Source organism: Bradyrhizobium sp. 190 (assembly GCF_023073415.1).
GTDB lineage: Bacteria > Pseudomonadota > Alphaproteobacteria > Rhizobiales > Xanthobacteraceae > Bradyrhizobium.
The window spans coordinates 54,081-109,139 of record NZ_JADPJL010000082.1 but is presented as its reverse complement, the minus strand read 5'-3'; the positions used below and the strand labels follow the sequence as shown (position 1 = coordinate 109,139).

Sequence of the window (55,059 nt, the reverse complement as noted above, 5' to 3'; positions counted from 1 at the left end):
GCAATCACACCACGGAACCGCTTTCTCGAAGCAGTGCAAAGCGAGTTGGCCGCATTCGAGCGACGTGAACGGGAGTTCCGCGAAAAGGACCGACAAGAGCGAGCTAAGGAATTGCAGATTCCTGCCGATCAGCTTCTGAACAAGCGAACCTCACCCATTGCTCAGCGCTTCTGACAGCATCCAAAAGCAATTCTTGCCCCTTGGCTGCGCCTGCTCCATCATCGATCGCTTGTCTTGCTTTCTGGATGGTAAGAAAAGTGGACTGCCGCACGTCGTCACCAGCTACCAACTTGTTGTCGATCACAATGGATGCAAGCTCGGCAGCTCTTTCCAAATTGCTATCGCCCGCATGCGGATGCGCTGTATTGAGCAGCGCGTGAACCTCGTGTGCTGTAGCACAGTTGTCTCATGTGAAATCCTCCCGGCCAGCAACGCTGTCTTCCTGTTCAAAATGAGTTTTGATGAAGGTCGAACTGTTCAGTCAGCCAATGCGGCCCTCTATTCCACTAGGCGAAGGGTGCGGCGCCTTTTCATTCGAACGAGAGCGTTGACGACCTCATCTCTATCGAGGACCGCGATGAGGCTGTGCACCGTCTGGCTAGCGTCGATACCGGGCCACACGTATTCCCCAAGGATGCGCCTGGCATCTTCCAGAGCCCGCAATACAATTTCCTGATCCGTGTTGTTCATGGTACGCGCCTAACGCTGCGCGGATTCAATTCGATTGGCCCAACGATCGTTCCTACGGCGGGCTCACCCAGGCGGGGTTGCCTGGTAAGGCCACCCGCGAAACGTCGCTCGCCCGGCCGTCTAGAACGTATCCATCATCGTATATGAACAAAACTGTGACCTGAACGTCTTCCTTTGATGGAGATGGTCTATGGATCAGCTTGAAGATCCCCGGGAACTAGAGCGCAAGATCGACCAAGCGACCCGGATTGCTTCGCGCATCACTGACCAGACGACCGTGGAGCGGCTGAGGGCTTGGATTGAGGATCTCAGGCAGAGGCTGCGGCAGCGTCTGGAGGCGAGACGCACAAAGCAGGCGATCAGTGCACGCGCCAGGGAAATTTGGGAACAGAACGGATGCCCTGCAGACCGCGACTTGGACTTTTGGCTTCAAGCTGAATCTGAGATCAGCGAGCGCCAGCGGCAGTAATCGACTGCCTCAGGACTGGCCGCTCGGACGTGTGCCTGAAGGTCTCGATGTGAACCAGTTGCCATAGCTCCACGTCGTGGCCGTCAACGAGCTGCCTGGCGAGCCCAATAGCCTCGCTCTCATCGTTGCACCGCAGATCAACGCGATTCTGGACATGGCCGTCTGGCCCCATGATGAACGCGCGGTACTCTTGCATCTGCCGGCTCCCAACAGAGACTGAGAGACCCATAAATGCTTTGCGCGTATGTCCAGTTCCAGATCCGCAGCTCTTACCAGACCTGCACAGGGACGTCAGGTATCCGGCGGAAAGTAGTATCGCAGCGTCAGGCGAGTTTTCATTTTGTGTGCGCGCGAGAACAAATACCGAAGCCGCCGTGCCGCTTCCGTGCGGCTCGGAACAATTAGCAGCCAGTTGTAACAGCTTGATTTTTCTTGCGCCGGTTCGCCTCGGTGCTCTGGAAGCCGCCTGGAGCAAGCAGATTTTGTAGCCGCCAGACTTGGCGTAGACAAGTAGCCTATGCATCGCAGTTCTTGGATAGGGACGATCGTGCTTGGCACGGGAAAAATAAAATCAAGACCCGTCTAATTGCCAATCTCGATCCGGCCGACTGGGATCTTCCGCCGAAGCCCAAATGGATGCGCTGGTCAACGTACCGCAATTATGAAGCGCGTTTTGATCAGTTCGAGGCAATTCTAGATTTCGGTTGCTCAGAGCTACTACAAAATTGATCGGAAAAAATATCAAATGAAATCAAAGGCTGATTGCGAGTTGGCCAACAGATTCCCGTGGCCCCGACTGAGACGAACGAGGCGAAGCAACAGCCGCCGGAGATGGGGGCATGAAAGAACAGCCTTGGCATCGACGCCACGCAATCCAGCTTGCCGCGCAGCTACCCGAGAGCAGAGAGGACGCGCTTTTGATCCTCGACGCGGCAAGGCGGCTGCGTCATGACGGCGAAAAAATTCAAGATTGGGCCTTCTTCGCCTTCAGCCCCAACTCTACAACCCGGCGGATGGCTTCAGAGCTATTGGAGCGTCCAAACGTAGATGCCGCAGCACAAAGCTATCAAGAGGAAGATTGCCCATTTCCAGGGTGGCGATGAATGCATCTTGTCTCCTAAGCGATTGCGGATTTGGTGCATTCGGAAAAGGAGACCAAGTTGCAGCCTCTTTCGTTGCCGCCGCTGAGGACACCCGTCAGGCTACGTTCCGAAAGCCGGGCAAAGCCCGGCTTTTGGCCGGGCGATTTGCAAGTAAGAATAAGTGAATGACCGTATGGAAGTGAATGGCACAATGTTAGGGCAGCCAAACTCGGACTGTCTGTGAACTGTTCACATTTACGGCGATTGTTTTCGCAGCCGGCGGCTTCTGATAAGGCAACGGCCCCAGCTACTGGAAAGAAAGCTGGGCCCGCCTTCTCCCGGTTTGGGGCTTTGGGGGCTGAAAACCGGAAGCCCGTTCCGACTCTCTCAGCCCACAGAAGTTCCAATCATCCCTGTTTATTCCAACCTCCCAACGGTCTGGGCTTGTCTGAGCAAGCTGGTTACGCGAATTAGCGGAGCCCGCCGTTCACGCTGGCGGGCCCCTTCTTTGGGCGCTATCCAGTATGTGTGACTACAATGGAACCGACGGCCGGTCATCTGCATATTAGGATCGGAACTTGCAAACCCTACGGTCAGGACCCGTAAGCAAGAGGTTGTGTCATGCAGCGTCGCCGATCCGCCCCCCACACCTTTGAAGAGAACATTGCTGTCGAGAAGACCAAGCTGGAAGCTCAACTCGCCACGCTCAAACCTGGTCCTGAGTTCGACGCCATACGCAAGAAGATCAGGCAACTTGATACTGCGTCCCATATGGCCGGGTGGCTTTCGCCGCCGGGACTTCAGCCGCCAAAGGCATTTTGAAACCTCGAGCACTACCGGCTGTTATCCCGCATCACCGATCGGAATTGGCAATTGTCGGTGACTGAGAGTGCCCAATGCTCCCGCCTGATCCAAGCGGTGAGCCCATGTGCGACCAATGCGCTAAAATCGATGAGAGCATCGCCCGCTACAAGCGGCTCAGAGATCAGATCAACGACAAACAGACGCAAGAAGCAGCCGACCGCTGGCCGAACTTGAGGCAAAGAAAGCCGCCCTGCATCCCGAATAAGGCCGCCTCAGTTGGCGGGCCATGTTCGGGTGAACCTTTGGCGCCGAAGGGCGACCAACATTTATTCGGGACTTTGTTCACCCTCCCGGGGCAGAGATTCAGCGCCGCCAGCGACCGTTTCAACGCTAGGCGGCGTTGCGTTGTCCGAGTGTCCTAGCCTCTGTTGAATTGACTTCCGTTGTTCCAGGGTTGAAACTTGGGAAACAAAATCGGGACATCGAACGTGCAGGACTATCTGGCGCAGATCGAAAAGCTCCGAAAAGACGCAGCCGAATGCGCTCTGATCCGGGATCTCGCCGCGGACCAAGCCAAGCGCGAGTTGTTTGACCGGCTCCACAGTCATCTCACGGTCCTCGCGGACCAAGTTGAACAGGCGCTGCTACAACGAAGGACGGGGACGTAAGGCCGCGGCGGCCTCTATCTTTTCAAGCACGTCGTACTCAAAGGCTACGCCTTCGGGATCGTTTTCCCCGAACCAGGTTTCCGCGGCGTCCGTGGTGGCGAAGACCTTGAGGTGATCGCGGTCGCCAACCTGCTTGCTGGTGTCGACAAAAACAGTCATTGGTCCCTCTTGAGCTTCGGCTTCCCCCAATGTGTCTCTTTGCGATCGGGATTGAACACCCGCTCGACACCACGGTTCAACGCCTTCATTCCCCCAATCCTGGCCATCATCGTCGGGCCACCGCGGCTGCATAACAGCAAGACCTCGATCGCCGTTTGCCATTCCGGCAAGTCGGATTCCTTCTTCGGCAGCTTCGTAATGTAGTCGGCCGCGTCCTTCAGCGTGAGCAGCTTCCGGCCGTCGGGCAAGACGATGGGATCCTCGAACGGGGCGGACCAGGGCAATAATATTACTCAGGCAAATGATCTTGGATGTTCCGTCCCAGCACAGCCTATTCCTAGCGGCTTGTCATCTTGTTCACGTTTTTTACTATCGTGAAATGAAGACCAATCGGGAAATGGAAATCCTGTTCAGGCGGCTTCGCCTTTACGACCGGCTAGAGCGCAGGGCGGAAGGGCTCGTCCGCACAATCCAGAGGGCAATGGAGGAGCACTATGGATCTAGATCACGTCCGGACCGAAATCGAGCACATGCGCGTCCGAGACGGAAGACAGCGTGATGCGCGAACAACTGAAATGGTATGACGACAAGGCTGATAACTCGCCCTGGATCGACGCGCTTACCGAGGTGCGGCAGCGGGCCACGCGAGAGGGTTACTGCTATCAACACGTCCAGGCGATCACCGTTGCAATCGATCAGTACGCAGAGAAGGCGCTGGGTAACCGCGACTACTTTCTCAACAAGCCTACGGCGTTGGCTAGCGGCGCTGTCGGTCTTTGCGATTATGCCCCGCCGGTTCGCGCTGGCGGGCCGTTGTGTTGCGACATGGTAGCCGGCCGCAATGGTGCGCCGCAGATCAGAATGCGTAAGTCGTGATCATCGGCCGCTTACCCGGCTGTGCCGTTCTCTTCGCGCGATCAAGAATGTCAATTCGACTTTGATGGTCGTATTGCGCCAAAAGGTCCCCGCTGAGCACGGTGCCGGATACATCACTGAGAGGCGTTCACAGTTACGACCACATCCGGAATGCCGCAGTCACAGGTTCTCGCGGATATTCTGCTGCATCTATTCAATCATCAGGCGCATCATCGCGGCCAAGCCCATGCCTGTCTCTCTATTCTTACTGGTGGTGAGCCGCCGTCGTTGGACTTATTGGACTTTCAAAGAGGCGGCTCAGCGCCAAACCTCGAAAAGTTCATTGCCAGCAAACCAGCGGATTGCAAGAAAGACAAGGAGCGCGACGACCGCCGTGGTCCGTAGTCGCGCTCGCAACGGTTGCCTTGAGCGAATTGCGGGGTGGATTAACGAGCCACGCAAGATCAGCATCGACACCCGATGTTACGGTAGTTCGATTGCTGGGAGTGCAGGACGAAAACTCTTTGCTGGGCCGGTCAGCTTGACTACACCGCCTGGCTAGCCGTCGAAACGGTAGTGCGCTGGGCGGCGATAGATTCGGACGCGCTTCCCGGCATCCAGCGGGAACGAGCTGAATTAGTTGACGCGCTTGCTGTCCAGATAAATATGCTCCATCAATGGGTACGCTGTAGACAGAGCGGCCTTTGCTTCCTGGCTACCGACCGCGAATGATGAACCTTGGTCCGCCGTAGCCGCGATTGTAGTAGCCGGGGCCAGCGTAGTAGTTGTAGCCCCGGCCGGGGAAATAGCTGGGGTCATAGTAATAGCGCAGGACATAGCGCGGTCCTCGGGTCCGCCAGCAGCGTCCATAATACTCGTTGCAGACCAGACCGACCTGATCGACGTTGGAGACTTCGGCGGAGCCGATCGTCGTCGCGTTGAGGGGCGCGGCGGAAGTGGCGGATGCGAGCAGCGCAGCACCGAATGCGCCCAGTGCGATGGCCTTCATGGAGTTCTCCCGTCGGTTGGGCGAGATAATCGATCTCTGACGAGGCGTATCGGGACTCAACCGTGGCCTCGAGGATCGAACTGTTCCCCGGATTCCCCGAATGCCGGCCGTGCGGCAGGTCGAGATCGGTCCACAATAAACCAATTCGGTAGCCGGGACCGAGTCGTTCGAAGCTGATATCAGTGCTCCGAAACACTCTCAGTTTGATATCCAGGCGATGAGATCGATGTGCTCGCACGCAAGCCCGCTAGACGCGACCAGCCGCGTTGCTACTAACGCGGCTTGCTCGTCCCCGGGGGATATTCTCAATCGCTTCCAGGGTTTCGGCACGCACGTCCTTATAGTGCTGGGCGAAGACGGCTCAGAAATTAAGCTGGATCAATCCGAACCAGCCATGCGCGACTTTGCCCGTCCCGCCGACGCTCACCGGGTAGTCCCAGTTGGCTGAATATTCCACGGCCACCTTCAGCCCATCCATCACCCACTCGCCTCCGGTAAGGAAAAGCCGGTGTTGCGGCACGAATCCGATCCGGGTCGGTATGCCGTTTTGCAGGATCGACACACCCGCCATGTCTTGGCTGCCGGAATATCCCACCGAGATGAAATTGCCCTGCGCGCCGATCTCAGTTATCCATGGGTTCCAGTCAAACTGGTAGGCAATCGAGGCCTGCCACGTCATCGGCATCATGTTCCGCGCAATGCCGAGCCCATCGATAAACCTGGCGTCCTGAATTGCGGCATTTACCTCGCCGACGACCGCGAACGGACCGAAACTGGCTTTGACGCTCGCGGCCACTCCAGGAATCCGGCCGATCTGATTCAGGAATGGCAGGTAGGACGAATGCAGAAACCTGCTTTCGAAAACCGAGGTGTCATAGTCGACGTGGAAGTCAAAGGTCCACGGACAAATCAGCGAGTTCGTCAACTGGTCATAGGGCACGCCGCAATGGCCCCTCGTCCGGAAACCGAGACTGGCATTGTAATCGTCGATTTTCGTCCGGCCGGGGATGATGCTGTCGCTGCCTCTGTAGGTCATGACTGAGCCGTAGAAAGGTGGCGGGTCGAAGGGGAATGTGACTGGGGTAGGCCGGAACGGACGCTCAGGAAGCGGGGTGTAGCCGAGCCAACGCGCGAGTTGGCTCACCGCCGGTGCGATAACCAACGGACTAACTCGCGGAACAACGACAGGCGCCGGCGGCGGCTGCCGCGGTGGGGTTGGCCACGCGAATTCCAGGCCTCCAGCAGTCTGACGGTTTTCAAACACCTCGGTCGTCAGCGGAGTGCCGATCGATAGCGTATCCAGGCGTGCCACGCCCGTGGACGTACCGAAATGCAAAACCTCCACGCCGAAGCGGGCCGCGATCGGGAATTGCATCAGATCGCCTACCAAAACGTGAGTCCGATCAAGCGTGAAGCGATCCACGCCTATGCCAGCGATGTTGGTCGGCACCACCGGTTGATTCCCGGTCGGGAATATTGCACCGGTGCCTTTGTCGAAGTGCAGAACCAGAGCACCGGTCAACCAGTCGCTCATCTTGATATCGAAATCGAGTTCCGCTGTGCCGAGCGACAGGTTTTCATGGGCAGGGCCGGTGAATGAGTCGGTCCGCGAGGCCAGGCCTTCAATCACGCCGCTCAGCGAGAGGAAGCTATTAATTTTCGGTCCGGTCTTCGAGAGCGAGTCCCCGATGATCTGTCGCGTCGCGTTTTCTTGCGCCGCCCAGCCGATCTCCAGCTCCCTTATACGCGCGTTAAGCGGCCTCTTCGCTGCGGCTTCGGACAAATCCGGCTCGGGCAGAACGGGCGGAGCGACGGGCGGCGCCACAATAACCGTGGGGGCGGCAACCGTGGGGGCGGCTGCCGCCGCTGTCGCGGCAGATGCCGGACGTTGGCGCGCCGGAGCGGGCTTGACACGCCGCGTCGCCGACGCGCCTTCCAGGGCACTGAGACGTCCGGAAAGTTTGCGGTTCTCCGCCTTGAGCTCCCCAAGCATGCGTCGGAGAGCTGCCACATCCTCGCTCTCCGCGGCGGCGGCATAAGAAGGGACAAGCAGGACGAGGCTGAACAATGCCGGCACAACGCGAAAGATGAATGGGTACTCACCGTAGACGCGATGCCAACCGCGCACCGCTGACTCCACCATCTCAGTTTCTGCTGATTGCCGACGTCGCCTGGATCCAGTAACGAACCGATCCCGTTTACCCGAGATCATGCGCGACCTCATTACGACTGTAGTTCGACGTCATTCAATTAGCCGAACTAACTCGCCCACAATTCGCTCGCGCCAGATTCTCTCCGCTAGCATTTCATTCGTGATGTCGACTGCAGAATAGAGTCCCAGTCATCAAGACGAATCAAACAATTGCCGGACGCCCCTCAACAACGTTAGGACCACAATGACACTGATGGCGAATTACTCAATCGCCACGAAGTGATGTATCTGAAGTGATGTATCCGGATTGAGGGTGTGGCCGCGAACTACCATCGATCTGTTCGGCAACTTCAAGTGGCGGCAGATGCTTGTGTATTTGCGCGCAGTCCAATTTGGGTAAACCAACGTGACCCAATCCGGGTAGCACCCAAATGGGTAGATTGTGCTAACAGAAACATCAACTTAAAATGCAACGTCGCCTTAATCTTGTTAGAAAGGCGACAATGTGGAATTTCGATTGCGGCGAAGCCTCACGATCGTGTAAGCGCGAGCAAATTTAAGCCGGCGCAAAATCAATAGAAAATTCGAACTCGTGCTGCGTTGCTCTGCGAGCGACACAGCGGTCAGAAAATCCCGCATTCAACGGGCCCTCTCAAATGGAGTTCGATTTCAACTAGAGGTCAAATACAACTAGAGGCCAAACGGAGGGGAGCTCGAAATGTTGGCGTGGCTCATTTCCTCTAGCGTGCGTTTACGCACCCTCGTTGTGGTTGTCGCTGGCGGCCTTCTGATCCTTGGCGCCGTCGACGTCAGAAACAAGCCGCTCGACGTCATCCCCGAACTTGCGCTGCCCTCGCTCACCGTGAAGACGGAATCGCTTGGCCTCTCCAGTGCCGAGGTCGAATCGTTGATTACCGTGCCGCTGGAGGCGGACCTGCTCAATGGTGTGCCGTGGCTCCAGGTCATCCAGTCGGAATCGATGGCGGGACTTTCGACGATCGAAATGATCTTCGCGCCCGGCACCGATCTGATGAAAGCGCGCCAGATGGTGCAGGAGCGGCTGACGCAGGCGCACGCGCTGCCGAACGTCTCCAGCCCGCCGGTTATGCTTCAGCCGGTTTCCTCGGCCAGCCGAGTGATGAACATCGGCCTGAGTTCGAAATCCGTCTCACTGATCGACATGTCCGTTCAGGCGCGCTGGAATATCGCGCCGCGTCTCGCCGGAGTTCCGGGTGTGGCGAATGTCTCGATATGGGGTCAGCGCGAGCGGCAGGTGCAGGTGCTTGTCGATGCCCGGAACCTGAACAAGAAGGGCGTCAAGCTCGATCAGGTGATCAAGACGACCGGTGAGGCGGTGTGGTCCTCGCCGCTCACCTACCTGAACTCATCCACGCCCGGCACCGGCGGCTTCATCGAAACGCCGAACCAGCGGCTCAGCATCCGTCACCAGCTGCCGATCTCCACCGTGCGTACCTTCGCCAAGGTGCCGCTCAGCGGCACGACCACGAGCGTCGGCGACGTCGCCTATCTCGTGGAGGGGCATCAGGCGCTGATCGGAGACGCCATCGTCGGCGAAAACCCCGGCCTGATGGTGGCGATCGAGAAATTCCCCGGCTTCAACACATTGGACGTGACGCGCGGCGTTGAGCGGGCGCTCAACGAACTGAAACCTGGGCTGCCCGGTATCGAGATCAATCCGACCATCTACCATCCTGCCAGCTTCATCGAACGCGCGACCAGCAATCTGGGCAAGGCCATGCTCATTTCGATCATCCTGGTCGCCATCGTGCTTGGCCTTCTGATGGACAGCTGGAGGACCGCGGTTATCGCTTTGGTTGCGATCTCATTGTCATTCGTTTGCGCTGAACTGCTGTTAAAGGCCGCCGGAATCCCGCTTAGCATGGTGGTGGTCGGCGGCCTGCTGATGGCGTCCGGCGTGATCGTGCATGACGGCATAATCGACGTCGAAAATGTGCTGCGCCGCTTGCGTGCGCCGCAACGCGACGGTCAATCCGGCTTCATGGTCGTCGTCCGTGCGATGCTGGAAACGCGTCGGCCGATGCTGTACGCATCGCTGATCGTCTTGCTCGCGGTGCTGCCAGTTCTGTTCATGCAGAGTCGGTCCGCCGCGTTCTTCGCGCCGATGGCCTGGGCCTATATTGCCGCCGTGTCCATCTCGATCCTGGTGGCGTTGATCGTAACCCCCGCGCTGGCCGCGGTGCTGCTCGCCAATGCGCCACTGACCCCGACGGGCAGTTGGGTGATCAATAGGTTGGCCAGGCCTTTCGATCGGATCATCGGCCGCGTCATCCGCGCGCCGCTCACCTGCATCGGTGCCTGCGTCGTGGCGGCGATCGCGTGCTTCGCGCTCTGGAGCCCGCTCGAACGCGATATAGTACCCAGCCTCAGAGAGACGGATCTGGTGATCGAATGGCAGGGGCCGCCCGGTATGTCGCTGCAGGCAATGACCCGATCGACCGAGAACTTGATCCGAGACCTGCGGGAGATTCCCGGAGTGCAGAACGCCTTCGCCGATCTCGGACGGGCGTTGCTTTGTAACTGCGAACGCGCAACGGACGTGAACGCCGGGCACGTGTGGGTCAACATCGATCCGAAGGCCGATCGCGAAACAACCGTGGATGCCGTCGAAGCTGTCATCACCGCCTATCCCGGGATGCGGGGCAAGCTTGGGACATACCTGTCCACGAAGCTGCGCGAGGCGCTCACCGGTGACCCGGATAGCCTCACCGTCCGTGTCTATGGCAACAGCCTTGAGATCCTTCGTGCCAAGGCGGAGGAGATCCGCGCAGCGATGGCGAAGATCCCCGGCATTGAAAACCCCCGGGTCGAATTACAGGTCGAAGAACCCTCGATCGAAGTCAAGGTGGATGTCGATCGCGCGGCTGGCTACGGCCTGAAGCCGGGCGATGTCCGCAGGGCGACCTCCGCGATGGTCGGCGGCATCACCGTCGGTGCGCTTTTCGAGGACCAGAAGGTTTTCGATGTGGTTGTCTGGGGGCGTCCGGAGTTGCGCGACAACATCGATGACGTGCGGAATCTGATGATCAATAGCGAGAGCGGGTCCCAGGTTCGCCTGGCCGAGGTTGCGGACGTCCGCATCGCGCCGGCCACCAGCATCATCCAGCGACAGGGGTCCTCGCGTCGTATCGATGTTTCCGCGAAAGTGGATGAGCGGGCGCTTGGTGATGTGGCGGATGATGTCGCCAGGAATGTCAAACAGATCGCATTCCCGTTCGAGCACCGTGCCGAGGTGCTCGGCGAATACAAGGAACAGCGAGCCGCCCTGCGATCGATATACAGCTACATGGCGGCGGCGTCGGTGTTGATGTTTCTGCTGACGCAGGCGGTGCTCCGCAGCTGGGCACTCAGCGCCCTGTCGCTGCTCGGTGTACCCGTCGCTGCACTCGGCGGCCTGGCGGCGGCCGCGATCAATGACGGTCACTTCTCGCTTGGTTCTCTGCTGGGTCTGGCAGCGGTGCTCGCACTGATGGTGCGGCAGGGTATAGGTCTGGTTGCCCATTTCCAGCATCTGCAATTGAACGAGGGTGAGCCGTTCGGCGAACAGCCGGTGCGTCGCGGCATGCAGGAACAGTTCCCGAGCATCATCGCGTCATCGATGACGACGCTCGCGCTGGTGCTTCCGTTCGCGATCATGGGCGATGTCGCCGGACTCGAAATCGCGCACCCGCTCGCGCTCTCGGTCTTGGGCGGCGTATTTACCATGACGCTGGGAACATTGTTCGTGCTGCCGGCGCTTTACCTGCGGTTCGGCGCCGGCTGGACCGCCGATCGGCTCGATCTTGAAATGGAGACCGCGTCATGACCGCCGCGCGCTTCACTTCGAACGTTGTGAAAGGGAGAAACGTCTCATGGCGCGCTTCAGCGTATTGATGGTCGCCGCGTCCACCGCCTGCCTCGCCGCGTCGTGTGTCTCAGCCCCGGCCGCGGAGTCGGACGTCAAAAAGAGCGCGCCCGCGCGGGTCGAGGCCACGAATGACGCAAAGATCAAGAAGATCACGCTCACGCCAAAAGCGGCGGAACGGCTCGGTATCCTCATTGACGAGGTGCGCGCCGATCCGTCGGGCCGCCGGATCGTGCCATACGCATCTGTTCTCTACGATCTGACCGGAAAGACGTGGGTCTATATCAGCGCCGATCCGTTGACCTTCGTTCGCGGCGCGGTGGTGATCGATACCATCAAGGGCGACAACGTGTACCTGACTGACGGGCCACCCACCGGCACGAAGGTGCTTGCGGCGGGAGTGCCGGAGGTCTTCGGAACAGAGGTGAAGGTAGGTCACTAGCTGCGCGTAAATTGTTTTTCCACAGCGGCTTCGGCCCGAGTGGGGGGATGTTTTTCCGATGATGAGGCTGATTATTGGCTCTAGTCTGCGCTTTCGTTATCTCGTCCTCGCCCTTGGCGTGGTGCTGATCTGGTTTGGCCTGGCGCGCCTGCGCGACGTGCCAGTGGATGTATTCCCGGAATTCGCGCCGCCGCGGGTCGAGATCCAGACCATCTGTCTTGGGCTTTCATCCGCCGAAGTTGAGCAACTTGTCTCGGTGCCGCTGGAAAACGCGCTCAACGGCGTCCCTGGCGTCGACGTGATGCGGTCGAAGTCGGTGCCGCAACTGTCGTCGATCCTGCTGATCTTCAAGCCGGGGGCCGACGAAATCCGCGCGCGGCAACTGGTCAGCGAGCGCATGGCGCTCGCGAGCAAGACCCTGCCGACATGGGCCTCGCCGCCCTTCATGATGCCGCCATTGTCCTCGACCAGCCGGATCATGAAGGTCGGCATTACCTCAAAGGACAAGTCCGTGATGGACTTGTCGATGCTCGCCTATTGGACCATCCGGCAGCGGTTGCTCGGCGTTCCCGGCGTTGCGAACGTCGCGATCTGGGGAGAGCAGCTCAAGATGCTTCAGGTCATGGTTGATCCGAAGCGCTTGGCCGAGGTGGACGTTACGCTCGACCAAGTGCAGGAGGCGGTTTCCGATGCCCTCGACGTTGGCCTGCTGCGCTATGCCCGCGGCGCGCATATCGGCACCGGCGGCTTCGTCGAAACACCCAATCAGCGCTTTCAACTCAGCTTCGTTGGCGTCGGCGTTACGCCGGAGACGCTGGCCAAGGTGCCGGTGACCAAACCGGCCGGGAAGCCGCCGCTATTGCTGAGCGACGTGGCCAATCTTGTCTACGCACCGCAGGGCATGATTGGCGATGCCGTAATCAACGACGGCCCGGGCCTCATGCTCATCGTCGAAAAATTCCCCTGGGGCAACACGCTCGCCGTCACCCGCGGGGTGGAGGAGGCGCTGGAGAGGATGAAGCCCGGCCTTCCAGGGGTCGAGATCGATACGACAATTTTCCGGCCAGCGACTTTCGTCGAGGACTCGATCGCCAATCTGTCGTGGGCGTTATTGCTGGGCTGCGTGCTGGTCGTGGGAATCATATTCATCTTCCTTTACGAATTGCGCACCGCGATCGTCTGCATCGTCGCAATTCCGCTGTCGCTGCTCGCGGCGGGCCTCGTCCTGTTCCAGGCCGGCGCCACCGTCAACACGATGATGCTGGCGGGCTTCGTGATCGCGTTGGGGATCGTCGTCGACGACGCGATCATCGACGTCGAGAACATCATGCGGCGCCTGCGTCTCGCGCGGCGGGCGGGAGATGCGCGGAGCACCGCGCGCATCGTTCTGGACGCTTCGCTCGAGGTGCGGGCGCCGATCGTCTACGCTACGCTCATCGTGGTCGTCGCGGTCGTGCCCGTGCTGTTCATGGAGGGCCTGACTGGATCCTTCTTCAAGCCGCTGATTACGGCCTATGTGCTCGCAATTGCAGCCTCCCTCGTCGTGGCGATGACGGTGACGCCGGCGCTCTGTCTCCTCCTGCTGCGTAACGCGCGGCTCGAAGGGCGCGAATCGCCGGTAATCGTCTGGCTGCAGCGCCGCTACGCGCCCTTGCTGGAACGGGCCACTCGAACGCCGCGCGCAGCCTATGTCGCCGTCGGTGTCGTGACGCTCGTGGGGATCTGCGTTTGGCCACTGCTCGGGCACTCGCTGCTGCCTTCGTTCAAGGAGCGCGACTTCCTGATGCACTGGGTCACCACCCCCGACACGTCGCTTCCGGAGATGCTACGCATCACGACCCGCGCGAGCAGGGAACTGCGCGCCATTCCGGGTGTACGCAATTTCGGCGCCCATATTGGCCAGGCCTTCGCCGCCGATGAGGTCTACGGCGTCCATTTCGGGGAGAACTGGATCAGCATCAGCAAAGACGCCGACTACGACAAGACCTATGCCAAGGTCGAGGAAATGGTGGACGGCTATCCCGGCCTCTACCGCGATGTGCAGACCTATCTGAAGGAACGCATTCGCGAGGTCCTGACCGGGGCTGGCGAGGCGATCGTCGTCCGCATCTTCGGCCCGGATCTGGAGGTACTGAGGGACAAGGCGGAGGAGGTTCGCGCTGCACTCGCGGACTCTCCGGGCCTCGTCAACCTGCACAAGGAGTTGATGGTCGAAGTGCCGCACATTCAGGTGACGGTGAAGCTGGACGAGGCACAACGCCACGGTCTGAAGCCGGGTGATGTCCGGCGTGCCTCCGCGTCACTGATGGCCGGAACCGAGGTCGGCGATGTTTTCATCGAGGGACGCACCTACGACGTGCAGGTGTGGACCGCGCCGGAAGCCCGCCACAGCATGGAATCGGTCCGCGACATGTTGATTGACACGCCGACCGGGCAGCGCGTCCGGCTGTCCGAGGTGGCCGATGTCAGCATTCAGCCGACACCAAATGCCATCAAGCGCGAGGCAAGCTCCCGTCGGATCGACGTGCAGGCCAATGTCCGGGGCCACGATCTCGCCGCCGTCGCTGTGGAGGTGCAGTCGCGCCTGCAGAAGATGGCGTTTCCACTTGGCTATTACGCGGTGCTGCAAGGCGAGTATGCGGAACTGCGCGCCACCCGCGAGCGGCTGCAACTGTTCGCCCTGTTGGCGCTCGCCGGCATATTCATACTTCTGCGACAGTCTTTCGACAGCTGGCGTCTGGCCGCGCTCAGTTTCCTCACCCTTCCTTCGGCACTGGTGGGCGGCGTCCTCGCGGCGTGGCTCGCGGGCGGCGTAATTTCTCTTGGCTCGTTGATCGGTTTCCTGACCGTGCTTGGCATCGCCGCCCGCAACGGGATAATCATGATCAACCACTTCCAGTATCTGGAACGCCATGAGGGAGAGGCGTTCGGCATGAACCTCGTGCTTCGCGGCGCGAGCGAGCGGTTGCGGCCGATCCTGATGACGACCGGTGCCGCCGGGCTGGCGATTCTGCCGCTGGTGATTTTCGGCGACCTGCCGGGGCACGAGATCGAATATCCGATGGCGGTCGTCATCCTGGGCGGCCTCGTAACATCGACGCTCCTAAACCTGTTTATCTTGCCAGCATTTTATCTTCGTTTCGGTCGCGGTACCGGCGCGCTGATGGAGAGTCTGACTGTTCCGGGGGCGGTACGAGTCTCTGGGAATGTCTGAAATGAACTTGAGTTTGGAGGAGCCTACGATGGCAAAGGCAGCGATCAGATATTGTCAGGAAACGATGGCCTTGGTTGGGCTTGTGACTTTCATTTATCTCGGACTGTCCAGCGGCGGCGCTATGGCGCAGAAGAGCAAAGCTCCTGAGGACGCGCTGGAAGCGTTCGATCGCAACAATTTCGATAACTCCGCCAACGTCGACAACAAATGGTTCCCGCTGCAGCCAGGGACTCAGGTGGTCTACAAGGGGTTCACCGAGGAGGACGGGAAGCGCGTTCCCGCTCGCGTGGTGCAGACCGTGACGGACCTCACCAAGGTAATCAACGGCGTGCGAACCGTCGTCGTCTGGGATGTGGACTACAAGGAGGGCAAGGTGAAGGAATCGGAGATCATTTTCTTCGCGCAGGACAAGGACGGCACTGTCTGGCTGCTGGGTGAGCTGCGTGAAGTATACGACGAGGCGGAGTTCGTGGGCAACAGGGCCTGGCTCGCTGGCCTGGATGGCTCGCATGCAGGAATCATGATGAAGGCAGACCCGCGTCCGGGGACACCAAGCTACTCTCAGGGCTACGCGCCGCCCCCGTTCAACTGGGCGGACCGCGGAGCCGTAGAAAAAGTCGGTCAGAAGGCCTGTGTTCCGGCCGGCTGCTACAAGGACGTTCTGGTGATCGCGGAGGGCAGCAAGCACGAAGGGCCGGACGCTCAGCAGCTCAAGTACTACGCAGCCGGCGTGGGCTATATCAAAGTCGGTTGGAGGGGAAAGGGCGAAAAGCTGCGTGAGACCCTGGAGCTGGTCGAGGTCGTGAAGCTTACCCCTGATGCGTTGGCGAAGGCCCGCGCCGAGGCCCTGGAGATAGAGAAGCGCGCCTACCTCTATGGTCGCACGCCGCCCGCCGAACTGATGAAGGGTGCGACAAATGCAAGAAGCCGGTGAGTATTTCGCCGGCCCTGTAGAGGGTGCCGGCGAAGCGTCCGACTGGTCCAGAATCGGTAGGAGGACCTGTGGGAGGTTGATGTGAACACGATGCATCGCCACAACAGCTGGATTGCCGCCATCGGCGCTTTGTTCGCCATGGCCTATCAGCTGGCGGGAGCAGCGGCCGAGGATGGTCGCTTCGAAGAGCTCTCCGTCTATCTCGAGCGTAACGTGCAAGACCGCGATGCCGAGATCCGGTTCGATGTGACCGGCGCCACGGATGGGCTCGCGGCGCTGAAAGTATTGGCGCCCGGCGAGCGCACGGTGATCGACCTCAGAACGCCGGACTCGAAGTTGGGAGTTCGCAGTCTTACGCTCGAATCGCCCGAACCCGATGACGACAAGATCGTCCGCGCCGATTTCCCGGCGGGCGCCTATCGCTTTGAGGGAACGACGACCAAGGGGGTGAACCTGCGCGGCGAGGCGCAGTTGAGCCACGTATTCCCCGAACCGGCCGCATTCGAATATCCGCGGCCGGACCAGAAGGACGTACCCGTCACCGCTCTCACCCTGAGATGGTCCGTGCCGAAGGGGATCGAGGCCTGCGCCATCGTGGTCGAGCAAACCGGTTCGGCCTACGAAATCCGGGCACTGCTGCCGGGTTCGGCAAGATCCTTCACTGTACCTGATGGGTTCTTGCGCGCCGGCAAAGCCTACAAATTCGCGATCGGGACCGTCGCGAAGGACGGCAACCGGTCCTTCATCGAAGCTGGCTTCACCACTGCGAGGACTCGATGAACCAGGCCCGCCCGAGCCCGTCAGACTGGCCCGAGACGAACAGGCGATGCCCTGCCTTCTGTCCGGGAACGGCAATGCACCCGCGCATGCTCTCGCTCATCGGCCAAAATGAGGACGAAACAATTGCAACCTTGGGCGACGTTTGTCCGGACCGCCGGCCCGTAACTGGAGGGCATTGAGATGTTCGACAGTCAGAGTTTGGATCGACAGATGAAGCCGGCGAGCGGTCAACCTGGTCGGCCGACCAGTTGGCGAGCCACCCTATTGGCGGTCACCGTTCTGACAGCGGCCGCGTTCGCGCTCGCCGGCGGCGCTGCCGCCGGCGAGATCAAGGATCCGCCACGCTGGAAGAGCGGCAACGATTTCTCGTCACTGAAGGAGTGGAATCTGCAGGGCGAGAATATCGTCCCGCGCGGCGTCAATCCGCTCTATTACCCGATCATGCCGGGCCACAAGCACGCGCTTGAACGGCCCGATCACCCAGACGGCAAGTATCGCAAAGAGACCGTGGTGCTGGATACCACCGAGGATTTCGATATTCCCGGGCTTGGCAAATTCAAGACTGCGGTTGTGCAGGAAGAAGAACGTGTCGACGGCGTGCTGACGCAACGCGCTATCAACTGGCTGGCCCTCGATAAGACCACCAACAGCGTCTACTCATTCGGCGGGGTAAGTTGGGAAATCAAGGAAGGCAAGCCGATTTTCGCTGGCACGTGGCGGGCGGGCGATCCTGACGGCGACGGCGTCACCGAGCCCGGCATGTTGATGCCCGGCGCTTTCACGATCGGTGATCGCTATATCGCCGCAGGAAGCAAGAGCTTGGCCTTTGGTGGCTCCGAGAACATGGAAACCGGCATCGAAATAAAGGTTCCGGCCGGGACCTTCAAAGGCTGCGCCCGGATCCGCGAGCAGGATCTGATCAAGCTGAACGAAATCACCGACAAGGTCTGGTGTCCAGATGTGGGGGTCGTGAGCGACAGCTCCGACGGCAAGCTCGTCATTTCAAACGCGCTCCCGGCCAGCAATCCGGCCTCCAACGTCTCAACCGTCGGAAAGGCAAGCGACAAGCCTTTGAAGCAAAAGTCTCCGGTGGCGAAGATTTCGGCTGCCGAGGCCACCAAGATCGCGCTTGAGCGAATGCCCGGAAAGGCCACTGACGTGAAGATTGAAAAGAAGCTCGGCAAGAGTGTCTACGTGGTCGAGATTCAGACGTCGCGCGGCGAGAAAGACGTTTTCGTCGACATCGAGTCCGGAAAGATCCTCGGTACGGAATGACATGGATCGGCCGCCTCGGCGTGATTCCGGCGCGCCGAGGCCAATCGATCGAAGGAAGACGGCAATAAAAGGTGCCGCTTCGGAAATGTTGACAGGAGAAACTGAACACGAACTTTGTGTGGTTCTTTGCCGGAAGGGATAGCGTCATGAAGAAGACGATCTGCGCGGGTCTGTTCGCCGTCCTGCTCGCGCCAGCGACAGCGGCGGCGCAGGCACAGGCACCGAAGGGCCTCGGCACCGAGGAATTCGGCATGTCGCCACGCGAACTGGTTCAGGCGATCGAGAAGACCGAGGAACTGATCGCGCGCTGCATGCGCGAACAAGGCTTCCAGTACATCGCGGCTGACCACAACACCGTGCGGGCGGGCATGACGGCGGACAAACAACTTCCGGGCCTCAGTGAGGAGGAGTTCGTCAATCGGTATGGCTTTGGCGTATCTACCTTCTACACGGGTTTGCCGCCTCAGCTGTCCACCGGCTACAACCCCGCCCGCGTCGGTCTGGGCGAACGCAATGTGCAGATTTTCCGCAAGCTTTCCCCCGCGGATCAGGTCGCCTACAATCGCGCATTGCTCGGCGATGACGTGTTCAGCACCCTCGCGGTCGCTCTGGAGACCGAGGATTTGTCGCGTACCGGCGGTTGCACACGCAAGGCGCTCACTGAAACGTTCAAGCCCGATCAGTTGAAGGCCAGCCACTACAATCCCCAGGATGCGCTGATCAACAAGGACCCGCGGATGAAGGCCGCGATTGCGTTCTGGCAACGGGAAATGAAGAAGGCCGGCTTCGAATACGGCCATCCGGACGAAATCGAGCCCGACCTGCGGAACCGGCTCAGCGCGCTGACCGAGGGCGGCAAGCTGTTGGTAATCAAGATGTCACAGGACCAGAAAGCCGCGCTGAGGAAATTGCAGGATTTCGAGCGCCTGGTCTCGGTCAGAGCCCATAAGCTGCATGAGGAGGTGCTGACGCCAATCGAGGAGAAGATCCAGGAGGAGCTGTTCTCCCGGAAAGTGCAATAGACCAATTAGGATGTACACTCCCATACTTCCCCGGATCGGTGACGATGAGTAATCTCCTTTCCTCGCAGTGCATCGCATGAAGAAGGACGCAACGCTTCCTACGAAGATGGCCCGCACGCTGTCGATGGCGGGAGGGACTACGGCATGATCGCAAAGCGCATAAACGTTCTCTGGGCTATCCTGGGCGTGGTTGGGGGCATGGCGCTTGGCGCTTGGTACATGGGCTCCAGGATCCAGTCTCCGGCAGAAATCGCGGCGCGCACCGCAGCCCCAGAGGCATCTCCGATCCTCGTGCCTGTTGAGTCGCGTGTACTGAGTTCCGATGTGGTCACCCGCGGCACGGTCCGCTTCGGGCTGCCTCAGCCGATTTCGATCGCGCCTTCGACGGTCAAGGGCGCCGTCGGGCTGATCTCGTCGCTGCCGCGGCCGAATGCGAACTTTGGGGAAGGCGAGGTGATTCTATCCGCGTCCGGTCGTCCGGTCTTTGTCCTCAGCGGCGCCGCACCGGCTTTTCGCGACATGGCGCCCGGAACCAGCGGCGGCGATGTCCGCCAGCTCGAAGAAGCCCTGGCTCGTCTTGGCTTCGATCCGGGCACAGTCGATGGCAATTACGATCAGAAGACATCCGGCGCCGTCGAGCGCATGTATAAAAAGGCCGGGTGGGATCCGTTTGCACCGACGCGCGAACAACGCGCGGCCGTTGCCGCGCTCGAGCGAGAGTGGTCGGATGCCGCGCGGGCCCAGCTTGCGGCCGAGGCCACGCGCGAGACCGCGGTGAAAGCCGTCGGTGCCGCGCGGGCCACCGCGGAGCAGAACACGCGACAGGCGGCCCTCGACAGCGCGGCGCGTGTTGGCGATAGCCGCCAGCTGGCCGACGCGCGCGCCGGCAAATCGCTCGCGCTTGAAGCCGAACGCGCTCGGGCCGCGCATTCCGCGACCGCGGCCAGTGCCGATGTCGCCACGCAAGTCGCCGATCGTGCCCTGATCGTTCTCGATCCGCGCCAGACCGAAACGGCGCGTGCCGCGGCCGAGGCCAAGCTCAAAGTGGCACGTGCTGCGCAGCGCAAGGCGAAGCTGGAAGCCGATCTGGCGATTCAGACCGCGGCGCGCGAGGCCGGCCTGGCCGACGAACGGATCCGGGTTGCCGAGGGAGCCGTGAAGGCGGCCCGCCTGGAAGGAGAGCGCAACGTGCGCGCCGCGCAGGAACAGCAGACGCTCGCCGAATTCGATGTCCAGGCCGCAAGCGAGCGAGCAGGGCGGCTGGAACGCGAACTCGCGACCGCGCGTGCGAAACTCGGAGTGCAGGTGCCCGCGGACGAGGTCGTATTCATCCCGTCGCTTCCGATCCGCGTCCACGAGGTGAGCGCTGCGGTCGCAGCCAATGCTTCCGGGCCGGTCATGAGTGTAACCGACAACCAGCTCAGCATCGACTCGCAGCTGCCACTTGAGGCCGCGCCGTTAGTAAAGCCCGGGATGAAAGTCGCGATTGACGAGCAGGCGCTTGGGATCAAGGCGACTGGCGTCGTCGAGACGGTGGCGACCACACCCGGCACGCGCGGCGTGGACGGCTATCACTTCTATCTCGGGGTCAGGGTAGAGACCACACCGGTGCTCCTGGCCGGGTTTTCCGTCCGGCTGACAATCCCGATCGAAACGTCGAAGGGCGCGGTCACCGCGGTGCCGACCAGCGCGGTATCGCTTGCGGCCGACGGCACGTCGCGCGTGCTGGTCGATCGCGGCGGCAAGCAGGAATTCGTCACCGTGCAACCGGGGCTTTCGACGGGCGGCTATGTCGAGGTCAACATCCCCGATGGGGGGCTTGCCCCCGGCCAACTCGTGGTGGTGGGGTATAAAACAGCCGAGCCGGCAGCAGCGAAATGAGGCTCATGGAAGACAAGCGGCCGGAGGTGCCGGTCAAGGCAGTTCCTGCCGATGCCGACCATGTGCTCGATCTGCGTAAAGTGTGTAAGCAGTTCGGGACCGATCCTGCGGTCGACGCATTAGTTGATGTGGATCTCGTGTTGCGGCGTGGCGAATGGCTGTCGATAACCGGTCCATCCGGCTCGGGGAAATCCACCCTGTTGAATATCCTCGGTTGCCTCGATCGGCCAACCAGCGGACAGTACGTTTTTGATGGTATCGAAACAACAAAGCTGAGCGAGAATGAGCGGGCCGGGCTGCGCAGCCGGCGCATTGGATTCATCTTTCAGTCATTCCACTTGCTCCCTTATCGCACGGTCCTCGAGAACGTCATGCTGGCGGAGGTATACCGTCGGCACACCGGACGCGGGCGTCGCGAACGGGCGATGGAGGAAATTCGTCGCGTCGGCCTCGAGCATCGCGCAAATTTCCTGCCTTCCAAATTGTCTGGCGGCGAATGCCAGCGGGTGGCGATCGCCCGCGCCCTGATGGGTTCACCGAGCCTGCTCTTGTGCGACGAGCCGACCGGCAATCTTGATTCCAAGAATACTGGGTCGATCCTGGATTTCTTCACCGAGCTCAACAAGGAGGGCATGACGATCGTCGTTGTCACGCATGACGAAAACGTCGCGCGCCGGGGCTCGCGCCGGGTCAACATGAAGGATGGCGAGCTTTTTGGGGGAAGCGAGACGGGATTGCCACCTCCATCCAGAGCGCGCATCGCGGCGTCGGGGATCACGATGCGTGACCTCGTCTCCGAAGCCATCGCCGGGGCGATCGCGCGTCCGGCCCGTATGGCGCTGACGGTGCTTGGCATCGTGATCGGCATGTCGGCGCTGGTCGCCACCATCGGTCTGACGCGAACCGCCGGTAACCGCATCATCAGTCAGTTCGATCAACTCGCGGCTACGGAATTGTTCATCACGGCCCGGCCGGGAATGGCGACCGGCACGATTGATCCGCGGGCCATTCCATGGGACGCGCCGGAACGGCTGGTCCGGCTGAACGGTGTCGTGGCCGCGGGCCTGCTCAGCGACGTCAATGTCCACGACATGCTCGTCAGCGCCTCGCCGGTGGTGGATCCGTCCAATCAGACCGCATTCAAACTGGCGGTGCGCGCCGCCTCGCCGGATTTATTCCGCGCGGTGCGCGCCGACCTCGCCTCGGGACGGTTTATCGACGGGGGGCATTCTGCCCGCGCCGAGCGAGTTGCGATCCTCGGCCCCGATGCCGCGCGCCGCCTGGGCATCGCTGGAGTAGAGCGGCTGCCCGCGATCTATGTCGGCGACGAGCTCTATCTCGTGATCGGTATCCTCCGTGATGTGGTGCGAAAGCCGGAACTGCTTGGTTCGGTCATCATTCCCGAGGGCACGGCGCGACGGCATTTCAGCCTGTTCGGGCCTGGTATGGTGGTCGTGGAGACCAAGATCGGCGCCGCTTCCCTGATCGCGCTGCAGGCGCGGGCGGCGCTGCGGCCGGACGACCCACGCACGCTTCGCGTGCAACTGCCGCAGGAGCCGCGGCGCGTGCGCGACGACGTGCAAACCGATCTCAATATGATGTTCCTGCTGCTGGGGGGCCTGTCGCTCGTGGTCGGCGCGCTTGGGATCGCCAATATCACCCTGGTGGGCGTGATGGAGCGAACGGCGGAGATTGGACTGCGCCGCGCCATTGGCGCCACTCGTCGCCACATCGCTTCACAGTTCCTCATCGAGAGCGCGTCCATGGGCGTCGTGGGGGGACTGCTCGGATCAAGTGTCGGCGTGCTGATCGTGGTGGGTGTCTCGGCGTATCAGGTCTGGACTCCAGTGCTCGACCCGCTCGCTCCCTTGCTTGCGCCAGCTGTTGGCGGCGTGATCGGTCTGCTGTCCGGAGTCTACCCCGCCTCGCGCGCCGCCGCGCTTGAACCGGCCGAAGCGTTCCGACATTAGGGCATGTCCTCAAATAGCGGATTCCTAAGGCGCCGGGTTGGGCTCCGGCGCGTATTCAGCGAAGCTGTTGAACGGCACGAGGCAGCGGTTTTCTGGCTTCAGCCTGCCGCGCCAATGCGGGGACGAGGTGTTGCGAATGTTTGTCACTGGCGGACCACCGGTTCGCGTCGGCGGCGGCATTTCCCACCGCATCAGAGTCATTTCGATGAGCCGGATAATCGGGAAACACGCCCGGCATCGGCGCGAGGTTGCCGACATAGCGATTCACCAAGCGGAACAGCGCGCGAATGGCTTCTTGGTTGGGGGTGATGCTTTAGAGATTGCACATAATAGCAACACTACTGCTTATCCTTCGGGGCGGCCCCGCCCGTCACGTCGGGGACCGACGTCGCACTCGACTCTTCGACTGGCGTACCTGTTCTTAACTCCGGCGCGACTGCATTCGCCCGCCCAGAGCTTCGTCCCTTTGACCGTTCCGACGAGCTTGCAACCAACGGGCGCCCTCGACTTCGCCTGAACGAACGGCTTCGCGCTGACGGTAGGTCGCTTTGCTGGTGTTGCATCTTGAGCGAGCGCAATCGTAGGCGAGACATCCATACCGATCTGATACGCGAATTTGCGCTTGCGCATCTCAATGCTTAGCGTCTCGTCATTACCCATCTCTCCCACCGTGGAGATCGCGTTCGGCTGCGTGTGACACCCCTAAAAGCGAACCTTCAACGGGGCTACCAATTTGTCAGTTCCCTTCCATTGTTCTCCCGCAATCCGGGCAAGCGTCTTCGAGCCCATTAGCCGAATGAATCGTACGCCTCCCAATCCGAGGCCCACGGTGCCGGGAGGGAAGCGCTCGACCGCATAGTTTTAGAATTCGCCCGACAGCGCGGCGACAAACGGTAGCGCGCGGAAGGGCAGAATCCGCTGGTGGAACCGTTCCGAAGGGATTACGCTAATTTCTGTCACAGCCCGGTCCGTGGCTCTTATCTGTGATGAGAACGCTCGGTTGCGCTCCCGCCTTCCTCATGGAAAGGAGCAGCGCAATGCCGCAGCAGCGACGCCGCATCAAGCACGAAAAGACATTCCAGGACCGTCTGGCCGAAGGGGCCCTGCGATTTAGGGAGGCCGCTCAAAAGCTACCTCCCGGCAGCCATGCCCAAGAACTCCTTTTGCGACGAGCCAGGCAAGCTGAGACCGCCTCGCATATCGACGAGTGGCTAACTTCGCCGGGATTGCAGCCTCCAAAGGTTTTGGAAAACTTACTGTCCGATCAGAACAAATAGTCAGGCCGTCAGATATGCAGGATTATCTGGCGGCACAGGAACGTTTGCGGAAGGACGCGGCCGAGGCTGCGCTGATCCGGGATCTCGCTACGGCCAGTGCCAAGCGAGACTTCTTCGATCGATTGCACTGTCATTTAAATCGGCTTGCGGACGAAATTGAGCAAGCCCTGAACACGCGAAACACGGCGTAAGGTCGCCTTTGTTGGCGGCCTCTTTCGTAAACGCGGGGACGCGAAAGTAGGCGGCACATGACCAATGTACCATCCGACACGCCACGTATCTGGCGTAAACTCATGAGAAAGCCTATCAAGGTGGATGCGGTCGCGAACGCGGCTGGCGTCATCGTCGATTTGCGTGATCAGGAGCAGGGCTTCGCATTGCCGGGGCTGTTGTTCGAGCAATTGCCATTTGCCGTTTATGCCGGGACGGTCTCGTTCTTCGATACAACCGCCGCGCTGCCGAACTATGGGGCCGGTCGCCTAGACTCGGCGATCCCGATGAACGGTTTTGCGGATCGTATCGAATGTTCCGCCCCGACGGCAGTTTGCTCCCGCACCATCAATGCCCCATGGCAGATGTGCTGCGCACCGGCATTTCCGTGCGCCAACAGGAAGTACACATCGAGCGGCCTGATGGCTTGCGCGGCATTGCACTTGTTGACATCGAGGCAATCAAGGATAGCGGTGGAAACGTTGTCGGTGCCGTCAACTGCTTCCAGGATATAACGGAGCGCAAACGCAGCGAGGAGGCCGCGCTACGGCTCGCCGCTATCATCGAATCCAGCGACGATGCAATCGTCAGCAAGGACCTCGAAGGCATCATCACGAGTTGGAACGGCGGCGCGGAGCGCGTTTTTGGCTATACGGCCGAGGAAATCATCGGCAAGCCCATTATGCTTCTAGTTCCACCCGGTCAGCAAAAAGAGGAAGAAGCGATCATGGAGCGGATTCGGCGCGGCCAGCGCGTCGACCACTTCCAAACCGTTCGGCAGCGCAAGCATGGGAGTTTGATTAACATTTCGCTGACCGTCTCACCGGTCAGAAACGCTCAAGGCATCGTCATCGGCGCATCGAAAATCGCTCGCGACATAACTGAGCACAAACGCAACGAGGCGCAAATCGTCAATCTGGCGCGCGAGGCCGAGCATCGAACAAAGAACATCTTGGCCACAGTGCTGGCGACGGTGCGTCTTTCTAAATCCGATACGTCAGATGATCTTAAAGAGCTGATCGAAGGGCGGCATCGAAGCCCTCGCAAAGGTCCATACGCTGTTCGTGGAATCCCGCTGGGCGGGAGCCGAGCTTCACCGTCTGGCCGCGCAGGAGCTTTTGGCTTACAGCGGGGAGAAAGAGGCGCGCGTGCGAATTGAGGGGCCAGCCGTTATGCTGGAGCCGAGCACAGCCCAGACTACTGCAATCTCCTTGCACGAGCTTGCGACCAACGCGGCAAAATACGGATCGCTGTCGGCAGCGGAGGGTCGCGTTGAAATCTCATGGTCCGTTACAGCAAACGGACGGCTCAGCTTGCGCTGGATCGAATTGGGCGGGCCGACCGTCACGCCGCCCACGCACCGCGGATTCGGCACACGCATTATGGAAAATATGATTGGCCAACTCAAGGGTGAGGTGCAGTTCGATTGGCGCGACCAAGGGCTCACGTGCGAAATCGTCTTGCCCCTTTCATAGGCCGGGCCGCTACGCGCGGCTGAAGTAGGGTGCTAGAGCTAACGACGCCATGGCTGCGCACTGCCGCGGCGAGTCCCAGCGATTCATGGAGTAGTCTGTGGCGGGGCATAACGCCATAAGCAACGGATGAGGCTCGGCCGATGTCAGCTTCTGGCGTAAACGGACATGCGTGTCGTCGCTCGAAGCCACCTTATAGCACTGGTGGACGTCCCCTGATTGTTCGAGATTTCAGGAAGCAAGTACAATGCCCGCCGTTGCAGTCCAAAGTGCGACGGGTTTTTTGAGTGAGTGTCAATTCTCATTAAAGCCGAGTTCGCCACGCTGAAGACCAGGCGCCCAAGGGCGCCCAGTGCCTCCACGAAATCAAGTTCGACGGCTACCTACTCGGGTTCACTTGAATGGCGGGCGAAAGAAAGTCTTCTCTCGCAACGGGCTGGATTGGACCAAATGGTTCTCGGTCATTGCTGGTGCCCTCGGGAGCCCTTTCCATAAAACGAAACCGCCACCGAGCCGAATAATGCTCAGTGGCGGTGCGCTGGAACTGGAAATTGCAATCCTCCAGTAACCGTATGTCGGGGCGAGGTGCGATTAGGTTCACTTCTTCTGAGCGCTGATGCTAATTACATAGATCGGCTTTCGTCGCGCGTCGGTTACCTCAAGGCTCCATTCCTGGTCGGGCCGAAACTTTCCGTCGATGTCCTTGAGCAGCTCGCCTGCTGTTGTCGTGGCCTGACGCCAGGCGGCTTCGTCGTCCTGCAGCTCCACGCCCTCGTCATCGAAACTAGCGGTCCCGTTGAGCACATTGAAATAATACCGCGGCATGTCGGGAAAATGCAGAGCAAAACACATGGTTCCCGAAGGGCCTCAGGTCTCGTGTACAAAGTCCTGACGGCTCAGCTCACCTCAGCACCGCATCCAGTAGCTGCCGCGGATCATAGGGCTTCATCAGAAAATGGGTGCCGTGCGGCACGTAGGGCGTTCCGTGACCAGAGACCATTACGACATTCAGATTAGGGAATTCGCGCTTGGCATACTGCGCAAGTTGCACGCCCGACATCTCTCCACCGAGCACGACATCGGTCACGAGGGCCCGGAGTTCAGGGCCGGTTGAAGCCAGCACCAGTTCCGCGATACCTCTCCATTGGCACACTCCACCACCTCCAGGCCCTCGCTTTTCAGCAGATCGGCGAGGCACTCGCGCTGGAACGCATCATCTTCCACAACAAGGGCTACGAAATTCGACATCATTGCCTCCGGTAAAATAACAAACCCCGGAATTCGCAATGGTTTCATCGCCATCCCCAGCGGCGTCCTTGGGATGGATCGGTCGTGCTCGGGCTGTTGCACCTGGCGACCGAAATTTACTTGTGTGCACTTGTGGACATACGCTCGCGTTAAATAGTGGTACATTCATAATCATCACAGCCCGGTTCGTGGCTTTTATCTGTGATGAGAACGCCTGGTAGCGCTCCCGCCTTCCTCTAATGGAAAGGAGCGCGCCACGATCATCAAGCGGCGGCGTGTCAAACAAACAAAACCACTTCAAGAGCGGCTTGTCGAAGAGGCTCAAAGGCTCCGAGACGAGGCGAAGCTGCTACCCTATGGATTAGTTCGCGAAGGCGTCTTGAAAAAGGCGCGGAAGATCGAAGCGGCAGCCCATATGGACGATTGGCTTAACTCGCCGGGCCTGCGGCCGCCGAAGGAGGACGATACACCAGGGCCGAGTTAATTCGATTGCCCGCCGTGGACATCCGAAACGCTTCTTTGCCCGTCAAGCGAACGGCTCGGCGCGGACCGGCGTGAAGGTGACGAAAGTCCGAGCTCGATCGCAAGTTACTCCGGCGCGTCAACTGAACCGATGTTATTCGACTTGTTCGATCGCGGCAGGCATTTTTGCTACCGACATCAGCGACCGAGCGACCTGGTTGAGTAACTGATCCGAATTCTCTTCTTCAGCCAGCGACTTCGACAACAGTGCGACGACGGCGCTGTGGCGTAGTTGTTGGGCAAGATTCTTCGCCGTCGTGTAAGCCGAGATCTCATAGTGCTCAACACGCTGCGCCGCTCCGATCAGCGCAAGGTCCGCGGCCGCATCTTCCTTTTCCTCGCCTTCGGTCATGACCTCCTGGCCTTCCTCCACCAGCCCCATCATGCCCTTGCAAGGTTTGGCGCGGGCGGTCTTGCCGAGCAGCTCGAAGCATTCGTTAATACGCTCTACCTGGTTTTCGGTCTCGACGAGATGCTGCTCGAACAGCTCACGCAGCTGATCGAAGCGCGCTGCCTCGGCCATCTTCGGCAGCGCCTTGGTCAGTTGCTTTTCCGCGTGCAGGATGTCGCGGAGCTCGTCGATCAGCAGGTCAGTCAGGCCGGCTTGCTCGGCCGGCGGCGAACTTTCTGTGACGATGGCGCTGGCGCCCGGTTCGGCCTGAATGGCCGGTGATTCCGTGAACACCCAGCCGTTGCCTTCGTTCCAAGGCCCGCGGGTGTCGATCTCGCCATGCTCTCCGGCTCCGGTGGAGTCGTTGAAGAACTGGTCGACCAGTCCCGGGGTCGGCGCGATGCGCCCGATGCTGAAGGCTGGCTTGCCCATGCTCTCGAGCGCCAGCGCGAACGCCTTCATGTGGGTGATTTCGCGGGTCATCAGGAACTGAAGCGCGTCCTTGGTGCCGGCGTCGTCGCAGAAATTAATCAGCCGCTCGTAGACGATCTTTGGCGCGCGCCTCGGCGGCGATGTTGCTGCGCAGGTCGACGTCGAGTTCGCCAGTTATCTTTAGGTAGTCGGCAGTCCAGGCGTTGCCTTGGGAATTGAACAGGTTCACGCCACCGCCGCCTGCGATCGCAATCAGGGGATCGGCTTCGGCAGCCTGGCGGTCGAACTTCATCGGCTTGAGGTGCATGCGCGCCAGCGTGCCGACGATTTCAAGATGACTCAGTTCCTCGGTGCCGATGTCCATCAACAGGTCCTTGCGGTCCGGATCCTCGCAATTGAGTCCCTGTATCGAATATTGCATTGCGGCCGCGAGTTCGCCGTTGGCGCCGCCGAACTGTTCAAGAAGCATATTGCCGAAACGGGGGTCCGGTTCGTCGACGCGGACGGTGAACATCAGCTTCTTGACATGGTGATACATGGAGCGCCTCGGGAGGTGGGAGGAAATATCATCCTGAACGGTGGCCGGTGTCGTTTGTTCCTACCGGGCGAAGGATTCCGTCCGAGGCTATCGTCGAGTAGGAGATCAGGCTGGTCGTGCGAATAAACAGCGCACCACGGACTTCGATAGGAACATTGGTAGCCGCATGCTGTTTTCGCCGATCTTGGCCAAGTCGGGAATGGAGAGGCAAATGACCCAGACGGCTCGCGATATATTTGTGGTCGGCTTGAGAAACGCGCATGCGATGGAAATCCAGGCGCGCGAACTGATGGAACGGCAATCCGAAAGGCTGGATGACTATCCGGAGGTGAAAGCAAAAGTCGCCACCCATCTTCAGGAGACGAACCAGCAATTGCAGCGCCTGGAGCGGTGCCTGGAGGCGTGCGGTGAGAGCACCTCCAGCCTCAAGGATACGGTCCAGTCGGTCGCGGCGAATGCCATGGCAATGGCACATTCCATGGCGGGCGACGAGATTTTGAAGAATACCTTTGCGAACAACGCGTTCGAGCACTTCGAGATCGCCGCCTATAAATCGCTGTTGACGCTCTGCCCGGCGGCCGGCATGGAATCCGCCCGCGCTCCGCTTGAAACCTCGTTGAAGGAGGAAGAGCGCATGGCGGCTTGGATCGATGCCAACGTCGCAAAGGTCACGATGGAGTACGTGCGCCACGAACAGCAGGCCGCGTAAGTACATCCCAATGATTGGTAGATCCCCGCGCCGAAGCGAGCCGGCGGCGGCGCGGGTCCAAACTGCAGACATATCTGGGGGCGCACATCCGGCCGAGGAGGCCGCCCCCTGGTCGACACGAGACTGATGCGCAGGTCGCGATGAGCCGACACTCACGCGAGATCCCCGTACCCAAAAGGAGACGACGTGTGACCCAACCGACTGAAAAGGATATTGAGAACCGCGCCTATGAGATCTGGGAGCGGAGCGGCAGACCCGAAGGCAGAGAGGATGAATTTTGGCAGCTGGCGGAGCAGGAGTTGCGAAACGAGGACAAGTCATCTCCCGTCCGCACTCCCGACACCCTGTAACCAGACGAGAAGTGCTTACCGGATGGACCACTCCGCAGCAGCTGAAACCATATTGTTATACTTTGTCCTGCCTCTTTGGTTATTGGCAGGTTTTGCTGATTACCTTTGCCATCGAGCTTCACGGATTGAGATTACGAGCGGTTATAGGGAAACTCTGCTTCATCTATTGATGTTGATCGAGGTGGCGATACCCCTGCTGGCGGCGCTATTTTTTGAGATCAACGCACTCATTATAGCTGCTATGATTGCCGGTTTTGTTGCGCACCAGTTGACAGCACTGTGGGACACTACGTTCGCCAGTCACAAGCGGCTCATCACGCCCATCGAACAGCAGGTGCATAGTTTTCTGGAACTGATGCCTCTCATGGCGATGGTTATCGTAATTATCTTGAACTGGCCGCAATTCCTCAGCCTCTGGGGATTTGGTTCTGAGGTGGCACGTTACGAACTCGTCTTTAAGCGAGACCCGTTACCGTGGAGGTACGTCGCCGCATTCTTATCCGCAGTCCTGCTGTTTGAAGTGCTGCCCTATTTGGAGGAATTCGTTCGGGGTTTTAGGTCGCGGAAGAGCGCTTAATCACCGAGCACGGAGGACCATCGTGAAGATAGCCGTCATTGGAGGGACAGGCCTGCTAGGCTCCGCGATTGTTGCTGACCTATCCTCGCGCGGCCATTCGGTCATTTCCATGAGTAGACGCGCCGGCGTTGCGAGTCCGGCGGCGATCTCGGTCGACCTTAATAAGGCGACGTCTCCGTCCTACTGGCTGCCTTATCTCGATGGCGTAGAGGCCGTAGTGAATTGCGCCGGGGTGCTCCAAGACAGCTCAAAAGAATCGACTTCAATGGTCCATCACCACGGCATTGCGAATCTCTTTGCCGCCTGCGAGCAACTCAAAATCCGCCGGATCATTCATTTTTCCGCCATCGGCGTGGACCGTGAAACCCCCAGCGCTTTTTCAGAAACAAAATTGTCTGGCGACAAAGCTCTGATGGAGCGTGACCTCGACTGGATCATTTTGCGACCCTCCGTGGTGATCGGTCGCGCTGCCTATGGGGCCAGCGCGCTCATGCGAGGTCTGGCGGCCCTCCCGGCTCTTCCGGTGATGCCGAACACGGGACAGCTCCAGATCGTTCTTCTTGAGGACGTCGTGCGAACCGTGAAGTATTTTCTCGACCCCGGCGCGCCCACACGGAAGATTGTCGAACTGGTCGGACCGGATCGCTATTCTTTCCTCGAAGTTGTAGCACTCATCCGCCGTTGGTGCCGCTGGTCTCCTGCGCGGGAGGTCCACTTGCCGAATTTGGCTTCGGGCGTGATGTACAAGATCGGCGATATGATTTCGCTTTTGGGCTGGCGGCCTCCCGTACGAAGCACTGCTGAGCGGGAGATCAGGCGAGGCGCGGTTGGCAATCGTGAAGACATGAAGCGGCTTGGGCTGCATCCAAAAGGCCTGCCGGAATTCTTCGCCTCGGAACCAGCTTCCGTGCAGGAACGCTGGTTTGCGCGTATGTATTTGCTGAAGCCAGCGATATTTGTCGTCTTGTCGCTGTTCTGGATCTCAACCGCTTTTGTCTCGCTGGGGCCGGGCTGGGGCTATGGCGTGGGCCTCATGCGCGAGGGCGGCGTCGAAGGTATGAGCGCGGCGCTTACAGTGGTCGCCGGCGCACTAGCCGACCTGGCAATTGGACTCGCGATTGCCTATCGTCCAACCAGCCGCTACGGGCTCTATGCGGCCATCGCCATCTCCATCGCCTACGCTGTCATCGGGACCATACTTGTGCCTCGCCTCTGGGCGGATCCTTTAGGACCGATGTTGAAGATCTGGCCGATTATCGTACTGCATTTCGTCGCATTAGCTGTTCTCGATGATCGATAATGCTGTATTTCGTTCTCAAATACTTACATATCGTTGGCGCCGCGGTTTTGCTTGGCACGGGATCGGGCATTGCTTTTTTCATGCTCGCGGCTCACCTCGGCGGAAAGCCTACCGTTATCGCAGGTGTCGCCCGAATTGTTGTGATAGCGGACTTTATCTTTACGGCTACCGCTGTCGTTGTGCAGCCCGTCACAGGCTCGCTGCTTGTGCTGCACGTCGGCTACTCATTCTGGGATGGGTGGATCGTGTGGTCCATGGTGCTGTATGTGATCACAGGGGCACTGTGGTTGCCCGTCGTCTGGATGCAGATGCGCCTGAGGGATCTCGCCTCAGCCGCAGCGGCGGAAGGCTCGCCTCTTCCTGATGAATATCATCGGATATTCTGGCTTTGGTTTGCCTTCGGCATTCCAGCGTTCATCGCCGTCGCTGCTATATTGTGGTTGATGATAGCCAAACCCCAAATCGCGTTTTTTTGACTATGGTGGTTAGCCGAGCAGCAGTGGATGCTTCTTGAGCTTCATCCTGCGAGCTCGCAGTTAACTGACAACGAGGCGGCTGCCATTCAAGATGGTCGAGCGGTTAGGAGAGGAGCTCTGTAAAGCCGCCAATCATCTTCAAGAGCGCCCGGTGCTCAGGCGCGCCTCTATTCTTGACCAAAAAGTCTGGAAGTTCGGTTCTTGTAGCGTTTTCGCCATCAGGGAGATTCGCTTCGTGCAAAATGAAGACATCTTGGCCATGTCGACAGAGCCACCAGCTATCGCCGTTTTCGCTTTGATGGATCTTGCGTTGGTGGCTTGAGGACATGGAAAACTCCTTCCCGCAAACCAGCTGAACAGAAAGCCGTTCCAACTGCCGCACGTTTAGGACGGCTTCTTGTGCCGCAAAGCGACTGGCCTTTCAGTCGTGAGTCGTGGAGTAAGAAAGGAGCTATCCCGACCAATACAGCATTCAGAACCCGTCGCGGACCCCGAATCAAGATCGTACATCACACTCTTAACCTACGCGGTGTTCTCGCAGGTATTGCGAGCTGCCGAGATGGACCAAAGCAAGCCCTAACGTTTGCCGATCCCTCCTCTCCTACCGAGCCGGATCAGGGAAAATAATGCTCCGCCAACCACTGCGATCGAATGGGACCCATGCGTCCTCTGGTTGGGAAAGCCTGTCCGCAATCGCAAGCAACGCGGCTGGATTCGCGGCCATTCCGCAATGGCTTCCTTCGACCTCGATGCTTTCCGACCAGGCAGAGGTTTTTTCGACACAGGCTTGCCACGCGCAGATTCCATCCGTACGGCTGAAAATCGCGGTGGTCGGTACTGGAGGAGCTTCTCCAATCGAGCCACCAAATTCGTCGTGCGCGGCGTCCACCGATTGGCCGCTGGCCAATTCGTAAACTCGCCACGCATTTGTAGATTTGGGATCGCCCGCGAACGGGCTTCCAAGCGTGATCACCGAGCGAACGCGATCCGGCAATATTTTCGCGAGTTCGCGCGCATAGACGCCGCCGAGGCTCCACCCCACTATGCTGATCTTTCGCCTGTGCGCATTGCTAAGATTGCGCACGAGATCGAGCATTTGATCCTGAACGCCGTCACGAAGACCTCGATTGAGTCCCAGTCCCCAACCCCTGACATCGTAGCCACGGCCCGTCAAAAATTGACGCAGGGGTGTCGTTAAATCATCGCCGGCCATAAGCCCAGGGAGGACCAATATCGGATGTCCATCGCCTTTGGCGGCCAAATTCAGCAGGGGTAAGAGACTGAGAAACGCCCCAAACTCGTGCAAGGCTCGTCCTTCGAGGAGCATAAGAATTCTTGACGGCGGACGGTGGAACTGAGCGGCAATAGTCGACATTCGGATTTCCTTTTTGCGGTGCAACAAGAAGGAAACCCAAGTTACTGGTGATCGTTCCTAAACTGCGCGCTCTTAGTGGAAGCTACTTATATCATGCGAAAGGGAGTTGGCGCGGACGACGTTTCGCAGCTAGCGCTTCGATTTGCTGATCTGGTCATGAAACCCCAATATGGGTATGCAAAGTTCCAGCGCCAAACCTTACACCGGAAAGGATACGCGGCCGAGCATGCGCCGCAGGGCCGTCGCGTTTTGGGGCGCGTAGGCGTCATTATCGTTATTGAAGTAGATCCAGACTTTCTTGGCGCCGCTCGCTTTAATCCTGTCCGCCCACGTTGCTAGTTCGCTCTTTGAGTAATCGTGCCGATACCATCGCTTGGGGCCATGCAGACGGACATAAACTTCATCGGCCGTCCGGATAAGCTCGTCGGGCAAGCGTGGCCCGCTGCAGGAGCAGAAGATAATTCCGGCTTTTCGGAACGCACCATAAGCTTCCTCATTCCACCAGCTGGTGTGCCTAAACTCCACAACGTTGCGGCGCGCAGGATCGAGCTGGCTCACGATCGCGTTCAGCCGCGTTTTTGTATAACGGTAGCTCGGCGGGAGCTGGAACAGAAAGCAGCCCATTTGCTCGCCCAGAATATCGGCGATCAATCCAAAATCCCGAATGAGCGTCTTCGTACCCTTGAAGCGCTTCACATGCGTGATGTGCTCGCAGACCTTCACGGTGTAAACGAACCTCTTCTTGCCGGGCTGGCGCCGCCAGGCCTGGACGTTGGCAACCGTCGGCCACGAGTAAAAGGATGCATTGATTTCGACGGTGTCGAAGCGCTTCAGGTAATGCTCCAACCAATCTTCTTGTGGCACACCGGCATAAAACGAATCCCGCCATTTCCAGTAACGCCAGCCTGAGCAGCCGATATAGACCGATGGCCTCAAATCAGGCGGACCCTTTTGGCTCACAGCTTCCATCCTGAGCCTCGCGGCGTGCATCTTCGCGGCGCGCCCGATGTTATCATCTCGCTGCTTTGCGCGGCGGAGCTGCCGCCGCTCGCGGCGCTCCTCAGGCGTCAATTCCTTCCATTTTTCCGTTGTGCGCGCGCGTGGCATGATCGTCTTTCCCGACTTTCTAACGCGCGAACAGGCGGAAGGGGTTCCCAGTCCCAGAAAAACGTCCCATACAAATTGCAAAGGAAAGGTGCTCGGCATGAAAATCGATGTGGTCGTTGTTGGCGGCGGACCTGCCGGATTGAGCGCTGCCCTGATACTTGGACGATGCCGTCGCCAGGTCCTGCTTTGCGATGATGACCAGCCGCGCAATCGCGCCTCTAGGGCCATCCATGGGCTGCTGGGGCACGAAGGCCTGCCTCCCTCCGCATTCCTGGAAGAAGCCCGGCAGGAATTGACACGCTATAAGTCGGTTTCATTCCGAGGGACGCGGGTGACCGATATCACGCCTGCCGAAGACGGCTTTGCGTTTGACTGTGCCGATGGCACCGGGGGCGTCGCTTCGAAGGTCCTTCTCGCCACGGGCATTGTGGACGACCTCCCCGACATCGCGGGGGTGGGGGATCTATATGGGGTATCGGTTCATCACTGCCTGTACTGCGATGGGTTTGAATACGTCGGCAAACCCGTGGCTGCGCTCGGCAAGGGGGATAAGGGAGCGGACCTTGCAGTCATGATGAAGCACTGGATAGCGGATGTCGTGGCTTGCAGCGACGGCACCGAGGTCAGCGGGGATGCAGCGCGAAAGTTGAAGCAGCATGGGATCCCGCTGCGGAGCGAACCTGTCGTGGCCCTCGAAGGCACCAGAGGGCTCCTCACGAAGATCAAGTTCAAAAGCGGTCCCGATCTGGAGCGGTCAGGTCTGTTCTTTTCAACCGGTTGCCATCAGGCGTCTGACCTGTCCCTGCGCCTGGGCTGCGTACGCGATGAAAAAGGAGGCGTCATTACGGACCCGGCTACGGAGGAGACCAGCGTGCCGGGCGTATATGTGGCCGGTGACGTGTCACGGGACGTTCTTCTCGTATCGATCGCGATCGCGGAAGGCGCCAAAGCGGCGGTCGCTATCAACAAGGCCTTTCTGCGCCGTGACGGATTTTGCGACTGACGCCGCTCTCTTACGATTTGATTTCCTTCTCAGCCTTCGGAAACCAGCGCCAGACTCCGAGCACGTTGATCAGAAGGAGAATGACGTTCTGGATGATGAGCGATGGCTTGTTTTCAAGCCAGCCATCAGCCATCCAGGCAATGGAAGCTACGATGAAGATAACAAAACCGGCGACGGTAATGCGAGCATTCCAGTTAGCGGCCACGAGCGCGGCTGCGACCACCGTCGTCACCGCCGCAAACGTTCTTAAGATCGTGAGTTCTTCCATTCCGCCATCCGTCATAACCGCCTGATTTCCTGAGCCCGTATTACGACCTCCTCTCGGGAAAGTTCCCTCTCGAGCCGCTCGCGCAGGTCCTTCCAGTACTCCGGCTCCAGCTGATCCGTCATGACTTCGATGATTGCGATATTGTCGCTCTTGGTCGTTCCGTTGCTCCGCCACAGCCCATGGCCTGGGGCGCGTATGAAGCTGGTTGCCCCGCCAAACTTCTTGGTCAGCTCGGTCAATAAGTCCTCAAACCATCCTTGCCCGATGTGCTTGCCGTGGCCTGTTTCCTTGGGAAGCAGGATCTCGACAAGATATGACGTCAGCGCGGCGCTCATGGTTACCTGACGCGCCAACTTTCAAGGAGCGTATCTGTCGACACGCATTCCACCTGCTGGCCGAACCGGTTCGTGTAAACATTCATCATTGCGTCGTGGGTCTCGTCCGCCGAGCTACACAGTGCGTCCGTCACGAGGATGGCCCGGAAGCCCCAGTCGACAGCGCCCATCATGGTTGCAAGCACGCAGACGTCGGTTTCGCCGCCGGTGATGATGACGGTGTCTATTCTGGCGCCGCGCAGCTGGTGATGCAGGTTGCTCCCGGTCCAGGGGGAATACACAGGCTTGTCGAAAAGGCGGGCGGGAGGAACGAACTTCGCCAGCTCCGGGATGACTTCTATCATGTTTGCGCCGAGCTCATCGATAGTCATCGACGCCCAACGCTCATAATAATGCCGCCACATCCCCACGCCCTGACCGGAATGTTGTGCTGGAATGAAGCGCGTAAAGATAGTCCGCTCGGAATGAGAAGCCGTGATCGAAATGATATTGGGCAGCACGCGCTTAAGCCATGGCATCTTCCATTGCGTATCTTCCGCGAACATCCTTTGCATATCGACGCACAAATGCACTGCGCTTTCGCCGGGCGGTCCATACCGTAACGCATCGCTCTTTGACATAGCCCTTCATCCCTGAAAGCCAGCTCCAACGGTGGCCGAAGAACTTGGTTCCTGCCGAAAGGGTTGCGCCGCGCCCCTGCGGCAATGACGCAGAGATGCAGCTCAGCGCAGGGCGAGAGCGAGTTCGCTCCTGAGCCAGGACACAAGGCCCCTCTGTGCGAGGGATCGTACCCATATGAGACGCAGGCTCGGGCGCGCGGAAGGGAGCGAAGCCCGCCGCCGCTCGCGGCGGCACGCCCGAAGAAGTGGAACCGCAAGGCTTCCCAGGGTGTTGGGACAGGCAAGACGATCAATCCGAGCAGATCAAAATGAACGAGGAGATGACATTGGCCAAGACTGCGAAAAAGCGGGCGACGAAAAAGCGGGCCCCCAAACGTGAGCTGATCGCGCCGCGCGGTGACAAGCGTTTCATCCGCCGTGACGCGAAGGGTCGCATCAAGGAGAGCGATGACGTCAGCCGCTCTCTCGCGCAGGATCGTCGCAGGAAAGCAAAGAAAAAGGCTGCGCTAGGGCAGGGGGACCGGGGCGACCGCAAGCCCGCGACGGCGCGCACACGGAAAAGAACGCTTGCCCAGCGCTGATCCCACGCAGGATCTCTTCGCGGAAGACTTCCTTCCGCAAGGCCTGAAGTATCAGGATGGATTCGTCGGTCCTGAGGAAGAAGAATTTCTGCTGCGCCAAATTGAGTGCTTTCCATTCAGGGAATTCGAGTTTCACGGCTTCACCGGGAAGCGCCGGACGGTTTCATTCGGCTGGCGTTATGATTTCAATGGAGGCGGCCTCACGAAGGCCGAGGACGTTCCGGAATTTCTTGCCTTCCTCCGTGCGCGAGCCGAGGCCTTCGCCGGCATCGCGTATGGAGACTTCCAGCAGGTCCTCATCACTGAATACGGACCAGGCGCAGGGATCGGCTGGCACAAAGACCGTTCCGTCTTTGGCGACGTCCTGGGCATCTCTCTTCTTTCCTCCTGCACATTCAGACTGCGGAGGAAGGCCGCCAATGGCTGGGAACGCCGCAAGCTGATCGTGGAGCCCCGATCGGCCTATCTCCTGCGCGGCTCTTCGCGCACTGAGTGGGAGCACAGCATTCCCGCAGTCACGAAGCTTCGCTATTCCATCACCTTCCGCAACATTCTCGAACGGGACAGCCGACTGTGAGCCGGCTATCGACTTTGCCCAAACGCCTGCAGCCGATGCTCGCGACGCTTACGGATGCGCCATTCGACGACAAGGGATGGGTCTTCGAGGACAAATACGATGGCTTCCGGATGGTCGCGAAAACGCAGAGAGGCAAGGTCACGCTATACAGCCGCAACGGCAAGATCATCAGCCACAGCTATTCCGAGGTCGCGGAAGCGCTCCAGGACGTAAAAGGTGACGCCGTAATCGACGGCGAACTCGTGGCGCTCGACAAAGAAGGCGTCTCACATTTCCAGCTGCTGCAGAATGCGCTGCGTCATGATGCAAAGCTCCAATATTGCGCATTTGACCTCATGTTTCATGATGGGGAGGATTTGCGCGGACTGCCGCTGCTCGACCGCAAAAAGCGGCTAAGGTCCATCTTGCCGCGTCACAAGCTCCTCGCGTTGAGCGCGCATCGCAAAACATTCGGTACAAAATTTTTCGAAGAAGCCGAAAGCAAAGGTCTTGAAGGCATCATGGCCAAGCGCGCTGATAGCAAATATCTGTCGGGCGCCCGCACGGACAATTGGCTGAAAATCAAGGCCTCGAAACGGCAAGAGGTCGTCATTGCCGGGTTCACGGTTCCAAGGCGGACACGCCCATTCTTTGGAGCCCTTGTCCTTGCAGTACGCGAGCAGGATAGTTGGCGCTATATCGGTCATGTCGGCACAGGTTTCAGCCACAAAACGCTTGGGGAGCTGCATGGCAAACTCATGCCGCTCAAAACTGCTAAGTCCCCGTTTTTAGCAAAGGTGAAGGATGAAGCCGTAACGACCTGGGTCAAGCCGTCTCTAGTCGCGGAAGTCAAGTTTACCGAGTGGACAAAGGCCGGTGAAATGCGGCACCCGGTTTATCTGGGGCTTAGAGCGGACAAGCAGGCAAAGGAGGTCGCGCGGGAGCACGAAAAGCCGCGCGGGTAGGTTCTGTTCGGATTGCGGCTCCCACCTAGGAACTTTTGCGTATGCGTCGCCTTATCGGGGGTAAGCGAGGTGCACAGCCATGTGGTGGACAGTAGCGAAGGAAGCGGTAGCCAACTGGTCGAGCCACAAGGACGCCCGTCAGGGAGCGGCTCTGGCCTATTACTCCGTCTTTTCGCTTGGACCCATTATCCTGATTGCAATTGCTGTTGCAGGTCTCATCTTCGGTCAGGAGGCCGTCACTGCCCAGGTGATCTCGTCATTAAAAGCGATGCTGGGAGAAACCGGTGCTAAGGCTGTCGAGGCAATGCTGGCGGGGGCAAGTCGTCCCGCCGCAGGCGTCCTCGCAACGATCCTTGGAATAGGCGCGTTGCTGTTCGCCGCCATCGGTGTCGTCGTGCAGTTGAAGGACGCACTCAATGTCGTGTGGGAAGTAGAAGAGTCCAAGCAGAGCGGCCTGTGGCACTTCGCCCGCAGCTACGTCTTGTCGTTTGCAGCGGTGCTGGCCCTCGGCTTTCTTCTCCTGGTGTCGCTCCTGGTAACGGCAGGTCTCGCGGCCGCCGGTGAATTCATCGCGCCCTATCTGCCCGAAGGGATTCTGCATCTCGTCAGCATGCCGGCGTCGTTCGCTGTTGTGGCGGTTTTGTTCGCCATGATGTTCAAATGGCTGCCCGACGTCTCTGTCGCCTGGGCTGACGTCTGGCTCGGCGCGCTGCTCACAGCCCTTTTCTTTGAATTGGGCAAGGCCGCGATCGGCCTCTATATCGGAAAGCAGGGGCTTGAATCGACCTACGGCGCCGCGGCCTCGATCGTCGTGGTGTTGATATGGGTCTACTACACCTCGCAAATCATCCTGATGGGCGCCGAGATCACGCACGCTTACTCCAGGCGTTATCGCCATCATTCAACAGAAACTCACCCCGCTCCCGGCGTAGCGCGCGGGCGGGCTTGAATGCATTAGGAACGGCGGTCGGATAGACGCATTGCCCCTTTGCTACGACAGCAAAGGAGAACTCATCAATGGCAAACGAACAGAACCCCAACCAGGGCCAGCAGAACCAGCAGGACAACCGAGGGGGCGGCGGTCAGCAGGGTCAAAACCCGAACCAGAAGCCAAGTCAGCAAAGCCAGGACCCCGGACAAGGCCAGCAGGGTTCAAAACCCCAGTCAGAAGCCAGGTCAGCAGAACCAGGATCCGGGACAGGGGCAGCAAGGTAGGCCAGGGCGGACTGAACCGTTGAATAAGCTGAAGGCCTGGCCTCGTGCCGGGCTTTCGCCGCTAACAGCTGAGTTGACGTTTCATCCGAATGACGGGTGCATCGAGACGTCAGGTCGCGGGAAAGACCGTCGCAGGATCAATGGCCGAGAACTAAAGCGACCAAAGTCGAGTGACGCTTCCGAGTCAATCAAAAGAAAGCAAATGGCCCGCTTGGATAACCAGCGGGCCATTCGTTTATTTCCGATTCTTATCAAGTGCTTGAGCCATTTCTAAATGGTGCCTTAGGGCCGGCAGGGTCTTGCCAGCCCAGTCCTTGAGTTTAGGATCGTCGCCACCGCTCGCGTAGCGCTCGAACAGCGACACCGCGTCCTTATGGGCACTCACTTGCATGGCGTCGTACTCTGATGCGAAATCCTCGGGCTTGGCGTCACGCAGCTTGGCCAGCTTTTTCTGAGAGGCGTCATCTATTGAGGTCGGAACAGCCGCTCTAAGATTAGCAGGAATCATGGCTTTGAGTTCGTTACTTGTCTTAGTGTGATCGGCGAGCATCATTCCGGCGAACTTTTTCTCTTCACCATTGCCTTCTTGCTGCGCGATTTTTGCGGCCTCGATTTCTGTCATGTCGCTCATGGCGACTTCCTTGATAAAGTCTTCGGTCTTTGGCGCAATGCCAAGCGCGGAGTTGACTCCGGACTTTTCACCGATGGACTGGGAAAATGAGGGGGAGGCGAGAGCAGCGAGTACTGCGAACGCGAGGATGGATTTCTTCATGTTTAAATTCCTCTGAAAGTTGGATTTCAGCGTCCCAACCCTCCTTGAGAAACAAGGTTCCTGCGCCAGCCTGCTTGAGAGCCGTTTGCTGAGTTACGTAACCGGCGCCGTGCGGTCACAGCCAGCCTGGAGCAGTCACTACCGCCTCGCCTAATGAAGACGGCTTCTGCGCTATCTTTGAGTCAGAACGCTGAGCCGTCCGTCACCTTCGAGAGTAGCCAGCTTGATATCTTCGTATTTATCGACACCCTGTTCGCGCAGCTGCGACTTAAGTTCATCCTCGGTAATCATTTCCTTTGTCAGATTTTGAGGAATCAACCTGCCGTCGCGAATGAGCGTAAGGCTGGGAGGTTTCAGATAAGGCCGGGTCACTGGAAAGCGCCATGCTATCCAGTCCAGCAGATATTCCCAGGCAACGATAGTAAGAACAAGCGTGAGACCCTCCGTGACCGAGCCGTACTCTTTTCCAAGCCCATTCTGAGCGGCATCGGCAATCAGGACGATGACGAGAAGGTCCGCAGGCCCGAAATGTCCCGCTTGGCGTCGCGCCATGAACCGCATGATCATGAACAGCCCAAGGTACATGAGGCTTCCGCGGACAATGATCTCTGCAAGTCCGATCGCCGGCACGAACACGGAACTCCAGTCAACGGATAGATCCATGGCTTACTCCTGATGTGTCTGCCCAAACGAAGGCCTCGCTTCATGAATGACGTCTGTAAAGGACTTAACCCTCCGCGATCCTGGCCAGCAGACGGTCGATGAAAACCGCCTGCCCCTTCAATATCCTCGTCCGAGCCTCCTCAACGTCAACCCACGCGGCGCGATCAAGTTCGGCAAACTTTTGACGCCGCCCCGTTCTTGGCGGCCATTCCAGCTCGAACGTATTGCTTTTCAGATCGGCGACGTCCCAGTCGTCTTCGACGGCCCATACGTGCACAATCTTTCCTCCTGGCTGCTTCGACTCGCAAGGGGGGTCGACGGTCCGCGCGGACGGTGACCCTTCTCTTCAGTAGACTTACGCTTTGCAGCGGCGAGGGGAGTTTCATTGGTCGCGATCAAGCTTTGGGATCGACCACGCTCCAACATCCTGCGCCAGAAGGGACCCCCGGATGACCGGTCCTAAGGCTGCACGGCAAGTTCGATGGCGGCCTTCAGCCCCTCGATCATAAAGGGCTTCCGAAGAGCAGGGCGGTCCCGGAATGCTTCGGGTAAGCCCGACACGCCGTAGCCGGTCGCAAAGATGATGGGCCGCCGTCTTGCCGCGATGAGCTCGGCCACGGGCGTGATCAGCTGGCCGGCAATATTCACGTCGAGAACCGCGAGATCGAAATCGGCGGATTTTGTCTCATCTTCCACGATGAGGACGCTGCACGAACTGACTGACGATCCATTCATGCCAAGCTTCCCGGACTGAAACGGTCCCATTTTGAAGGGCAGGAAGGTTTGTATCATCAATCTCGTCGAACCGATGCCCCGTAGAAGTGCGGACGTAGGCTCTGGTCTGTTGTGGTGGGCCGTGGAACGATTTCGGTGGGAGACGGTGATCTCGCTGTTTAGGGGCTCTCAAAATAGTCCATTTAAAGATCCTCCCGAAGGCCCTTGAAGAATGGATGGCGTACCTTCCCCCGGCAGACTTGGCGCGGTACTCGATCTCGGCGTTTAGCTCCGGCTCCACCCAGATACCCTTGTGCGCAATCCGCTTCGTGTAGGGCAGTGTTTTGCGGATCAGTGGCGTGAGGCGCTTACGCAGCTCAGCGGCAGATTGCTTTTCGAAGCCGTGGTCGACTTTGCCGGCATAGATCAGGTCATCGCCTTTGCGCCGAGCGACATAGATGCCGTCCCAATCGTTACCGTCGAGCGCAAAGCCGGCAATGGTTAGCGTCTCGCGCAGAGCGCAGGTTTTCTTGACCCAGTCCCGGCCGCGCCCGGAAAGATAGGGACTGTCGCGCACCTTGGAGACGACTCCTTCCAACCCAACCTTGCAAGCGTGTGCGAACATTTCCTTGCCGCCGACGTCGAAGCTTTCGCTGAACTGGATGTCTGTGCCGTCAATGATCTTCTTCAGATGCGCCTTGCGCTCGATCAGCGGCAGCTTTCGAAGATCATAGCCGTTGATAAAGGAGATCGAAAGTGACGAGGGACGATCTTGGTCGACTTTTCCTTAAGCTCATTCTGCAGCACTGAAAAGTCGGTCGTTCCGTCAGCCGAGGGAACGACGACTTCGCCATCGATGATGGCCGAGCCGGCGCCGATATGCCATGCATCATCGGCAATCTTCCTGAAGCGTTTGGTCCAGTCGTTGCCGCGGCGCGTGAGAACCTTTACCGCTTCGTTCACTAAATGAACCTGCACGCGGTAGCCGTCGAACTTGATCTCATGAATCCAGCGATCGCCGGACGGCACTTTGTCAATCGACGCTGCCAGCGCGGGCTCGACGAATCCGGGGAAGGGCGCCTTCACGCCGATCGCCGCCGCCTTCTTGCGCTGAAACGCCACAACAAAACTGCACGCCACTAAAGCTGATTCAAACTGGCAGGGGCGAACCGTTTCGCTCGGGAAAGCCGGAACCGCATTATGAGGCGCGACGGAACGCAGGGTCGAACCACCCTTCGGCATGCGGGATAAATAGGCAACCGTTGGCAAAATTGCGAGTCGAGCCTCGCGGCGCGATCGGCTATGCTCATGGGTGACGTTTGCGTCGTGGAGTTGCGTTATGGGCAGATTGGACGCCTGCGATTGTGCCGAGAGGATCAGAACGTTTAGTTAGAGGTGAGCGATTTCGGCCGGCACCGCCTTGCATGGTGTGAGACCGATGTTGAGGCGACCGATCTTGAAACCATCATCAGCGATTTGCTTGACGGCCAATATACGAGCCCCGTGCGCGTCGTCAGTTTCAATGTACGCGAGCGCTGGGCGCGCGATGTCTCGGAGCCGAAATCCGCCGGCGCTCCGACATGCAGATGAGGGAAGTCCCCGCGCACCTGGAGGCATCCGTCGAGCGCCACGAGAACGAAGACAGGCGGCAACTCACGCTTCCGCTTGGTCTGGCGGGCAAGGCCTCAACGGCCTCAGCAGGGGGGCGGAAAGATGAGGCCGTCTCGGTGTGTGTCATGCTGTGCCGATATGCCTTCGGCACGGAATAGCAACACAAGCCAAAGAATAGCGTTCCTAGATGAAAAAAACGGCCTGATGGAGCGCATCAGGACCGCACCTGCGGCCCTTGGAGGGTTTTTGATATTGAACCGACAGGCAGGAAGTCTATTCGGCTTAATAAGGAACGTTCCTATTGCGATCGCGAGATGCCATCTTGAGTGTTGCGCTCGATCGTGAGTTTTGTGCACTTTGTAACACTACTCTGTCAGATTTGTCCGTTAGGAACGAAGGAATATATCGAGCGTTTCCCCGCACCCCCTAACCGAAAGGAGAGCGCGATGGATCGCGAGCACGTTAAAGGAGTCGCCGAGAAGACAAAGGGTTCTATCAAAGAGAACGCTGGCAAGCTGACCGGTGACAAGGAGATGGAAGCCGAGGGTAAGCTGGACAAGGCGAAGGGTAGCGCCCACAATGTTGCGGGTGACGTAAAGGACGCGGCGCGTGATGCTGCCGATGACCTCAAAAAGTAAATAGTCACTCGCCGAATTACGACGCCGTTGTTGATTGCATATGGCCTCGGTGCACGGTTTGCGCCGGGCCATTTTTATGCCCCGCGACTTATAAGAGGAACTTGACTCCGATCATTTTTCCCGTACGCCAAATTGCTATGCATTTGATGCGGTCTGAGGTGACCAGCAATGTAAATTGCGCTGGAAGCTCGATTCTGCCGGATAGCTCTAAGGCGGCCCCGGTCTCGGAATGGTTGCGAATGACACAGGCAGCCACTTGCCCGCCAAATTCAATGGTGCCTTTCATAATCAGGCTGACCACTTGTCTTCTTCGCGCCTGGCTTCATCATCGTTCAGGCGCTCTGCGATTTCGTCAGCAACGATGGGATCCTCCGCATCTGCAATGGGAGTGCCGTCCTGCTTCTTGATCTTCTGACCTTTGACATCAACGGGGAAATCTTCGGGCTGTAGTGGTTTCCTTGGATTTGATGTCATGTCGTCCTCCGGGGCGCGATGCTGCTCTCACTGGCTTAAGCTCCCCGCGAAGAATGGTTCCTATCGCGCGGATTCGCGATCGGCGCATTTCGCCGCAGAAATAATAGGAACGAAGGCAGCGTCAAAAAAAATTGCCGGTGCTTCCACGGTACAAGGAGAACGACCATGAAAGTATCAGCGATCGCGGTAGCATTGTTCTTTGCGCTGGGCTCAACGTTGGCTGTCGCCCAAGGTGCAGGAGGGGCTGGGGGTGCGGGCGGAGCAGGCGCGGGCGCCGGGGCGGCGCAGGTAGCGGGGGCGCTGGTGCCGGCAGCGCAGGTGGCGGAGCGGCCGGTGCTGGCGGCACAGGTGCCGCCGGTGGAGGGGGCCCAGCCGGAACAACTGGATCAGCCGGCACAACCGGTAGCCCTGCCGACGCAAGCACGCCAGACCAAGAAACGAAAAGGATGAAAAGTAATTCGGATCGCAGGACCGTGAGGAAAAGCTGGCAGAAGCCGTAAGCGGGTCGGGCGCCGTTGGTGAGTTGTAGCCGTATCGCGCTGTGCCGACCGTGGCGCAACAGTAATTCTATGGGCGTGAAGTGCCGTTCGTTAGTCCACTTTGCACCCAGGACTCTGTTCGACCGCACCTGTTTTCGGGGTGAGCGTGTGCCTTGCCCTGCTCGGGCGGCGGTTCGCGGGATTCTGGGCGGACCCTTTTCTCAAGATTGAGGCCGCCCCAACGGGCGGCCTCTTACAGCGTCTCTACTGTTTGTTTACGCCGTCCTTTACGGCACCCGGTGTGGTGGCAGTGCCCGTGTTTTTGACGCCGGCCGCGGTGTCTGCGCCGGAAGTGCTGGCGTCTCCTCCGGGCGACGGTCTGCTAGCCCCGGTGGTGCCTTTGTTCATGGTGCCGGTGCCGTCCTTCATCGCGCCCTCCGACGCGCCTGGTCCAACATTGCCTTGGCTCGACGCACCGCCGCTGGGCTGAGCGGTCTGCGCGAAGGCCGTAGGGGAAGCGAGTGCCAAGATGCAGACCGAAGCCAACATTATCTTCTTCATTAAATGATCTCCCTAGGTTTTGTTTGTTTCACCCAAGGAAAACAGCCGCTCATTGCTTTCGTTCCTGTTCCTGGCCGCTTGAATGAGGAATGGCCCCAGCCTCTATGTCGGCGTGAGGCCGTTTTCGCTGTTCTTTGGCCTGGAGTCGAGAAGGCTTGGCAATGGCCGCATCTGCTGGCCAGGAGTATCGGTCGGCTCGTCGGGAGGTGGATCAATTTCGTCCACTTTCTTCCCGCTGATTAGGAGACCAATAAAGCCAGCGACCACCAGCAAGGCCCCTGCGATCATCAGCCAATGCGGTAATTCCAACGATGCCAGCATGAGCCTCTGCCGAATCTCCAGCTCCTGTGTCGCGGGAGCAATGCGGCTGAAGTGCATGGGCATTCCACCATCCAGCGAGCCAAAACGGCCCAGGTTTTCAGGCTGGGGCCGCCAACCTGGAGGCAGGTTTTCTTCCAGCCAGGGGGGCTTTGGGGGCATCGGCCGGAAGCGAGGAATCGACGCCTCGCCGTGTCCGGAGTTCCAATGATTGCAACATTTTCCCGATAGCGCGGCGGTGGCTTGACCAAGCGGAAGCGCCCCACCTGATGATCGCCGCAAGGGGTCGTGGATTGCGAGTCCGGGGCGGTGGCGCTGTAATGGCCGGCTATGAGCACCAAATCGCGCGAGGTAATCTGGGGCGGCCGGATCATGGGCGCCGACATTCGCGCCAAGAGCGCCCGGGAAGAAGCCAGGAAGGCCGCCCGCGAAGCCGATCGCGCCGAGGCCGAAGCATGGTCGATCCGCATGGAGGGCTACGGCGGACCCGCGCAGCCGTCCCCTACCATCGGCCAATGCCTCGACGGCGGCCTAGGCTGGCTCGAGGTCGAATGCAATCGCTGCAAGACGCGGGCGAGCCTGCCGCTCTACGCCATCCGTCGGCCGCGGGACACGCCCATATGGAAGCTGGAAGCCTCACTGAAGTGCCGGTCCTGTCGGAAAGGTCGCTCGGCGCCGCCGGTCCGCATAATTAAGCTGACCGAGGCCCGCGAGGTCACGCCCTACAAGTGGGTGCATCCGGACGAGGAGCGGTGATCCAGCGAGGGACTGAAGCCCTTCTCAACTCGTTCGCTTGAACTGTGTCGGGTGATGGCGGTCGATCCCACCGCACCGCCGCGACTCAGGTTCTGCGTCTGCCGGCGCAATCACGCGCCGTGGCACTTTGGGCGTCCTGATCCTGTGAGCGCCTTTCTCGGCGGGCACACTTTCGAGCCACAAAGCCACCAATGGTCATCTCGGGACGGCACGCTCCGTGAAATTTTTGAAACGATGCGGGGCCGGGCGCGTTTGTGTTTCGGAGGTTCCATGCACTCTGCCGGTTACATCTTCGACGTGGAAGGCACGCTCGTCGACTGCGTGCCTCAGACAATTTTTAGCCTGCAGATGTCCTTGGCTGACTTTGGGCTAACCATTCCATACGAGACCTCGCAACTCTATGTCGGCCTCGATGGTGATCAGGCGCTGCAACTGCTTGCTCCGGGCTTCAATGAGCCGACGCGCAAGAAGGTGCTAACTAACCGGGCTTCGCACTACCGAAAAACCTATCTGAGCGGCATCAAAGCATTCCCCGAAGTGCGAGAAATGTTCCAGGCTTTGAAGAAAGATGGCGCCAAGATCGCGCTCGCCACGGACTGCAAGGGGCCTGAACTGAGACGGTACTTGGCGCTTCTGAACGTAAACGATCTGATAGACGCTATGGCTTGCGGCGATGACGTAGAGCATGGAAAGCCAGATCCCCGATTGGTGGGTTTGGCTTTAAGAAAGCTTGGTCTCCCGGGATCGGAGGTCGTGATGATCGGCGATACACCCTACGATGCGGAAGCGGCCCAAGGGACAGGCACGGCTGCAGGAGGCGTTCTAACTGGCGGGTTCTCAAAAGAGACCCTCCTGCAGGCCGGGTGTTTGGCGGTGGCGCGGGAGTCCGGGACACGGGGAGAGTGCAGGAAATGTCGCCCGCGACGCGGCTCACGCCATCGGCAGCGAAAACATCGACATCGAGGCACGGGACGTCGATGTTCCGTTAAGTGAGTTGGGAGAGCGCCAGGCAGCTGCGCTGGGGCGCTGGTTTGAATCGATGTCCCACGTTGAAAGGCCGGAGGTCATACTTACTTCTCCATACCTCCGCGCCCGAAGCACGGCAGACGCAGTCCGCGCGGCATTGAACTCCAGTTCGCAAGCAGGTGACATCGTTGCCGATGAGCGATTGCGGGAGAGAGAGTTCGGTATTCTGGACCGTCTTACGAAGTTCGGCATTCAACAGCGCCACCCCGAACTGGCATCCGCTCGCCAGTTGATGGGGAAATTCTACTTCAGGCCACCTGCAGGAGAGGGCTGGTGCGACGTCGTCCTGCGACTTCGCAGTGTCCTCGATACGGTCAGCCTGCATTATTCCGACAAACGGGTGCTCATTGTCAGCCACCAGGTTGTCGTTCTTTGTTTTCGATATCTCATTGAGCAGTTGGATGAAGCATCGATCCTGGGAATCGATGCCGAGGGTGACGTAGCCAATTGCTCGGTGACGGAATACGTGCTTGAGCGAATGAATGGGGCCGACGCCTTCCTCAAGCTGCAGCGTTACAACTTCATTGCGCCGCTCGAGGAAGGCGGCGCACCTGTCACCTCTGCTCCGGATGCAAAGGTGGCAGCTCGATGATCGAGGGGACGCTTAACGATCAATATTTGCGTGTTCATCCGCTTCCGAAGCACCAAGCGGGTGACAAGCATAGCAGGGGTCGAGTTCTGATCATCGCCGGTCATCTTAACGTACCGGGAGCCGCTCTTCTGGCCGGCTCGGTGCCTTAAGGGCTGGAGCCGGCGTCCTGCGCATAGCGACGTGCCGAACGAACGCTCCTCATTTGGGCGTGGCCATGCCGGAAGCTATGGTGATCGGTTGCTCCGAAAACTCCGATGGTGAAATCGCCGGCCAGAACGGCCAGCACCTTGTTGATTTAGCGTCGAGTTCGGACGCCGTTTTGATAGGCCAGGTATGCTGGACGAGACGTCCGTAGGAGAGTCGTGTTCAAAGCTATTGGAGAAAGTGGATGGACCGCACTTCGTTTTGGACGCAGCCGCCTTTACATCCCTTCGTGATATTGAATTGCCTAGGGGTCAGCAGGGACGGATCGTATGCACGCCCCACTATGGAGAGATGGCAAAGTTTCTGAAGTGGGATCGCGAGGAGGTCGAGAAGGATGCTCTGGGCGCCGCACGGGCGGCTGCCCGCCGTCTTCAGGCAGTAATTGCGATGAAGGGTGCAAACACTCACGTCGTTTCACCCCAAGGAGAAGCGCTCTTGAACAATCACGGCACGATTGGTCTCGCCACGTCCGGTTCAGGAGACACCCTGGCAGGTATCTTGACGGGCCTGGTTGCGAGGGGAACGGCCCCTTATCTCGCGACCGCATGGGCCGTACATATGCATGCGGAAGCTGGTCGACGGTTGGCGCATCGGGGTGGCCTTCTTGGCCTTCTTGCTCGCGAGATACCGGGGGAGATCCCCGCGATCATGCGGGAGTTCGATTGAGCCACAAGCAGGCGAACTGGAGATGCTGACACTTCATGGAGACGACGGTGGCCGGGGTCACATCACCGAGAATGAAGACGACCTGACTCGGGCGATAGCGTTCTTAATCATTCCTGGAGGGGCGTTTCTTTATCCAGCGCCTCTTGCAACTCTCTTTTGGCTTGGTGGTAAAATTCGTCGTCTTTACCCGATGGCTGGCCAGCTCGCTGCCAGAGTTCGTAAGCTCGCCGGATAACATCCATTTCCTTGGGTTCGGCCATGGTTCTCTCCTAATACGCAGTCCCGCCTCTTGGGGCTGTGACGTCTGAGGGCGAGAACGCCAGGGCCGCAATGCTCCTACGCAACACTCAACACGGAAGGAATTAGCAGGTTCCTGCGGACATCGGCGCGTCATCTTCCCATGGAGGAGCACCGGAAGCGGTTGCTCGCTGACACCTCCGGGGTGCAGACCGAGCGGGCGAAACTTCAACTTTGGGCGCGTCTGGAATCAGAGGTCATGGGGCCAAAAAGAGGACCCGCTTGGCTCCTTAGGAACTGGCTACCCTTGCCGATGTTTTCATTTTTTAAGGGGCCGTCCATGAACATTTCATCTCTGGCTAACGACGAGCTTTCCCAGGCTGCCGCTATGCTGCGTCGTACTCCCATCAGGGAAGGCAAGCCATTTCCTCTCGGCGCCACCTGGGATGGATTGGGCGTCAACTTCGCGCTGTTCTCGGCACACGCAACCAAGGTAGTGCTCTGCTTGTTCGACGACACCGGTGAAAGGGAAGTGGAGCGGATCGAGCTACCGGAATACACGGATGAAGTGTGGCATGGCTATTTGCCGTCTGCTCGACCGGGTACCGTCTACGGCTATCGGGTCCACGGTCCATTTGAACCGGATGCCGGACATCGCTTTAATCCAAATAAGCTCTTGATTGATCCCTACGCCAAGCAACTCGTGGGAAGGCTACGCTGGGGCCAGGAGCTGTTCGCCTATCAACTCGATCATCCCGACAAGGACAAGTCCTTCGATGAGCGCGACAGCGCTGGCCTCATGCAGAAATGCCGGGTGATTGATCCCGCCTTCACTTGGGGCGCTTCCCGCAAGCCAGAAACGTCCTGGGAACGCACTATTTTTTACGAGATGCACGTCAAGAGCTTCACCCGGCTGCATCCGCTGGTGCCGGAAAGCGAGCGGGGCACCTTTGCCGGATTGGCTAATCCTAATATCCCGGCCTACCTGCGTTCGCTCGGAGTTACCAGCGCCGAATTGCTGCCAATCCACGCTTTCGTGGATGACAGCTATTTGGTCGATAAGGCCTCTGCAATTATTGGGGATACAACTCATTGGCATTCTTTGCGCCGGCGCCGCGCTATCTGAATTCATCAACGGTGAACGAGTTCAAGGAGATGGTGAATCAGTTTCACGCTCACGGGATCGAAGTAATCCTCGACGTGGTCTACAACCATACCGCCGAAGGCAATGAATTGGGACCCACGCTTTCTTTTAAGGGGATAGACAACGCCAGCTATTACCGCTTGATGCCGGATCAGAAGTGCTACTACATTAATGACACCGGCACCGGCAATACAGTCAATCTCTCGCACCAGCGCGTCCTGCAAATGGTGGCAGATTCGCTCCGCTACTGGGCGAACGAGATGCGGGTCGACGGCTTTCGTTTCGACCTTGCGACGATTTTGGCGCGAGAGCCCCACGGCTTTGATGAAGGTGGAGGATTTCTGGATGCATGCCGGCAGGACCCAGTCCTATCTAGCGTAAAACTTGTCGCAGAGCCCTGGGATATCGGACCCGGCGGCTACCAGGTCGGCCAATTTCCCCCGGTTGGTCGGAGTGGAATGACAAGTTTCGCGATACCGTTCGTGCCTTCTGGAAGGGCGACGCGGGTGTGCTGCCTGATTTCGCCAAACGCATTACCGGTTCAGGCGATCATTCAACAAGCGAGGGCGTAAGCCCTGGGCCAGCGTCAATTTTGTCACTGCACATGACGGATTCAACCTGAACGATCTGGTCTCCTACAATGACAAGCACAATGGGCCAATGGCGAAGATAACCGGGATGGGCATTCGAACAATCACTCCTGGAATCATGGTGTCGAGGGACCGACCGATGACCCGAAGATCATGGCTGTCCGTGAACGGCAGAAGCGCAACTTCATCGCCACCATGATGCTCTCACACGGTACGCCGATGCTGCTGGCGGGTGACGAGTTCGGTCATTCTCAGAATGGAAACAACAACGCATACGCTCAGGACAACGAGACGACCTGGCTCAACTGGCTAAATATCACTCCGCAAGGCCGGTCGTTGCGAGAGTTCACGCGGGAGCTAGCCGCAATAAGAAGGGCGTTTCCAATCCTTTACCGCAGCAGGTTTGTGGTCGGAGCGCTGAACGAAGAGCTGGACGTCAAGGATGTCACTTGGCTGACGCCGGTCGGCGATGAGATGACGGCGGAACGATGGCAGGATGGTCACACGCGCTGCTTCGGCATGCTGCTCGATGGACGAGCGCAAGAGAGCGGGATCAAGCGTCGCGGCTCAGATGCTACGCTTCTACTCATCTACAACGCGCACTTCGATGTCGTAAACTTTACGCTCCCTGATGTCGCCGATGGCATGGATTGGCTGGCGTTGGTCGATACGAACCAACCCGAAGCGAAGCCCGCGTCATTTCCCTTCGGGCACAAATATGCCGTCACTGGACGGTCGCTCGTCGCGTTCGGTCTGTCTGCGGAAGACACCACGACACGCCGGCTCCGTCAGGGAATGGGGTCAATTCTTCACGTGATGGAGAAACCGCTTCCACTCTAGAATGCGAGCGCTCTGTTATCTTCGGCCATACTCCTACGGGCATCGGCGCGCGCGAGAGGCCTCGCGTGCGGGACCTTCGCAGTTCCGACCCTTAGGAACTTAACGGGGCGACAAATGTTGCGCTTGGGCCACTAGTCTGAAGGACACTTCCCATGAGCATCATCTGGACCATCATCGTCGGATTTATCGCCGGCGTCATCGCCAAGTTGATCATGCCGGGCGATAATGAACCTTCGGGCTTCATTCTCACCACGATCTTGGGCATCGTCGGAGCATTTGTCGCCACCTATCTGGGGCATTCGCTGGGCTGGTACGGGCCGAGCGAGGGCGCCGGTTTTGTGGGAGCTAACGTTGGGTCCGTACTCGTGTTGCTGGTTTACGGGCTCGTTGCAGGACGACGGAGGACGATTTGACTCCCTGTGTGAACCCCTTGCAGATGACAGGCGATGCAGACGCCCCTTAGACTCCGCACCCCGCTGGAGTTGGCCAATCTGCTCAGCGCGGTTGCCATCGCGCTGCTCGCTGTCATCATAATTGCTACCCTGTATTTTGGTCGCGAAATCTTTGTACCTATTTCTCTCGCAATACTCCTCAGCTTCGTGCTGGCTCCCTTGGTCGGCCTGCTGCAACGAATCCGCGTTCCTCGCGGCCTTGCAGTAGTCGGCGTAGTAGTCCTCGCATTTGGGCTCATCTTTGCGACGGGCAGTCTACTGGCGGCGCAGCTCGCGCAGCTCGCGGAAGATCTGCCCCGTTATCAAACTACAATCACGGAAAAGATCCAATCGTTCAGGCAAACGACGGCCGGACGAGGCACCCTTGAACGCGCATCGGGGATGCTAAAGGATTTGAGCAAGGAGTTGGACAAGCCCAAAGAGTCCGCTGCTCCATCTTCTTCCGGTCTGACTCCCCGGACTACCGCACCGACGACCCCCGTTCCGGTCGAGGTAAGGCAGCCCGATCCGGGCGCGCTTCAAGCTTTGCAAGCTCTAATTGCTCCCTTGCTTCATCCGCTTGCCACGACGGGTATCATCATCATTTTCGTCATATTCATCTTGCTTCAGCGTGAAGACCTGCGTAATCGTCTCATTCGGCTAGCCGGTTCGCGCGACCTGCATCGTACGACCGCCGCCCTTGATGACGCGGCTCGCCGCCTGAGCCGACTCTTCCTTTTTCAGCTGATGCTCAACGGATCGTTCGGTGTAGCAATTGGCATAGGTCTTTGGCTTATCGGGATCCCGAGTGCAATCCTGTGGGGCATTCTCGCGGCTGTGCTCCGCTTTGTGCCCTATATCGGCGCCGTCATCGCCGCAGCCTTTCCACTTGCTCTTGCCGTTGCCGTTGATCCCGGCTGGTCGATGCTGATTTGGACGGCGGCACTTTTCATTGTGGTTGAGCCTGTTGTAGGGCACGTCATTGAACCGATGGTCGCTGGCCGCAGCACGGGGCTTTCGCCAGTGGCCGTGGTCGCTTCCGCGACGTTTTGGACGGCACTTTGGGGACCCATTGGCTTGGTTCTCGCAACGCCTTTGACTGTGTGTCTCGTAGTGCTGGGGCGGCATGTCGAGCGGCTGGAATTTCTTGATGTCATGTTTGGCGATAGGCCGGCCCTTTCGCCTCCAGAAATATTCTATCAGCGTATGCTGGCCGGTGATCCAACAGAAGCCGCGGACAAAGCCGAGGAATTTCTGAAGGAACGATCGCTTGCGTCGTATTACGACGAGGTTGCTCTGAAAGGTCTGCAACTGGCTCAAGCTGATGCGGACCGCGGCGTTCTGAGCGATGAGCGTCTAACCAAGATCCGGGATGCAGTAAGCGAGTTAGTCGACGATCTTGAGGATAGCGGCGAACGTTCACCTTCCAAGCCCGATGCAGTCTCCGACCCTGAAGCCTCGTCGGCGGTGGAGAGCGTCACAGCCAATCGGTCGACCGAAGACATTCCGGTTCTTCAGCCAGAAGAG

The 55,059-nt window shown here is 59.1% G+C and carries 58 protein-coding genes and 6 pseudogenes (1 of these 64 cut by a window edge); 38 read left to right on the top strand and 26 right to left on the bottom strand.

Going from position 1 to position 55,059, the window contains the following annotated elements; genetic code table 11:
• Positions 1-103 precede the first annotated feature (103 nt).
• Positions 104-334: a hypothetical protein gene (locus IVB22_RS39785; RefSeq protein ID WP_247522583.1), complete on the bottom strand. Its 231-nt coding sequence runs from the start codon at positions 332-334 to the stop codon at positions 104-106.
• Positions 335-498: 164 nt separating this feature from the next.
• Entirely contained in the window at positions 499-690 is a 192-nt protein-coding gene (locus IVB22_RS39780) for a hypothetical protein (RefSeq protein WP_247522582.1), read from the bottom strand.
• Positions 691-880: 190 nt separating this feature from the next.
• Between IVB22_RS39780 and IVB22_RS39775 the strand changes: the two genes are divergently transcribed.
• The 3 genes from IVB22_RS39775 (at position 881) to IVB22_RS39765 (ending at position 3,063) form a co-directional block, all read left to right on the top strand.
• Positions 881-1,159, top strand: a complete 279-nt coding sequence (locus tag IVB22_RS39775; protein ID WP_247522581.1) for a DUF2934 domain-containing protein — start codon at positions 881-883, stop codon at positions 1,157-1,159.
• Positions 1,160-1,998: 839 nt separating this feature from the next.
• Positions 1,999-2,262 carry a hypothetical protein gene (locus tag IVB22_RS39770; protein ID WP_247522580.1) on the top strand — a complete coding sequence of 88 codons (264 nt, stop codon included), beginning with the start codon at positions 1,999-2,001 and terminating at the stop codon, positions 2,260-2,262.
• Positions 2,263-2,862: 600 nt separating this feature from the next.
• The gene (locus IVB22_RS39765; RefSeq protein ID WP_247522579.1) at positions 2,863-3,063 is read left to right on the top strand and encodes a hypothetical protein; all 201 of its coding nucleotides are present in this window, start codon (positions 2,863-2,865) and stop codon (positions 3,061-3,063) included.
• Positions 3,064-3,689: 626 nt separating this feature from the next.
• Here IVB22_RS39765 and IVB22_RS39755 read toward each other — a convergent pair.
• Together IVB22_RS39755 and IVB22_RS39750 are read right to left on the bottom strand one after the other, a co-directional pair.
• Positions 3,690-3,872: a hypothetical protein gene (locus tag IVB22_RS39755; protein ID WP_247522577.1), complete on the bottom strand. Its 183-nt coding sequence runs from the start codon at positions 3,870-3,872 to the stop codon at positions 3,690-3,692.
• Complete coding sequence (locus tag IVB22_RS39750) at positions 3,869-4,156, bottom strand: hypothetical protein (protein WP_247522576.1); 288 nt, start codon at positions 4,154-4,156, stop codon at positions 3,869-3,871. The genes IVB22_RS39755 and IVB22_RS39750 overlap by 4 nt, the downstream gene beginning before the upstream one ends.
• A gap of 271 nt (positions 4,157-4,427) precedes the next feature.
• Between IVB22_RS39750 and IVB22_RS41770 the strand changes: the two genes are divergently transcribed.
• Positions 4,428-4,748 carry a hypothetical protein gene (locus IVB22_RS41770; RefSeq protein ID WP_308200513.1) on the top strand — a complete coding sequence of 107 codons (321 nt, stop codon included), beginning with the start codon at positions 4,428-4,430 and terminating at the stop codon, positions 4,746-4,748.
• 150 nt (positions 4,749-4,898) lie between these two features.
• Entirely contained in the window at positions 4,899-5,132 is a 234-nt protein-coding gene (locus tag IVB22_RS39740) for a DinB family protein (protein ID WP_308200512.1), read from the top strand.
• Between the two features lie 310 nt (positions 5,133-5,442).
• Here IVB22_RS39740 and IVB22_RS39735 read toward each other — a convergent pair whose 3' ends face one another.
• Both IVB22_RS39735 and IVB22_RS39730 read right to left on the bottom strand, forming a co-directional pair.
• Positions 5,443-5,736 (bottom strand): hypothetical protein, encoded by a 294-nt coding sequence (locus IVB22_RS39735; protein WP_247522575.1) that lies wholly within the window; start codon positions 5,734-5,736, stop codon positions 5,443-5,445.
• A gap of 361 nt (positions 5,737-6,097) precedes the next feature.
• On the bottom strand, positions 6,098-7,879 hold the full coding sequence (locus IVB22_RS39730; RefSeq protein WP_247522574.1) for a hypothetical protein: 1,782 nt from the start codon (positions 7,877-7,879) through the stop codon (positions 6,098-6,100).
• A gap of 727 nt (positions 7,880-8,606) precedes the next feature.
• Between IVB22_RS39730 and IVB22_RS39725 the strand changes: the two genes are divergently transcribed.
• The 9 genes from IVB22_RS39725 (at position 8,607) to IVB22_RS39685 (ending at position 23,289) form a co-directional block, all read left to right on the top strand.
• On the top strand, positions 8,607-11,732 hold the full coding sequence (locus tag IVB22_RS39725) for an efflux RND transporter permease subunit (RefSeq protein ID WP_247522573.1): 3,126 nt from the start codon (positions 8,607-8,609) through the stop codon (positions 11,730-11,732).
• Between the two features lie 46 nt (positions 11,733-11,778).
• Positions 11,779-12,213: a hypothetical protein gene (locus tag IVB22_RS39720; protein WP_247522572.1), complete on the top strand. Its 435-nt coding sequence runs from the start codon at positions 11,779-11,781 to the stop codon at positions 12,211-12,213.
• Positions 12,214-12,271: 58 nt separating this feature from the next.
• Positions 12,272-15,427, top strand: a complete 3,156-nt coding sequence (locus IVB22_RS39715; protein ID WP_247522571.1) for an efflux RND transporter permease subunit — start codon at positions 12,272-12,274, stop codon at positions 15,425-15,427.
• Positions 15,428-15,455: 28 nt separating this feature from the next.
• Positions 15,456-16,361: a hypothetical protein gene (locus tag IVB22_RS39710; RefSeq protein WP_247522570.1), complete on the top strand. Its 906-nt coding sequence runs from the start codon at positions 15,456-15,458 to the stop codon at positions 16,359-16,361.
• Positions 16,362-16,442: 81 nt separating this feature from the next.
• Positions 16,443-17,141: a hypothetical protein gene (locus tag IVB22_RS39705; protein WP_247522569.1), complete on the top strand. Its 699-nt coding sequence runs from the start codon at positions 16,443-16,445 to the stop codon at positions 17,139-17,141.
• 264 nt (positions 17,142-17,405) lie between these two features.
• Positions 17,406-18,416, top strand: coding sequence for a PepSY domain-containing protein (locus IVB22_RS39700; RefSeq protein WP_247522568.1), 1,011 nt, complete (start codon positions 17,406-17,408; stop codon positions 18,414-18,416).
• 146 nt (positions 18,417-18,562) lie between these two features.
• On the top strand, positions 18,563-19,438 hold the full coding sequence (locus tag IVB22_RS39695) for a hypothetical protein (protein WP_247522567.1): 876 nt from the start codon (positions 18,563-18,565) through the stop codon (positions 19,436-19,438).
• 144 nt (positions 19,439-19,582) lie between these two features.
• The gene (locus tag IVB22_RS39690; RefSeq protein ID WP_247522566.1) at positions 19,583-21,319 is read left to right on the top strand and encodes a peptidoglycan-binding protein; all 1,737 of its coding nucleotides are present in this window, start codon (positions 19,583-19,585) and stop codon (positions 21,317-21,319) included.
• A gap of 5 nt (positions 21,320-21,324) precedes the next feature.
• Positions 21,325-23,289, top strand: a complete 1,965-nt coding sequence (locus tag IVB22_RS39685) for an ATP-binding cassette domain-containing protein (RefSeq protein WP_247522565.1) — start codon at positions 21,325-21,327, stop codon at positions 23,287-23,289.
• 33 nt (positions 23,290-23,322) lie between these two features.
• Here the strand turns inward: IVB22_RS39685 and IVB22_RS39680 are convergent.
• Positions 23,323-23,599 (bottom strand): annotated as a pseudogene (locus tag IVB22_RS39680) (SOS response-associated peptidase); the annotation flags it as partial.
• 727 nt (positions 23,600-24,326) lie between these two features.
• Between IVB22_RS39680 and IVB22_RS39675 the strand changes: the two are divergent.
• From IVB22_RS39675 to IVB22_RS39660, 4 genes and pseudogenes are all read left to right on the top strand, one after another.
• Complete coding sequence (locus IVB22_RS39675; RefSeq protein WP_247522564.1) at positions 24,327-24,566, top strand: hypothetical protein; 240 nt, start codon at positions 24,327-24,329, stop codon at positions 24,564-24,566.
• A gap of 14 nt (positions 24,567-24,580) precedes the next feature.
• Positions 24,581-24,757 carry a hypothetical protein gene (locus IVB22_RS39670; protein WP_247522563.1) on the top strand — a complete coding sequence of 59 codons (177 nt, stop codon included), beginning with the start codon at positions 24,581-24,583 and terminating at the stop codon, positions 24,755-24,757.
• Between the two features lie 185 nt (positions 24,758-24,942).
• Positions 24,943-25,623 (top strand): annotated as a pseudogene (locus tag IVB22_RS39665) (PAS domain-containing protein); the annotation flags it as partial.
• A gap of 325 nt (positions 25,624-25,948) precedes the next feature.
• The gene (locus IVB22_RS39660) at positions 25,949-26,251 is read left to right on the top strand and encodes a hypothetical protein (protein ID WP_247522562.1); all 303 of its coding nucleotides are present in this window, start codon (positions 25,949-25,951) and stop codon (positions 26,249-26,251) included.
• Positions 26,252-26,845: 594 nt separating this feature from the next.
• Here the strand turns inward: IVB22_RS39660 and IVB22_RS39655 are convergent.
• The 3 genes and pseudogenes from IVB22_RS39655 to IVB22_RS39640 form a co-directional block, all read right to left on the bottom strand.
• Positions 26,846-27,073, bottom strand: a complete 228-nt coding sequence (locus tag IVB22_RS39655) for a hypothetical protein (protein ID WP_247522561.1) — start codon at positions 27,071-27,073, stop codon at positions 26,846-26,848.
• Positions 27,074-27,149: 76 nt separating this feature from the next.
• Entirely contained in the window at positions 27,150-27,401 is a 252-nt protein-coding gene (locus IVB22_RS39650; RefSeq protein WP_247522560.1) for a response regulator, read from the bottom strand.
• Between the two features lie 711 nt (positions 27,402-28,112).
• A pseudogene (locus IVB22_RS39640) lies at positions 28,113-29,379 on the bottom strand (DUF892 family protein).
• Between the two features lie 211 nt (positions 29,380-29,590).
• On the opposite strand from IVB22_RS39640, the gene IVB22_RS39635 reads away from it, so the two are divergent.
• The 5 genes from IVB22_RS39635 to IVB22_RS39615 all read left to right on the top strand — a co-directional run bounded on the left by IVB22_RS39635 (position 29,591) and on the right by IVB22_RS39615 (position 32,791).
• Positions 29,591-30,088 carry a ferritin-like domain-containing protein gene (locus IVB22_RS39635; protein ID WP_247522594.1) on the top strand — a complete coding sequence of 166 codons (498 nt, stop codon included), beginning with the start codon at positions 29,591-29,593 and terminating at the stop codon, positions 30,086-30,088.
• Positions 30,089-30,276: 188 nt separating this feature from the next.
• Positions 30,277-30,438 (top strand): DUF2934 domain-containing protein, encoded by a 162-nt coding sequence (locus tag IVB22_RS39630; RefSeq protein WP_247522559.1) that lies wholly within the window; start codon positions 30,277-30,279, stop codon positions 30,436-30,438.
• A gap of 22 nt (positions 30,439-30,460) precedes the next feature.
• Positions 30,461-31,015, top strand: coding sequence for a hypothetical protein (locus IVB22_RS39625; RefSeq protein ID WP_247522558.1), 555 nt, complete (start codon positions 30,461-30,463; stop codon positions 31,013-31,015).
• Between the two features lie 19 nt (positions 31,016-31,034).
• Positions 31,035-32,315: an SDR family oxidoreductase gene (locus IVB22_RS39620; RefSeq protein ID WP_247522593.1), complete on the top strand. Its 1,281-nt coding sequence runs from the start codon at positions 31,035-31,037 to the stop codon at positions 32,313-32,315.
• Positions 32,315-32,791, top strand: a complete 477-nt coding sequence (locus IVB22_RS39615) for a DUF2269 domain-containing protein (protein WP_247522557.1) — start codon at positions 32,315-32,317, stop codon at positions 32,789-32,791. The genes IVB22_RS39620 and IVB22_RS39615 overlap by 1 nt, the downstream gene beginning before the upstream one ends.
• 103 nt (positions 32,792-32,894) lie before the next feature.
• Here the strand turns inward: IVB22_RS39615 and IVB22_RS39610 are convergent, their stop codons facing one another.
• From IVB22_RS39610 to IVB22_RS39600, 3 genes are all read right to left on the bottom strand, one after another.
• Positions 32,895-33,119 carry a hypothetical protein gene (locus IVB22_RS39610; RefSeq protein ID WP_247522556.1) on the bottom strand — a complete coding sequence of 75 codons (225 nt, stop codon included), beginning with the start codon at positions 33,117-33,119 and terminating at the stop codon, positions 32,895-32,897.
• Between the two features lie 273 nt (positions 33,120-33,392).
• The gene (locus IVB22_RS39605) at positions 33,393-34,166 is read right to left on the bottom strand and encodes a triacylglycerol lipase (protein ID WP_247522555.1); all 774 of its coding nucleotides are present in this window, start codon (positions 34,164-34,166) and stop codon (positions 33,393-33,395) included.
• A 198-nt stretch (positions 34,167-34,364) separates the two neighbouring features.
• On the bottom strand, positions 34,365-35,273 hold the full coding sequence (locus IVB22_RS39600) for a DUF72 domain-containing protein (protein ID WP_247522554.1): 909 nt from the start codon (positions 35,271-35,273) through the stop codon (positions 34,365-34,367).
• Here IVB22_RS39600 and IVB22_RS39595 point away from each other — a divergent pair.
• On the top strand, positions 35,272-36,276 hold the full coding sequence (locus tag IVB22_RS39595) for an NAD(P)/FAD-dependent oxidoreductase (RefSeq protein WP_247522553.1): 1,005 nt from the start codon (positions 35,272-35,274) through the stop codon (positions 36,274-36,276). The genes IVB22_RS39600 and IVB22_RS39595 overlap by 2 nt on opposite strands.
• 10 nt (positions 36,277-36,286) lie before the next feature.
• On the opposite strand, the gene IVB22_RS39590 is transcribed toward IVB22_RS39595, so the two are convergent.
• Genes IVB22_RS39590 through IVB22_RS39580 form a run of 3 tightly spaced genes read right to left on the bottom strand, consistent with a single transcriptional unit; the run spans position 36,287 to position 37,499 of the window.
• Positions 36,287-36,544, bottom strand: coding sequence for a hypothetical protein (locus tag IVB22_RS39590; RefSeq protein ID WP_247522552.1), 258 nt, complete (start codon positions 36,542-36,544; stop codon positions 36,287-36,289).
• A gap of 11 nt (positions 36,545-36,555) precedes the next feature.
• Entirely contained in the window at positions 36,556-36,879 is a 324-nt protein-coding gene (locus tag IVB22_RS39585) for a hypothetical protein (protein ID WP_247522551.1), read from the bottom strand.
• A 2-nt stretch (positions 36,880-36,881) separates the two neighbouring features.
• Positions 36,882-37,499 carry a cysteine hydrolase family protein gene (locus IVB22_RS39580; protein WP_247522550.1) on the bottom strand — a complete coding sequence of 206 codons (618 nt, stop codon included), beginning with the start codon at positions 37,497-37,499 and terminating at the stop codon, positions 36,882-36,884.
• A 326-nt stretch (positions 37,500-37,825) separates the two neighbouring features.
• Here IVB22_RS39580 and IVB22_RS39575 point away from each other — a divergent pair, with 326 nt between their 5' ends.
• From IVB22_RS39575 to IVB22_RS39560, 4 genes are all read left to right on the top strand, one after another.
• The gene (locus tag IVB22_RS39575) at positions 37,826-38,080 is read left to right on the top strand and encodes a hypothetical protein (RefSeq protein ID WP_374207858.1); all 255 of its coding nucleotides are present in this window, start codon (positions 37,826-37,828) and stop codon (positions 38,078-38,080) included.
• Complete coding sequence (locus tag IVB22_RS39570) at positions 38,067-38,657, top strand: alpha-ketoglutarate-dependent dioxygenase AlkB (RefSeq protein WP_247522549.1); 591 nt, start codon at positions 38,067-38,069, stop codon at positions 38,655-38,657. Before IVB22_RS39575 ends, IVB22_RS39570 begins: the two co-directional genes overlap by 14 nt.
• The gene (gene ligD, locus IVB22_RS39565; protein ID WP_247522548.1) at positions 38,654-39,601 is read left to right on the top strand and encodes a non-homologous end-joining DNA ligase; all 948 of its coding nucleotides are present in this window, start codon (positions 38,654-38,656) and stop codon (positions 39,599-39,601) included. Before IVB22_RS39570 ends, ligD begins: the two co-directional genes overlap by 4 nt.
• A 79-nt stretch (positions 39,602-39,680) precedes the next feature.
• The gene (locus IVB22_RS39560) at positions 39,681-40,550 is read left to right on the top strand and encodes a YihY/virulence factor BrkB family protein (protein WP_247522547.1); all 870 of its coding nucleotides are present in this window, start codon (positions 39,681-39,683) and stop codon (positions 40,548-40,550) included.
• A gap of 501 nt (positions 40,551-41,051) precedes the next feature.
• Here the strand turns inward: IVB22_RS39560 and IVB22_RS39555 are convergent.
• The 6 genes and pseudogenes from IVB22_RS39555 to IVB22_RS39535 all read right to left on the bottom strand — a co-directional run bounded on the left by IVB22_RS39555 (position 41,052) and on the right by IVB22_RS39535 (position 44,234).
• Complete coding sequence (locus tag IVB22_RS39555; protein WP_247522546.1) at positions 41,052-41,588, bottom strand: DUF4142 domain-containing protein; 537 nt, start codon at positions 41,586-41,588, stop codon at positions 41,052-41,054.
• A 171-nt stretch (positions 41,589-41,759) separates the two neighbouring features.
• Entirely contained in the window at positions 41,760-42,251 is a 492-nt protein-coding gene (locus IVB22_RS39550; RefSeq protein WP_247522544.1) for a DUF421 domain-containing protein, read from the bottom strand.
• A 459-nt stretch (positions 42,252-42,710) separates the two neighbouring features.
• Positions 42,711-42,947: a hypothetical protein gene (locus IVB22_RS39545; protein WP_247522542.1), complete on the bottom strand. Its 237-nt coding sequence runs from the start codon at positions 42,945-42,947 to the stop codon at positions 42,711-42,713.
• On the bottom strand, positions 42,937-43,542 hold the full coding sequence (locus IVB22_RS39540; protein ID WP_247522591.1) for a hypothetical protein: 606 nt from the start codon (positions 43,540-43,542) through the stop codon (positions 42,937-42,939). The genes IVB22_RS39545 and IVB22_RS39540 overlap by 11 nt, the downstream gene beginning before the upstream one ends.
• Before the next feature lie 12 nt (positions 43,543-43,554).
• A pseudogene (locus IVB22_RS41765) lies at positions 43,555-43,656 on the bottom strand (DNA ligase); the annotation flags it as partial.
• Positions 43,657-43,673: 17 nt separating this feature from the next.
• Positions 43,674-44,234, bottom strand: coding sequence for a hypothetical protein (locus IVB22_RS39535; RefSeq protein WP_253075357.1), 561 nt, complete (start codon positions 44,232-44,234; stop codon positions 43,674-43,676).
• A gap of 788 nt (positions 44,235-45,022) precedes the next feature.
• On the opposite strand from IVB22_RS39535, the gene IVB22_RS39530 reads away from it, so the two are divergent.
• Positions 45,023-45,214 carry a CsbD family protein gene (locus tag IVB22_RS39530; protein WP_247522541.1) on the top strand — a complete coding sequence of 64 codons (192 nt, stop codon included), beginning with the start codon at positions 45,023-45,025 and terminating at the stop codon, positions 45,212-45,214.
• Between the two features lie 88 nt (positions 45,215-45,302).
• Here IVB22_RS39530 and IVB22_RS42225 read toward each other — a convergent pair whose 3' ends face one another.
• Entirely contained in the window at positions 45,303-45,500 is a 198-nt protein-coding gene (locus IVB22_RS42225) for a PilZ domain-containing protein (RefSeq protein ID WP_374207857.1), read from the bottom strand.
• Positions 45,501-45,502: 2 nt separating this feature from the next.
• Positions 45,503-45,688 carry a hypothetical protein gene (locus IVB22_RS39525; protein WP_247522539.1) on the bottom strand — a complete coding sequence of 62 codons (186 nt, stop codon included), beginning with the start codon at positions 45,686-45,688 and terminating at the stop codon, positions 45,503-45,505.
• 165 nt (positions 45,689-45,853) lie between these two features.
• On the opposite strand from IVB22_RS39525, the gene IVB22_RS39520 reads away from it, so the two are divergent.
• Together IVB22_RS39520 and IVB22_RS39515 are read left to right on the top strand one after the other, a co-directional pair.
• Complete coding sequence (locus tag IVB22_RS39520) at positions 45,854-46,138, top strand: hypothetical protein (RefSeq protein ID WP_247522538.1); 285 nt, start codon at positions 45,854-45,856, stop codon at positions 46,136-46,138.
• 345 nt (positions 46,139-46,483) lie between these two features.
• A complete protein-coding gene (locus IVB22_RS39515) occupies positions 46,484-46,657 on the top strand; it encodes a hypothetical protein (RefSeq protein WP_247522537.1) in 174 nt (57 codons plus the stop codon).
• A 173-nt stretch (positions 46,658-46,830) separates the two neighbouring features.
• On the opposite strand, the gene IVB22_RS39510 is transcribed toward IVB22_RS39515, so the two are convergent.
• Positions 46,831-47,112 carry a hypothetical protein gene (locus tag IVB22_RS39510; protein ID WP_247522536.1) on the bottom strand — a complete coding sequence of 94 codons (282 nt, stop codon included), beginning with the start codon at positions 47,110-47,112 and terminating at the stop codon, positions 46,831-46,833.
• Positions 47,113-47,376: 264 nt separating this feature from the next.
• Here IVB22_RS39510 and IVB22_RS39505 point away from each other — a divergent pair, with 264 nt between their 5' ends.
• The 4 genes from IVB22_RS39505 (at position 47,377) to IVB22_RS39490 (ending at position 50,290) form a co-directional block, all read left to right on the top strand.
• Positions 47,377-47,802: a hypothetical protein gene (locus IVB22_RS39505; RefSeq protein WP_247522535.1), complete on the top strand. Its 426-nt coding sequence runs from the start codon at positions 47,377-47,379 to the stop codon at positions 47,800-47,802.
• 270 nt (positions 47,803-48,072) lie between these two features.
• Positions 48,073-48,795, top strand: a complete 723-nt coding sequence (locus IVB22_RS39500; RefSeq protein WP_247522534.1) for an HAD family hydrolase — start codon at positions 48,073-48,075, stop codon at positions 48,793-48,795.
• Between the two features lies 1 nt (position 48,796).
• A complete protein-coding gene (locus IVB22_RS39495) occupies positions 48,797-49,420 on the top strand; it encodes a histidine phosphatase family protein (RefSeq protein WP_247522533.1) in 624 nt (207 codons plus the stop codon).
• A 333-nt stretch (positions 49,421-49,753) separates the two neighbouring features.
• On the top strand, positions 49,754-50,290 hold the full coding sequence (locus IVB22_RS39490) for an ADP/ATP-dependent (S)-NAD(P)H-hydrate dehydratase (protein ID WP_247522532.1): 537 nt from the start codon (positions 49,754-49,756) through the stop codon (positions 50,288-50,290).
• A 107-nt stretch (positions 50,291-50,397) separates the two neighbouring features.
• Here IVB22_RS39490 and IVB22_RS39485 read toward each other — a convergent pair whose 3' ends face one another.
• A complete protein-coding gene (locus IVB22_RS39485) occupies positions 50,398-50,550 on the bottom strand; it encodes a DUF2934 domain-containing protein (RefSeq protein WP_247522531.1) in 153 nt (50 codons plus the stop codon).
• A gap of 317 nt (positions 50,551-50,867) precedes the next feature.
• Between IVB22_RS39485 and glgX the strand changes: the two are divergent.
• From glgX to IVB22_RS39470, 3 genes and pseudogenes are all read left to right on the top strand, one after another.
• A pseudogene (gene glgX, locus IVB22_RS39480) lies at positions 50,868-53,101 on the top strand (glycogen debranching protein GlgX).
• A 152-nt stretch (positions 53,102-53,253) separates the two neighbouring features.
• Positions 53,254-53,514 (top strand): GlsB/YeaQ/YmgE family stress response membrane protein, encoded by a 261-nt coding sequence (locus tag IVB22_RS39475; RefSeq protein WP_247522530.1) that lies wholly within the window; start codon positions 53,254-53,256, stop codon positions 53,512-53,514.
• Between the two features lie 33 nt (positions 53,515-53,547).
• Positions 53,548-55,059, top strand: a pseudogene (locus tag IVB22_RS39470) (AI-2E family transporter) (it continues 460 nt past the right edge of the window).

What these genes read in the sequence shown, in the direction of transcription:
- IVB22_RS39780 (WP_247522582.1), bottom strand. Translation starts at nt 690, where the DNA reads ATGAACAACACGGATCAGGAAATTGTATTGCGGGCTCTGGAAGATGCC.
- IVB22_RS39775 (WP_247522581.1), top strand. Translation starts at nt 881, where the DNA reads ATGGATCAGCTTGAAGATCCCCGGGAACTAGAGCGCAAGATCGACCAA.
- IVB22_RS39770 (WP_247522580.1), top strand. Translation starts at nt 1,999, where the DNA reads ATGAAAGAACAGCCTTGGCATCGACGCCACGCAATCCAGCTTGCCGCG.
- IVB22_RS39765 (WP_247522579.1), top strand. Translation starts at nt 2,863, where the DNA reads ATGCAGCGTCGCCGATCCGCCCCCCACACCTTTGAAGAGAACATTGCT.
- IVB22_RS39755 (WP_247522577.1), bottom strand. Translation starts at nt 3,872, where the DNA reads ATGACTGTTTTTGTCGACACCAGCAAGCAGGTTGGCGACCGCGATCAC.
- IVB22_RS39740 (WP_308200512.1), top strand. Translation starts at nt 4,899, where the DNA reads ATGCCGCAGTCACAGGTTCTCGCGGATATTCTGCTGCATCTATTCAAT.
- IVB22_RS39735 (WP_247522575.1), bottom strand. Translation starts at nt 5,736, where the DNA reads ATGAAGGCCATCGCACTGGGCGCATTCGGTGCTGCGCTGCTCGCATCC.
- IVB22_RS39730 (WP_247522574.1), bottom strand. Translation starts at nt 7,879, where the DNA reads ATGGTGGAGTCAGCGGTGCGCGGTTGGCATCGCGTCTACGGTGAGTAC.
- IVB22_RS39725 (WP_247522573.1), top strand. Translation starts at nt 8,607, where the DNA reads ATGTTGGCGTGGCTCATTTCCTCTAGCGTGCGTTTACGCACCCTCGTT.
- IVB22_RS39720 (WP_247522572.1), top strand. Translation starts at nt 11,779, where the DNA reads ATGGCGCGCTTCAGCGTATTGATGGTCGCCGCGTCCACCGCCTGCCTC.
- IVB22_RS39715 (WP_247522571.1), top strand. Translation starts at nt 12,272, where the DNA reads ATGATGAGGCTGATTATTGGCTCTAGTCTGCGCTTTCGTTATCTCGTC.
- IVB22_RS39710 (WP_247522570.1), top strand. Translation starts at nt 15,456, where the DNA reads ATGGCAAAGGCAGCGATCAGATATTGTCAGGAAACGATGGCCTTGGTT.
- IVB22_RS39695 (WP_247522567.1), top strand. Translation starts at nt 18,563, where the DNA reads ATGAAGAAGACGATCTGCGCGGGTCTGTTCGCCGTCCTGCTCGCGCCA.
- IVB22_RS39690 (WP_247522566.1), top strand. Translation starts at nt 19,583, where the DNA reads ATGATCGCAAAGCGCATAAACGTTCTCTGGGCTATCCTGGGCGTGGTT.
- IVB22_RS39685 (WP_247522565.1), top strand. Translation starts at nt 21,325, where the DNA reads ATGGAAGACAAGCGGCCGGAGGTGCCGGTCAAGGCAGTTCCTGCCGAT.
- IVB22_RS39675 (WP_247522564.1), top strand. Translation starts at nt 24,327, where the DNA reads ATGCCGCAGCAGCGACGCCGCATCAAGCACGAAAAGACATTCCAGGAC.
- IVB22_RS39670 (WP_247522563.1), top strand. Translation starts at nt 24,581, where the DNA reads ATGCAGGATTATCTGGCGGCACAGGAACGTTTGCGGAAGGACGCGGCC.
- IVB22_RS39660 (WP_247522562.1), top strand. Translation starts at nt 25,949, where the DNA reads ATGCTGGAGCCGAGCACAGCCCAGACTACTGCAATCTCCTTGCACGAG.
- IVB22_RS39655 (WP_247522561.1), bottom strand. Translation starts at nt 27,073, where the DNA reads ATGCCGCGGTATTATTTCAATGTGCTCAACGGGACCGCTAGTTTCGAT.
- IVB22_RS39635 (WP_247522594.1), top strand. Translation starts at nt 29,591, where the DNA reads ATGACCCAGACGGCTCGCGATATATTTGTGGTCGGCTTGAGAAACGCG.
- IVB22_RS39625 (WP_247522558.1), top strand. Translation starts at nt 30,461, where the DNA reads ATGGACCACTCCGCAGCAGCTGAAACCATATTGTTATACTTTGTCCTG.
- IVB22_RS39615 (WP_247522557.1), top strand. Translation starts at nt 32,315, where the DNA reads ATGCTGTATTTCGTTCTCAAATACTTACATATCGTTGGCGCCGCGGTT.
- IVB22_RS39610 (WP_247522556.1), bottom strand. Translation starts at nt 33,119, where the DNA reads ATGTCCTCAAGCCACCAACGCAAGATCCATCAAAGCGAAAACGGCGAT.
- IVB22_RS39605 (WP_247522555.1), bottom strand. Translation starts at nt 34,166, where the DNA reads ATGTCGACTATTGCCGCTCAGTTCCACCGTCCGCCGTCAAGAATTCTT.
- IVB22_RS39595 (WP_247522553.1), top strand. Translation starts at nt 35,272, where the DNA reads ATGATCGTCTTTCCCGACTTTCTAACGCGCGAACAGGCGGAAGGGGTT.
- IVB22_RS39600 (WP_247522554.1), bottom strand. Translation starts at nt 35,273, where the DNA reads ATGCCACGCGCGCGCACAACGGAAAAATGGAAGGAATTGACGCCTGAG.
- IVB22_RS39590 (WP_247522552.1), bottom strand. Translation starts at nt 36,544, where the DNA reads ATGGAAGAACTCACGATCTTAAGAACGTTTGCGGCGGTGACGACGGTG.
- IVB22_RS39585 (WP_247522551.1), bottom strand. Translation starts at nt 36,879, where the DNA reads ATGAGCGCCGCGCTGACGTCATATCTTGTCGAGATCCTGCTTCCCAAG.
- IVB22_RS39580 (WP_247522550.1), bottom strand. Translation starts at nt 37,499, where the DNA reads ATGTCAAAGAGCGATGCGTTACGGTATGGACCGCCCGGCGAAAGCGCA.
- IVB22_RS39560 (WP_247522547.1), top strand. Translation starts at nt 39,681, where the DNA reads ATGTGGTGGACAGTAGCGAAGGAAGCGGTAGCCAACTGGTCGAGCCAC.
- IVB22_RS39555 (WP_247522546.1), bottom strand. Translation starts at nt 41,588, where the DNA reads ATGAAGAAATCCATCCTCGCGTTCGCAGTACTCGCTGCTCTCGCCTCC.
- IVB22_RS39550 (WP_247522544.1), bottom strand. Translation starts at nt 42,251, where the DNA reads ATGGATCTATCCGTTGACTGGAGTTCCGTGTTCGTGCCGGCGATCGGA.
- IVB22_RS39530 (WP_247522541.1), top strand. Translation starts at nt 45,023, where the DNA reads ATGGATCGCGAGCACGTTAAAGGAGTCGCCGAGAAGACAAAGGGTTCT.
- IVB22_RS42225 (WP_374207857.1), bottom strand. Translation starts at nt 45,500, where the DNA reads ATGAAAGGCACCATTGAATTTGGCGGGCAAGTGGCTGCCTGTGTCATT.
- IVB22_RS39525 (WP_247522539.1), bottom strand. Translation starts at nt 45,688, where the DNA reads ATGACATCAAATCCAAGGAAACCACTACAGCCCGAAGATTTCCCCGTT.
- IVB22_RS39520 (WP_247522538.1), top strand. Translation starts at nt 45,854, where the DNA reads ATGAAAGTATCAGCGATCGCGGTAGCATTGTTCTTTGCGCTGGGCTCA.
- IVB22_RS39510 (WP_247522536.1), bottom strand. Translation starts at nt 47,112, where the DNA reads ATGCCCATGCACTTCAGCCGCATTGCTCCCGCGACACAGGAGCTGGAG.
- IVB22_RS39505 (WP_247522535.1), top strand. Translation starts at nt 47,377, where the DNA reads ATGAGCACCAAATCGCGCGAGGTAATCTGGGGCGGCCGGATCATGGGC.
- IVB22_RS39500 (WP_247522534.1), top strand. Translation starts at nt 48,073, where the DNA reads ATGCACTCTGCCGGTTACATCTTCGACGTGGAAGGCACGCTCGTCGAC.
- IVB22_RS39490 (WP_247522532.1), top strand. Translation starts at nt 49,754, where the DNA reads ATGCTGGACGAGACGTCCGTAGGAGAGTCGTGTTCAAAGCTATTGGAG.
- IVB22_RS39485 (WP_247522531.1), bottom strand. Translation starts at nt 50,550, where the DNA reads ATGGCCGAACCCAAGGAAATGGATGTTATCCGGCGAGCTTACGAACTC.
- IVB22_RS39475 (WP_247522530.1), top strand. Translation starts at nt 53,254, where the DNA reads ATGAGCATCATCTGGACCATCATCGTCGGATTTATCGCCGGCGTCATC.